Consider the following 56693-nt stretch of genomic DNA (forward strand, 5'->3'; position numbering starts at 1 on the left):
CTTGCAGCGACGGCAGACGAATCGGGAAGCGCGCGGCCTTCGCGAACAGCCATCCGGCCGGCACCAGCAACCGGTGGATCAGCCGCGTGCGGCGAATCAGATCGAGCAGCCACGATTCCGGCGCGTTGCCCGAGCTCGTGTTCTCCATGCGGAATTTGTCTGCCCACGCGACAAGCGGACGGAACATCAGTTGATCGTAGGCAAGGATAACGACGGTCATCGCCAGAATCACCCAACCGATCGCGGAGAGATTGCGCTCGCCGATCGCCGCGGCCAAATATGCGCCGATGCCCGGCAGCACGATGCTCCGGTTGCCCACCGTGATGGCCTCGGAGGCGACGACGAAGAACCAGCCGCCCGACATCGACATCATCATGTTCCAGATGAGGCCGGGCATGGAGAACGGCACTTCGAGCTTCCAGAAGCGCTGCCAGTTGGTGAGGTGAAAGCCGCGCGAGACTTCATCCAGATCGCGCGGCACCGTGCGCAGCGACTGGTAGAAGCTGAAGGTCATGTTCCACGCCTGGCTCGTGAAGATGGCGAAAATCGCGGCACACTCCGCGCCGATCACGCGTCCGGGAAAAAGCGCGAGAAAGAACGTGACGGTAAACGAGATGTAGCCGAGCACCGGCACCGATTGCAGGATGTCGAGCACCGGCACCAGCACGACCGACGCGCGCCGGCTCTTCGCCGCGAGCGTGCCATAAACCAGCGTGAAGATGAGCGAGGCGACCATGGCGAGCAGCATGCGCAAGGTCGTGCGCAGCGCGTATTCGGGGAGATTGCCGGGGTCGAGCGAGATCGCCTGCGTCTGCAGGGTGGAAATAGGCGCGAGCGTCTCGTGGAAACCGACAGCGGCAAGCGCGATGATGCAGATGATCATCGGGAACGCGACGAAGTCCCAGCGATTGGGCAAGATCCGCCATACCGACGCGTTCGCCGTGCGGTTCAGATTGAAACCAAATTCCATGCAACGCCCTCCCCGTAAGGCTTTGTTCCAACCGCGCAAGGCGCGGGATAGTGCTCATGACGGCAAGCCGTCGCGCGGGCAAGACGCCTTCGTGATCGATGACTGCCTGATCGTCGACTCTCGTGGAATCCGTCGCGCTACCCGCATGCTCAACGTATCTGCCCGTCCAAAAGCTGACAGACGACACAGAAAACCAGCAAATGGATAACGTCAGGCAGCCGTCACTCTTTAACCAGTGCGTACCGGCTGTGCGGAACCGAGCGACACTACACCAAGTTTCGTGACAGTCACAATCTTTCGGCGCTCAGGCACGTCATTCGTGTGATGTTTCTATTTGCTCTTCGGCGCCACGGAGGCAAAATAAAGGCTTGGCCGCCGTCGCATCCGCATTTTGAATGGTCTGGCTTTCTTTTGACTTAACCTCTGCCCCAAGCCGACGAGCAGGCCGACCAAAACCACGCCGGGAGTGCGTTTGAGCAGCGACGAAGGCAACACATAACGCAAGAACCGAACCGCCCGTGCTTACCCTGTGTTGGGTAGACGCCGTCTGTGGAGACAAGGCGCTTGCTGGGCGGCGAAAAACATCGTCCAATCGTGGCTATCACTAACAATAATGAGCGCCGATGCAATGCACTACGCCGCCCCGAAGCCGAACGCCCGTCTGCCCGGCTGTTCTCGCTTGAATCCGCGCGCGGCGTGAGCCAGCGTAGCCGAGAACGCGATGAACAAGACCCTCCTGCACCGACTGATCGCGCTCCTCGGACTCGCGCTGCTCGGCCTTGCGTGCTGGATCGCGGCCGGCTTGCTGTCGGACCGAATGGTACAGCAGGAAATGACGGGCACGGTGCGCACCGAACGACAAATGGCGGCATCCATCGTCGACAACATGGCGCAGGTCATCGCAAGCGATCTCGCGATGTCGCGCGCCATTCCCGCCACGCTCGCACAGGTCGAGCTCATGCAGCATGCGCTCGCGCAATCGCGGGATTATGCCTCGAACCCCGCGGGCTCGGAAAGCGAACGGCGCGCCGAATGGACCGCGCGCCCCAATCTCGCGAAGGTCAACCGCTTCCTCCACGACGCGCAGGGCTTCTCCGGCCTCGATTCCATCTGGCTCATCAACGATCAGGGCTACTGCATTGCATCGAGCAATTCGGCGGACGACAACAGTTTCATCGGCTACAAGATGAGCGCGCGCGGCTATGTCGCGCGGGCGCTGCTCGGCGGCTTCGTCGAGATGTACGGCGTCGGGCGGCTTTCGGGCGATCCGGGCATCTACATCGCCGCGCCGATCTACGACGACGGCATCCTCGTGGGCGCGGTGATCGCCAAGGTGAGCATCGACCGGTTGCGGCATTGGGTGTCGCGGGCCGGCACCTTCGTCACCGATGAAAACGGCGTCGTGGTGATGGCGCACGACGGCGCGCTCGAGTATCAGGCCATGCCCGATGCGCCCGTCGCCCAAATGACGCCGCGCGAGCGGCTCGAACATTACCGGCGCGAGGACTTTCCGCCGTTGCGCGTCGCGCATGTCGGCGATCAGATGCGCGCGGCCGAGCACTGGCTCGCGCCGACGCTCGCGGAAACCTTTTATGCGACCAACGGCAGCAGCGTGCCCGCGCTTTACGACGAGCGCACCGGGCTGAATTCGGGGCTGTCGGCGCACATCGTCCATCCGCTCACGAGCTGGCCTGAGATCAGCCGCAACCACAGCCGCGACCGCGTGCTGGTGTTCCTGACGATGCTCGGCGTCGTGACACTCGCTATCGTGATCGCCGTCTCGTATTCACGCGAGCGCCGTCTGCATCGCGCGACGCGCGACCTCGCCGAGCAGTTGCAATCGGCCAATACGCTCTTGTCGGCCGAAGCGCGCCACGACGCGCTCACCGGCGCCCTCTCGCGCCGCTACTTTCTCGACACGCTGCGCCACGAAGTGGAACTCGCGCGCTCGGTCGGCACGCCGTTGTCGCTCGCCATCGCGGACCTCGACCACTTCAAGCAGATCAACGACCGTTACGGACACGCGTCCGGCGACCGCGCGCTCGAACACTTCGCCGAAGTGTGCCGCGCGCAGTTGCGTCCGAGCGATGCAGTCGGCCGGCTCGGCGGCGAGGAATTCGGCATCCTGCTGCCGCAGACCGCGCTGGCGGACGCGCAGGCCGTGCTGGAGCGGCTGCGCAAGCGCTTTCATCACGAGCATTGCGCGCATCTTCCCGACGAGGCGGTGTTGTCGGTAAGCATCGGGATTACCGAACTCGCTGCCGACGATGCGCTCGAATGGATTCTCTCTCGCGCCGATCTCGCGCTCTACGAGGCGAAATCGCGTGGTCGCGACCGCAGCGAAGTGCGCCCGGCCGATCCCCCGCCGCCCGCGCGCTATCCCGAGAACTCGCTGATGGGCAAGTAAGCGCGGCATGGCTTGGGAAGGCATCTCGTCGCGCTCGACGGCGGGCAGGTATCATCGACGTTCGATATCGAATGACGCCGCCGTCACGGGAGAAATGCATGAAGGGAAATCTGGTCATCGTGTGCCGCGATCAGGACGCTGAAACGTTCGACCAATTGCTGGCCGAGTACGGCTCGTTCCAGACGCGCCTTTCTTCGACCACGTGGTTTCTGAAGATCGCGCTTGCGCCGGAAGTCATTCAGGAGGAAATTCTCGCGCGGCTTGGCAAGTACACCACGCATTACATCTTCGAGGCTTCGACGGTGACTTACAACACCGTGGATAGTGAAGCGGCCTCGGCGCTGGAAACGTTGTTTGATTGACGTGGGGCATGGATTAATGCCGCCTCGCCTTGAAACGTTGTTCCATTGACGCGGGTTTAGTAAAGACGCCTCCGGACTTTGATTCGGAGGCGATTTTGGACGTTAGCACCGTGTGGCCTCCTTCGAGTTACACACGAACACGCCCGACACTGAAACATCGTTCCATTGACCATGGCGCAAAACAAAACGCCTCCGTTTCGATGCGGAGGCGTTTTGCTTTCAGCGCGACGAAAGCCGACGCGCGCGGTTCAAAGAGAAGCACGCTCCTCATGCTGCGCTCCCACGCGCCTTTCGCTCATCGGCTGCGTGGCGACATCGAACGGGAAGGTCATGACCACCTGCAACCCGCCCGCAGGCTGATTGCCGACCTCGCATTCCCCGCCCGCGCGCCGTGCGAGCCGTTCGACGATAGCCAGTCCAAGGCCGCTATGTCCGCTGCCGCCGCGCGCCGGATCGAGCCGCACGAACGGCCGGCTCGCCTTGATGAGATCGTCCGGCGCGATGCCCTTGCCGTGATCCGAGACGGTTAGCACCCAGCCCTTTGCCGCGCGCCGGGTCGCAATGACGATGGGCGCCGCGCCGTAGGCATGCGCGTTATCGAGGAGATTCGACAAGAGCCGGTCGAGCGTTGCCGCGGGCAGCACGAAATTCGGCCCGGCTTCCAGGTCGAGCCGAACCGCTTCCGCGGTCGGCGACACCGCGCGATACGTCCGCGCGATTTTCTCGCACTGCTGATCGACCGAAACGGGCTCGCTGCCATCTGGCCGGTCGTGCGCGAACACCAGGAACTGATCGACGATATGCGCCATGGAATCGACATCGCGCACTACGCCATCACGCACCTTGGCGTCGTCCATCATCTCGGCGCGTAGACGCAAACGCGCGAGCGGTGTCTTCAGATCGTGCGCAACGCCTGCGAGCATCACCGCGCGATCGTTCTCGGTTTGCGAGACTTCACGCACCATCTGATTGAAGCCGTGCGTCAGTTGCCGCAACTCACGCGGGCCGCGTTCGGGAACGGGCGGCGTCGGCTGACCGCGACCAAAACGCCCGACCGCTTGCGCCAGCGAGCGCAATGGGTATTGCAACTGCCATGCGCCGAAGAGCGCGGCGAGCACGGCAGTCGAGAAAATGAGCGCGAGCCACAGCAGCATGCGGTCGCGGGAGCGCGGCGGCCGCAACGGCTGCACCGGCACGACGATCCAGCCGGCGTCCTTCGCGCCATGCACCCACACGCTGGGCGGCGCGCCGGGTTCGTTCAGGCGAACATCGGTGCCATCCGGCAGACGGTCTTTCAGGTCTTCGATGAAATGAGCGAGCGGCGGCGGCTTGTCTTCGTCGGGCGTTCGGGGCACTTCCGGGCTGTTGAGCGGAAAGATGCGCACGCGCGGCGGCAAGGGTTGATCGGGTGTGTTGGCCATGTGCTGACGCACGGCATCGACGAGAAATGCGGTTTCCTCGACGGCAAAACGCGTCTGCACGTTGTCGCGCTCGAAGCGGATGATGGCGAACCAAGCGACATGCGACAGCACCAGCATGCCGATGACGATGACGACCAGCCGCCCGAACAGCGTGTCAATTGCCCGGCGCATTTTGCTCGCCGTCCGGCACGAACACGTAGCCGCGCCCGCGCACTGTCTGAATGAAACGCGGCGCGGATGGATCGCTTTCCAGAATGCGCCGCAGACGCCACACCTGCACGTCGATACCACGGTCGGTGCCGTCGTATTCCGGCCCGTGCAGCAGTTCGAGCAGACGCTCGCGCGTCAGTGTGCGCATAGGGTTGTTGACGAAAATCTTCAGAAGCGCGAATTCGCTGCCGGACAAGGTGATCGGCCTGTCGTCCTGTTGCAGCGTGCGCGACTGGAAGTCGAGCCTGAAGCGCCCGAACGAATACGGCTCGCGCTGTTCCGGCGCGGCCGATGGAATGGTGCGGCGGCGGCGCAGCACGGCTTGCACGCGGGCAAGCAATTCACGCGGATTGAACGGCTTGCCGAGGTAATCGTCCGCGCCGAGTTCGAGACCGACGATGCGGTCCACGTCGTCCGCGCGCGCGGTCAGCATGATGACGGGGATGTCGTCGCCCGATGCGCGCAGCTTTCTGAGCGCGGTCAGGCCGTCGACGCCCGGCATCATCAAGTCGAGCACGATCAGATCGGGGCGCTCGCGCTCCAGCCGGCGTTCCAGCGAACCGGCGTCGTGCAGCACCGAAACCTCGATGCCCTGCCGGACCAGATAGTCGCGCAGAAGGTCGCGCAGTTCGGCGTCGTCGTCGACGACAAGTATTTGCGTAGTCATGGGCTGAAGTTTAGCGCGTGAGACGTAACCGTTTGCCCGCAAGGATGCCGTAAAGGGTTACGGGGTGTTACCGCGAAAGCATCGCGTAAACCTGCGTAATAAGCAGCGACTGTGTCGTAACACGCCACGCGGCGCAAGCCTCTACGCTGTGTCTCACCGACAAGCGCAAAAGCCTGGACGACCTTCTCGGAAATACCGTCGCAAGCGGCTTCGACGTTTCGGCATCGACAATCAATCAGGGAGTCTCACAATGGGCAAGCAATATCGCATTCTTACTGCCGCCGCCACTGCAATTGCACTGACATTCGGCGCCACGGCTTATGCCGCCACCAGCGACGCGCCTCCCGCGCCGCCACCCGGCGGTCCCGCCATGATGGGTAGCCCCGGCGGCCCTGGCGGTCATCGCATGGAAGAGCGCATGAAGAAGCAGATGGAGCAGCTTCATAGTCAGCTCAAGCTCAACGCAGATCAGGAAAAGCTCTGGCAGACCGCGCAGGACACCATGAAGCAGAACCGTCAGGCGATGCGCGAGAGCCACCGTCAGATGCACGAGCAGATGAAGTCGCTGGAGCAGCAGCCGATTCTCGACCTGAACGCCATGAACGCGGCGCATCAGAAGATCGAGCAGCAGAACCAGCAGTTGCGCGAAGGCACCACGACCGCATGGCTCAACTTCTATAACTCGCTGAACGATCAGCAGAAGACCACTGTGAGCACGGCGCTCAAGAAGCACTTTGCGAAGATGCGCGAGCACGAGCACAAGATGCACGAACGCTGGGGCAAGCGCGATGGTCAGCACGGCGGCCCGGGCGCCGGCGCGCCGGCTGGCGCTTCGGGTACGACGAAGCCCTGAGTTTCGTGGAGCGATGCCCGCCGTCGTGATACGGACGGCGGGCGCTTATGTTCAAGCTCTGCGTTCGCGCGAGCTGGCAGCATCATGCTGCTCTTAGCTTGAGACGCGGTGTTGCACGTTGAAAAAAAACCGCGAGGCGCTTTGGGCGCTTCGCGGCTTTGCGTTGCATGGATCTTCTGCTCTACGGCTCTCCGGCACTCAACGTCCGCGCGAAGCATCTGCAGCGCCCGATCACCCTTCTTCGACCTCACGCCAGATCGAACAACAGCACTTCCGCGCCTTCACCGCCTTCGACCGTGACTTTCGACACATCCTCGATCTTCGCGGCATCGCCGGCTTTCAGCGCTTCGCCGTTCACCAAAACCGCGCCGCGCGCCACGTGCACGTACACGCGCCGGCCAGCGGGAACATCGAAGTCCGCGCGCTCGGCGCCGTCGAAAAGGCCCGCGAAGATGCGCGCATCAGCGCCGATTTTCACCGAGCCTTCATCGCCTTGCGGCGAGGCGATCACACGCAGACGGCCGCGCTTTTCCTCATCGCCGAAACGCTTTTCTTCGTAGCCCGGTGCGTTGCCTTGTGCATCCGGAATGATCCAGATTTGCAGAAAGTGGGCCGTCTCGCTGGGCGAACCGTTGTACTCGCTATGCCGAACGCCCGTTCCCGCACTCATGCGTTGCACGTCGCCCGGGCGGATGGTCGAACCGTTGCCCATGCTGTCGCGGTGCGCCAGCGCGCCTTCCAGCACGTAGCTCACGATCTCCATATCCCGATGCCCGTGCGTCCCGAAACCCTGTCCGCCCGCGACGCGATCTTCGTTGATCACGCGCAACGCGCCGAAGTGGACGTGCTCCGGATCGTGGTAGTCGGCAAAGGAGAAGCTGTGGTACGAGTCGAGCCAGCCGTGGTTGGCGTGACCGCGTTCACTGCTGCGGCGAATCTCGAACATGATGTCTGCTCCCGTTGAATACGTTGAAATGCGATGGACAGAATGTAAGGGTGTCCACCCCGTCAAACAACGGGCACGCGGGCACTACACCGTCTCGCGCATGAGGGTAATCGGATGCCTCCGCTTCTCACCCGCGCATCTTCCGGCTTCGGGTAAAATACCGCGCTTTTCAGGCGGCCCTGTGGCCAGAGCCGGTCGGGAAAGCCCGTGAAGGCGCGTCTTTCGGCGTCCGCCAACGGCGACCGCCAATTTTGGCCACCTAGAATACGCGCACCAAAGGCGTCATCTCCCGGAGCCCGAACCCCGCGCGCGGCGCGCGTCACGTTCGCAGTTTCCGGCACGTCGGGCACCTTTACAAGGAACCACCATGTTGCAAGGCTACGGTCCGCTGATCCTCGCGGGCACCTGGCAGACCGTCAAGCTGGCGGTGTTGTCGCTCGCGTTCGCCTTCGTGATCGGGCTGATCGGCGCGGCGGCGAAGCTGTCGAAGAATCGAATCGCCTCGGGCGTCGGCACCGTCTACACGACCTTGATTCGCGGCGTGCCCGATCTCGTGCTCATGCTGCTGCTCTTCTACAGCATCCAGATCTGGCTGAATCTGCTGACGGATGCCCTCGGTTGGGATCAAATCGATATCGATCCATTCCTGGCCGGCATTCTCGTGCTCGGGTTCATCTACGGCGCGTATTTCACGGAGACGTTTCGCGGCGCGTTTCTCTCGGTGCCGCGCGGCCAGCTCGAAGCGGGTGCGGCTTACGGTATGACGCCCTGGCAGACGTTCACGCGCATCATGTTTCCGCAGATGATGCGCTTCGCCCTGCCCGGCATCGGCAATAACTGGCAGGTGATGGTCAAGGCGACTGCGCTCGTGTCGATCATCGGTCTCGCGGATGTCGTCAAGGCCTCGCAGGACGCCGGCAAGGGCACGATGCGTTTCTTCTTCTTCACGCTGCTCGCCGGCGCGATCTACTTGGCCATCACCACGATCTCGAATTTCGTGCTGATCTGGCTCGAACGGCGCTATTCCATCGGCGTGCGCAAGGCTGACCTCTGATAGAGCCTGTCGGTTAAAAAAGAACGGCGGAATCCATGATCCAAATCATCCAGGAATACTGGAAGAACTACCTCTTCACAGACGGCTACCGCATCACCGGTCTCGCGATCACGATGTGGCTGCTGGTCATCTCCATCGGCCTCGGCTTTTGTCTTTCGATACCGCTGTCGGTTGCGCGCGTCTCGAAGAACAAATTGCTCTCGCGTTCGGTGTGGCTGTATACGTACGTGTTTCGCGGCACGCCGCTCTATGTGCAGTTGCTGCTCTGCTACACGGGCCTATACAGCCTGCAGGTCGTGCGCGATCACATGCTGCTCGCCGACTTCTTCAAGAGCGGCATGAACTGCACGCTGCTCGCCTTCACGCTCAATACCTGCGCGTACACCACGGAAATCTTCGCCGGCGCGATCAAGGCGACGCCCTACGGTGAGATCGAGGCCGCGCGCGCGTATGGCATGTCGTCGTTCACGCTGTATCGGCGAGTGATCTTGCCTTCGGCGCTGCGCCGCGCGCTGCCGTACTACAGCAACGAGGTGATCCTCATGCTGCACGCGACCACCGTCGCGTTCACGGCGACCGTGCCGGACATTCTCAAGATTGCCCGCGATGTGAACTCGGCGACGTATCAGTCGTTCGAGGCGTTCGGCATTGCGGCCCTGCTCTATCTCGTCATTTCGTTCGCGCTCGTGTGGCTCTTTCGCCGCGCCGAGTATCGCTGGCTCGCGTACCTGCGGCCTCAAGGCAAATAAGTGGGCTGTTGAGCCGCAAGGACCCGTTCATGAATTCCAAGATGCACAAGCTTTTCGTCGACGACATCCACAAGCAGTACGGCAGCAATGAAGTGCTCAAAGGCGTTTCCCTCAAGGCAAATGCGGGCGATGTCATCAGCATCATCGGCTCGTCGGGTTCCGGCAAAAGCACGATGCTGCGCTGTATCAACTTCCTTGAACAGCCAAACCAAGGGCGCATTTTCGTCGATGGCGCCGAGCTGCGCACGCTGAAGGACAAGCACGGCGCGCTGAAGGTAGCCGACCAGAATCAATTGCGCGAAATGCGCTCCAAGCTCTCGATGGTGTTTCAGCACTTCAACCTGTGGTCGCACATGAACGTGCTCGAGAACGTCATGGAAGCGCCGGTGCACGTGCTCGGGCTCACGAAGAAGGAAGCGGAGGATCGCGCGCGGACCTATCTGGAGAAGGTCGGCCTCGCGCCGCGCGTGGAGAAGCAGTATCCGTCGCATTTGTCGGGCGGCCAGCAGCAGCGTGTGGCAATTGCGCGGGCGCTTGCCATGCATCCCGATGTCATGCTCTTTGACGAACCCACTTCCGCGCTCGATCCGGAACTCGTAGGCGAAGTGTTGAAGGTGATGCAGACGCTTGCCGAGGAAGGCCGCACGATGGTCGTCGTAACGCACGAAATGGCTTTCGCGCGCAATGTGTCGAATCACGTGGTGTTTCTGCATCAAGGGCGCATCGAGGAGGAAGGCCAGCCGGATATCGTGTTCGGCAGGCCGAAGAGCGAGCGGCTCAAGCAGTTTCTATCTGGCAGTCTCAAGTAAGTCCTTTCCCCTTCCCTTTCTTTCTAAAAGCGCCCGCGAGGCGCTTTTTTTTCGCCCTCGCCAAGCGGGTCATGCCTTATCGGTAAGCTTTTCTCGCACTAGCGCTGCCGTCCACGTCCGTCAATAGGCGTGAAACCCGACTCCAGACGCGCTCCACAACTGAAGCCTTATGCCACAAGGCTTTGCGGGCGATTTCCCAAGCTATGGGTAGTACACCTACCACATAGGCATTGCGTTTTTGACACAATCCTTTGCAAAACGTCAAATTTCTTTGGCGCTCATGACGTATTTTGATAGATTGCTACTCAAAGTAACAAAACGAACCGCAAAAAAAGTAGTTTTACTTCAAAAGATAAGAAAATGGAGGCAGACGCCCATCGACGGATCGGCGTCGGCATCGCGCACACGAAGCGCGACTCGCCCACGAGGATCATCGCCCTTGCGTGTCCTTCCTCCAAAAACGATTTCCGGTTGGATGCGCTCGCATCGAACCACACGGCAGCACTTGGGTTCCATTTATTGACAGGGTTGGAGGAGATGATGAAGAAAGCTTTGCTCGCGGCAGCAGCACTGCTGACGTTCAGCGCGGTGGCTCAGGCTCAAAGCAGCGTGACGCTGTATGGTCGCCTGGACGCAGGGCTTGAATATATGAACGGCGTGCCGACAGGCACAGGTCCCGGAGGCCAGGCCACCGGTTCCACCCACCGTTTCCGCGCGGAAAGCGGCGACTGGGGCACGAGCTTGTGGGGTATGAAGGGCGTCGAAGATCTGGGTGGCGGCTATCGCGCCGTGTTCCAGTTGGAAGGCAGCTTCAACACCATGACGGGTCAGGGCCCGGGCAACAACGGCATCTTCAATCGCTGGGCAACCGTCGGCGTCGCCAACAACCAGTTCGGTACGCTGTTGCTGGGCCGCGAACTGTTCATCGCGAACGGCGTGTGGGACTTCGATCCGTTCGGCCAGTCGAACTGGTCGTCGGCATCGCTGGTGCGTGGTCGTAACTGGCCGCAATCGAGCAACAACATTTCGTACCAGTCGCCGAAGTTCGCGGGCTTTGACTTCTACGGTCAGTACGCGCTGTCGAACGCGACGAACTTCAACGGTAACGGCACGACGCCGCAAGGCCGCGAAGGTGGTGCTTACATCACCTACACGACGCCTCTGTTCCAGATTCGCGGTATGTACGATGAAATCCGCAACCCGGGCAACGGTCTGCTCGGCGGTGCGTACAACGCGGTCAACGGCGGCGCGGCAAACGCGGATCAGAGCAACGGCAACGGCGTCTACGCTTACTCGCGCGAGTACACGGCGATGTTCAACGTGTTCCTCGGTCAGTTCAAGATCCAGGGCGCTTACCAGGCTATCCGCTCGTCCGGCATGACGGGTCAGTTGCCCGGCCAGCCGACCACGCTCGACCACGAATGGGGTGGCGTGACGTGGCAAGCCACGCCGGCTGCAGCCCTTATCGCGGCGGTGTATCACGTGAACGGCAACAACGGCGCCGGCAACGCGAACATCTACACGATCGGCGGCTCGTACAACCTGTCCAAGCGCACCTTGCTGGACATCCAGGTGGCAACGGCGCAAAACAGCAAGGCCGCGAATTACGGTCTGAATGCCAACAACTACGGCACGGGAACGGCAACGGACAATCCGCTGCCGGGACACAGCCAGACTGGCGTGTATGCAGGCATCCAGCACTCGTTCTAAGCAACGAGGCTGAATAAAGAAAAAAGCTTCATCGAGTTTTCACGCTGCTGCGAGAGGCGCGTATCGGTGCGGTGCCCGAAAGGGTATCGCACCGTTTTTTATTGGGGCGATGAATTCGTTTGGCTCCGCGACATTAAGTATCAGATTGACCAACAAAACGACAAAAAGCTGGATTCGAAAAAAGTAGTTCTCCTTCAAAATTCAAACATCTGACGATTGATCTTCATGCAACAGGTGAGGATCGGTTGCTCGGTTCTGCAGTTTGAATTCAAAAAGGAGTGTTGGGGGATGATGAAGAAGTCTTTGATCGCGGCTGCCGCCTTGTTGTCGTTTAGCGCCGCGAGTTTCGCGCAGAGCAGTGTCACGCTGTTTGGCCGTCTGGACGCGGGCCTCGAATATATGAACGGCGTGCAAAACGCCGCCGGCACGGGATCGGCCAATCGCTTCAGGGCCGAAAGCGGCGACTGGGGCACGAGCCTATGGGGCATGAAGGGCGTAGAGGATCTCGGCGGCGGCAATCGAGCCGTGTTCCATCTGGAAGGCAGCTTCAACACCATGAACGGGTCGGGTTCGACCGCCGGCATCTTCAATCGCTGGGCGACGATCGGCGTCGAGAACGATCGATACGGCACCTTCCTGCTCGGCCGCGAACTGTTCATCTCGAACAGCGTGTGGGACTTCGATCCGTTCGGCCAGTCGAACTGGTCGTCGGCATCGTTGGTGCGCAGTCGCAACTGGCCGCAATCGAGCAACAACGTTTCGTATCAGTCGCCGAAGATCGCGGGGTTCGACTTTTACGGCCAGTACGCGCTGTCGAACGCCACTAGCTGGAACGGCAACGGTTCGACGAAGCAGGGACGTGAGGCCGGTGCCGCGATCACCTATACGGCCCCGCTCTTCCAGATTCGCGGTCTGTACGATGAAATCCGCAATCCGGCTAACGGCACGCTTGGCGGAAGTTACGCGGACAGCAACGGCGTCTACTCCTACTCGCGCGAGTACACGGCGATGGTCAACGTGTTCCTCGGCCAGTTCAAGATTCAGGGCGCGTATCAGGCAATCCGTTCGTCGGGCATGACGGGCCAGTTGCCCGGTCAGCCGACCACGCTCGATCACGAATGGGGCGGTGTGACGTGGCAAGCCACGCCAGCCGCGGCGTTGATCGCGGCGGTGTATCACGTGAACGGCAACAACGGTGCGGGCAATGCGACCATGTATTCGCTGGGCGGCTCGTATAGCTTGTCCAAACGCACGTTGCTCGATCTGCAAGTGGCCACCGTGCGCAACAGTAAAACAGCGAACTACGGATTGAATGCCAACGACTTCGGGTCGTCGCCTGGAACGGACAACCCGCTGCCCGGGCGCAGTCAAACTGGCGTGTATGCGGGGATTCAGCACTCGTTTTGAGTGAAAAGCTGAGATGCGGTGCCGTAAAAAAGCATCGCATCGTCCTGGAGAGGCGAGCTAGCCTGGCATCGTCTTGTATGTGAGACCGCGTTGCGAGCGCTTCGGCTAGCCTCGCGACGCTTTTGAAAACGGAGCTCGCAGCGTCAGGCCGACAAAGCCGCATACGAAAAGGCGCCTCCATGAAAAACACCCCAAAGGCTGGATCGATGTCCAATTTTTGGGGTGCAGTTCATTCTTCGGCACCTTTTTTCAATCGAACAAGACGCACCCTACTCCCGCGCCGCGCCCGATGCCCCGTGGCTCAACCAATCCAGCACGGCCGCCGCATCGTCATCACTCGATTCACGCGCCTTCGCCACCGTCTCGCTCAGCGTCGCGCCCGGTTGCGGCGCGGCACGGCGAATAGCCACGCCGACAGCGAGAATATCGATGATCACGAGGTGCAGAATGCGCGAGATCATCGAAAGTTGCGACTCGCGTATCTCGATGTGATCCGTCTCCAGCGCCACCGTCGCGCGCTTGGCGAGCGGCGTGTTGCTCGACGTGATCGCAATGACCGTCGCGCCTTGCTGCATCGCCACTTCCAGCACGCGCAGCAGTTCGGGCGCGCGGCCCGATTTCGACACGGCCACGATCACATCGCCCTTGCCGAGCAATGCAGCCGACGCCGCCTGCATGTACAGATCGCCATAAGCGATAGTCGGGATGCCGAAACGGAAAAACTTGTAGTGCGCGTCCTGCGCGACGATATTCGAATTGCCGAGCCCGTAGAACTCGATACGCCGCGCGCCGTTCAGAATCTCGATTGCGCGCTCCACGTTCTCGAAGTTCAGATGCTCGCGCAGCTGCAAAATGGCCGACACGGTGTTGTCGAGCACCTTCGCGCCGAAATCGGTGGCGGTGTCGCCGAGATGCACCTGGCTGTGGCTCATCGGAATGGTGCCAGTCAGCCCGGTCGCAAGCTTGAGCTTGAAATCCGACAGCCCCTGGCAGCCAAGCGAGCGGCAAAAACGAATCACCGTGGGCTGGCTCACGTCCGCCTTGCGCGCGATATCGATGATCGGATCGCTGATGATCGAACGCGGATGGTTCAGCGCGAGATCCGCCACGCGCCGCTCGGCCGGCGTGAGCGCGTCGCGCATCTGGCGGATGCGCTCGAACACCGCCGACGAACCGCTATTCGCACGATTCGACAACTGCTCGGACAAAATAGCCGAGACGCCGAGAAACGCCGGATATTCCGCCGTGATGATGTAAGTCGGAATGCTCGACAGATACTGCGAGAAACGTCCTTTCGACTCGAAGCGCGCGCGAAACGGCGACTTGTGAAAGAGTTCGCCGAGTTTGAGCACCACGCCGCCGCCAATATAGATGCCGCCGAGCGCGCCCAACGTCACCGCGATATTGCCCGAGAACGTGCCGAGAATGCTGCAAAAGCAGTTGACCGCTTCGAGCGCGAGCGCTTCGCCGGCATGCGCGCGATTCGTGACTTCGGCGCTCGTGAAATCCTCGGCGACATCTATCTCATCGCGCTCCGCGAACGCGCGGTAAATAAGCTCCAGCCCCGGCCCCGCCGACACGCGCTCGAACGAGACATGCGCAAACTTGCGGCGCGCATAGCGCATGACGAGATCTTCGTTCTCGTCGAACGGAGAAAACGTGGCGTGACCGCCTTCGCTGCCGAGCGCGATCCAGCGGTCATCGGCGGGAATGAGGCCCGACACGCCCAAGCCCGTGCCCGGCCCGAGCAGACCGATCACGCTGTTTTGCCGGCGCGAACCGCCGCCGACCTGTTCGCGCTGCGCATCGGTGAGACCGGGCAGCGCCATGGCCAGCGCGGTGAAGTCGTTCACGACGAGCAAGGTATCGAAACCGAGCGCGCGGCGCGTCGCTTCGATCGAAAAGCTCCAGTCGTGATTGGTCATCTTCACGTGATCGCCGTCGACCGGATTGGCGATCGCAATCGCCGCGTGATTCACGCGTGCGACCTTCGTGTCCTTCAGATACTGCTGCATCACTTCCGCGATGCCCGGGTAATCCGCGCCCGGATACACGCGAATCTGCCCGATCTCGCCGGGGCCCGTCTCCAGCGCGAAGCGCGCGTTGGTGCCACCGATGTCGGCGAGCAATCTCGGTCCGTCGGCGTGCTGGTTCGCGGCGGGCGCGGCCTTGCTATGCACACCAGTAGACATCGAGCTTCACTCCTTCTGCGTTGGCCAGGGTCGAGATGGCGTTCTTTTGCGGCGCGGCAAGCGCCGCGTTCAAGACGTCGAGTTTTTTCTGGCCGGAGATGAACAGATACAACTGCTTCACCTGCTTGAGCGCGGACATCGACAGGCTCACGCGCGCGTGCGGCGCCTTGCCCGGATGCACCGCGACGAAGCGGTCCTGCGTCGAAATGGCGAAGTCCCATTCGGGCGCGTCGGCGAAGATGGATGCCGTGTGGCCGTCCTCGCCCATGCCGAGCACGACGACATCGGGCAGATGGCGGCGCGGGTCGGCGTTGAGTTCGGCGACATGCGCTTCGAGCGGCTTCGAGACATCCACGAGCGGCAGAAAATGCGCCGCCGCGGCCGCGTTCTGCAGCACCGTTTCGTGCGCGAAGCGCGAATTGCTGTCGGGATCGGTGTCGGGCACCCAGCGGTCGTCGACGAGCGTCACGTCGATATGCGCCCAGTCGAGCGGCTCGTGCGAAAGCGCCGCGAGAAACGGGCGCGGGCTCGAACCGCCGGAAACGGCGAGCGTTGCGTGAGGGGTTTGCGTGGCCGCGGTTGCCGCGAGCGTTGCCTTCAGCGCGTCGCTGACGGCGTTCGCCAGCGCGTCCGAATGGGCGCGCGGATCGTCGAAAGTGCGAAGCTCGATCACTGCTCCTCCTGCTTGTCTGGTTTGTCGACCCGCTCTTTTTCGATGCCCCGAGCGGTTGCTTATAGCTTGCTTATGTTGTTTCGCGCTGCCGCCAGGCGACCGCGCGACGCCATCAATTCTCTTCTTCGAGCCAGCACGTGCCATGTTGCGCCAGCATCGCGCTCGATGCCGCCGGTCCCCACGTGCCAGCCGCGTAAGGCTTTGGCTTGCTCATCGGCTGGGCCCACGCGTTCAGGATCGGTTCGACCCAGCGCCACGCCGCTTCCTGCTCGTCGCGCCGCACGAAGAGCGCGAGGCGACCGTGGATCACATCGAGCAAAAGACGCTGATACGCCTCCATCTGCCCTTCCTTGAAGAACTGATCGAACGCGAGGTCGAGGTGAACGCTCGCGAGATTCATGCCTTCGCCGGGCTGCTTGGCAAGGCAATATAGTCTGATGGTTTCGTTCGGCTGCAAGCGGATGACGAGACGGTTCGCGCCCGCGCGCAAGGCGTTCGCGCCGAGCGCCGAATGCGGCACCGCGCGAAAGTTGACGACGATCTCCGCGACGCGGTCCGCGAGCCGCTTGCCCGTGCGCAGGAAGAACGGCACGCCTGCCCAGCGCCAGTTCTCAATTTCAACTTTCAGCGCGACGAAGGTCTCCGTCGTGCTGTCCGGGCGCACACCCTTTTCCGTTGCATACGCCGGCACGGCAGCACCGCGTATCACGCCCGCGTGATACTGACCGCGCACCGCGACGCGGCTGATGTCGCGTTCATCCACGGGCTTGAGTGCGCGCAGCACACGCAGCTTTTCGTCGCGCACGGAGTCGGAATCCATCGAGTGCGGCGGTTCCATCGTCACGATGGAAAGCAGTTGCAGCAAGTGGTTCTGCACCATGTCGCGCAGCGCGCCGGTGTTGTCGTAGAAGTCGCCGCGCGCCTCCACGCCCAGTTCTTCCGCAATGGTGATCTGAATGCTTTCGACCCATTCGCGCCGCCACAGCGGCTCGAAGAGCGCATTGCCGAAGCGCAGCGCGAGCAGATTCTGCACCGGTTCCTTGCCGAGGTAATGGTCGATCCGGTAGATCTGCTCTTCCTGGAAGATTTCGCCGACGGCGTCGTTGATCGCGTTCGACGACTCGAGGTCGTAGCCAAGCGGCTTTTCGAGCACGATGCGCGCGTTCTGGTTCAGGCCGACGTCCGCGAGCGCGCGGCAGATCGGCACGAACAGCGACGGTCCGGTGGCCAGATAAAACACGCGCGTGCCTTCGTACTGGGCCATGACATCGCGCAATACGACGAAGTCTTCCGCGCGCCCGAGGTCGAGCTGCACGTATTGGATGCGCTCGAGAAAACTGCGCCACGCGGCTTCGTCCAGACCGTTCTTCGATACATGCGGCTTCACGTGCTCTTCGACCCAGGCGAGATATTCGCCCAGTTCCTGCGCGCCGCGCGCCACCGCGACGATTCTGCCGGCGGGCGCAAGCATGTTCGCGCGATGCGCCTCGAAGAGCGCGGGGAGAATCTTGCGCATCGACAAGTCCCCGGTCCCGCCGAAGAGAACGAAAGTGAAATTCGAGTCGCTTTGCATGAGTCTCCAGGCCGGTTCACTGATGTCGGTGAGGAAGCGCACGAAGGCGCCCGTAGTCCGATAAAATTTTTTTTGACACTGAATTGTAGTTTAACTACAATTCAAATCAAGAGGAAATGTCATCCGGGAAAAAAATGGCTTGTCAATCAGAAGATGAGTGTTTTCCCTAGGGCGTCTCTGAGCGCATGTTAACGGACTCCGCGCATCGCTGCTTTCAATGGCCCGAGCGCGTTTTGTCTGTCAGCAAAAATCAAAAGAGGAGACTGTCGTTGCGATTCAACCCACTCGTCTCTTGAGAGCCGTGCGGCCGTCAATCGGTACCGCCGGCTTTCGCGCGTCCTTGTTCACCGCTGCACGCGCGTTCTTCTGCGACACCGCCGATTCCCCGGTCATCCACGTTTTGCCTGTTTTTCCAACCGCGCTTCCTGGCGACATCAGGAGCCAATCGTTTCTTGTTAGGTGTCTGGAGGAGATAAACAATGAAAGTCCGTAAGCTCATGGGCGCGCTGTGCGCCGCAGGTCTTCTGTGCGGCGCGACGGCGTCGGCGGTTCAAGCTGCCGAAGCGGTTTCCGTGCTGCACTGGTGGACGTCGGGCGGCGAATCCAAGGCAGTCGGCGTGCTCAAGGACGACATGACCAAGCAGGGTTACACCTGGAAGGACTTCGCCGTCGCAGGCGGCGCGGGCGCTGCCGCGATGACCGCGCTCAAGACTCAGGTGATCTCGGGCAACGCGCCGTCGGCGGCACAGATCAAGGGTCCGTTGATCCAGGAATGGTCGGAGCAAGGCGTGCTCGTCCCGATCGATTCCATCGCCGGCGACTGGAAGAAGAACCTGCCGCCTGAAATCGACAAGATCATCCACGCAGACGGCCACTATGTCGCCGCGCCCTTCTCGGTGCACCGCGTGAACTGGCTCTACATCAACAAGGCTGCGCTGGACAAGGCGGGCGGCAAGGTGCCGACCACCTGGGCCGAGTTCTTCCAGGTCGCCGACAAGATGAAGGCCGCGGGCATCATGCCGATCGCCATGGGCGGTCAGCCGTGGCAAGACCTGACCTTGTGGGAAGACGTCGTGCTGTCGCAAGGCTCGGACTTCTACAAGAAGGCCATCGTCGATCTGGATCAGAAGACGCTGACCTCGGACAAGATGGTTCAGGTGTTCGACACCGTGCGCAAGATTCAGGGTTACTTCGATAACGGCCGCACCGGCCGCGACTGGAACCTCGCCACGGCCATGGTCATCAACGGCAAGGCGGGCATGCAGTTCATGGGCGACTGGGCGAAGGGCGAATTCGCCGGCGCCAACAAGAAGTCGGGTACGGACTACATCTGCGCCGCGGTGCCGGGCACGGAGAAGGCCTACACCTTCAACGTCGACTCGTTCGTGTTCTTCCAGCAGAAGGGCCAGAAGACCGCGACGCCGGGCCAGCTCGCGCTCGCGAAGACCATCATGACGCCGGAGTTCCAGGAACAGTTCAGCCTGAACAAGGGTTCCATTCCGGTTCGTCTCGGCGTGAACATGGACAAATTCGACGACTGCGCGAAGAAGTCGTACTCGGATGAACAAGCGGCGATCAAGGGTGGCGGCTACGTGCCGTCGCTGGCTCACGGCATGGCTCAGGGCGATGCCACCGCCGGCGCCATCACCGACGTCGTCACGAAGTTCATGAACTCGTCGCAAGACTCGAAGAGCGCGGTGCAAGCGCTTTCGAACGCAGCGAAGACGAAGTAAGCAAGCCGTAACGGCGGCCCGTGGCGCACCTGCGCGCGGGCCGCTTCAAGCATTCGAACGCGCTCAAACGCCATACGAAGCAAAGCCATTGGCTCACGCGCACAAACAAGCGTATCCAAACGCCGGCGCATTACCAGGAGTCGAGTTGTGACTGCCTCCCTAAGCGGTACCGCGGAAAAACGTCCGCATCAGCCTCGCCGCGCGTCCGCGACGGCGGCGCTTGCCGATCGATGGATTCCGAAGCTGGTGCTTGCTCCCAGCATCTTGATCGCGCTGATTTTCGTGTACGGGTTCATCCTCATCACGGGTTATCTGTCGCTCACGAATTCGCGGCTCATGCCGCGCTACGAGTTCTCCGGCCTCGACCGATACCGGCAACTCTTCGACAACGACGTCTGGTGGACGTCCGCCGCCAATCTCGGCTGGTTCGGCATTCCGTTCATCGCAATCTGCGTCGGACTCGGTCTCTTTCTGGCCATCCTGCTCGACCAGAGAATCCGCAACGAAGGCGCGCTGCGCGCGATCTTTCTCTATCCGATGGCGCTCTCGTTCATCGTGACGGGCACGGCGTGGCAGTGGATTCTCAATCCGAGCCTCGGCATCGAGAAAGTGCTGCACGACTGGGGCTGGACGAGCTTTTCGTTCGACTGGCTCGGCAATCCGGACAAGGCGATCTTTTGCGTCGTGATCGCGGCGGTGTGGCAGTCGAGCGGCTTCGTGATGGCGCTTTTCCTTGCCGGCCTGCGCGGCGTGGACAGCGAAATCTTCAAGGCTGCGCAGATGGACGGCGCGGGCTTGCCGACCATCTACCGCAAAATCGTGATTCCGAGCATGCGCCCGGTGTTCTTCTCCGTGCTGCTGATTCTCTGCCACATCACCATCAAGACGTTCGACCTGGTCGTCGCGTTGACGGCGGGTGGTCCTGGCACGTCGTCGTCGCTGCCCGCCATCTTCATGTACACGTTCTCGTTCAATCGCGGCCAACTTGGCGTAGGCGCCGCTTCGTCGATGATGATGCTCGCCACCGTCGTCGCCGTGCTCGTGCCGCTCATGTATCTGGAATCGAGGAGCACCCGCAATGCAGCCTAAGATGACGATCAGCCGCACCGTCATTTATGCGGTGCTGATTCTGTTTGCGCTTTACTTCCTGTTCCCGATCTACGTCATGCTCTCGACGTCCTTCAAGGACCTCGATCAGCTTCGTACCGGCAACCTGCTCACGCCGCCCACGCACTTCACGTTCGCGCCGTGGGTCAAGGCGTGGCAGGAAGCCTGTACCGGCGTGCGTTGCGACGGCATGCAGCCGTTCTTCATGAACTCGGTGCGCATGGTGATTCCGGCCGTGCTGCTCTCGTCGATCATCGGCGCGTTCAACGGCTACGTGCTCACGCACTGGCGTTTCCGTGGCGCGGATGCGTTCTTCACCATGCTGCTCGTGGGCTGCTTCATCCCGTTCCAGGCCATTCTTCTGCCGATGGCGCGGCTGCAAGGCATGCTCGGCCTCTCGAACACGACCTCGGGCCTCGTGCTCGTGCACGTGATCTACGGCATTGCGTTCACGACCATGTTCTTCCGCAACTTCTACGTCAGCATTCCGGCTGAACTGGTGAAGGCGGCGCGCATCGACGGCGCGGGTTTCTTCACCATCTTCACGAAGATCCTGCTGCCGGTGTCGTTGCCCATTTTCATGGTGTGCCTGATCTGGCAATTCACGCAGATTTGGAACGACTTCCTGTTCGGCATCGTGTTTTCGGGCGTCGATTCGATGCCGATCACGGTGGCGCTCAACAACCTCGTGAACACATCCACGGGCGTGAAGGAATACAACGTCGACATGGCGGGCGCGATCATCGCGGCATTGCCGACGATTCTCGTCTACATGATCGCGGGACGCTATTTCGTGCGCGGCCTGACAGCCGGCGCGGTGAAGGGTTGATCGCCATTTTCGCGATCCCTTTCCGGCCAAGACAAACATAGAGGATTCACATGGCAAGCCTTTCCATCCGTGACGTGTACAAGACCTACCCGAACGGGGTGCCGGTTCTCAAGGGCGTCAACATCGACATCGAGGACGGACAGTTCCTGATTCTCGTCGGCGGCTCGGGTTGCGGCAAATCGACCCTGCTCAACATGATCGCGGGTCTCGAAACCGTGACGCGCGGCGACATCATGATCGATGGCAAGACGGTCAACAATCTCTCGCCGAAGGACCGCGACATCGCGATGGTGTTCCAGTCCTACGCGCTCTACCCTTCCATGAGCGTGCGCGAGAACATCTCGTTCGGCCTCAATATCCGCAAGGTGCCGAAGGACGAGCAGAAGAAGATCGTCGACCGCGTGTCGGAGACGCTGCAGATCGGTCATCTGCTCGACCGCAAGCCCGGTCAGTTGTCGGGCGGTCAGCGTCAGCGCGTGGCAATGGGCCGTGCGCTCGCACGCGATCCCGTCATGTTCCTGTTCGACGAGCCGCTGTCCAACCTCGACGCGAAGCTGCGTATCGAGATGCGCTCGGAAATCAAGCTGCTGCATCAGCGTCTGGGCACGACCATCGTCTACGTCACGCACGATCAGATCGAAGCGATGACGCTCGGCGACCGTATCGCGGTGATGAAGGACGGCATCGTGCAGCAGTTCGGCGCGCCACAGGAAATCTACGACTCGCCCTCGAACCTGTTCGTCGCGGGCTTTATCGGCGCTCCTCCGATGAACTTCATCACCGGCAAACTGGTGGAAGCGGGTTCGGGCGTCGGCCTGCAGATCGACACGGGCGTGACGAAGAAGGTGCTGAACCTGCCGTTCGAAGCGAGCCGTTTGCGCGGCAAGGTCGGCCAGGACGTGATTCTTGGGCTGCGCCCGGAGCGTATCACCGACGCGCGTAACGCCCACAACGCGGACGACGCGCGCATGCAGCCCATCGACGTGCTGGTGGACGTGATCGAGCCGACCGGTCCGGACACGCTGCTCTTCGCGCAAGTGAACGGCAAGCGTATCGTGGCGCGCGTGCACCCGGCGTCGAACCCGCAACCGGCTTCGAACATGACTTTGCTGTTCGATGTGTCGAAGGCTGTGTTGTTCGACCCGCAGACGGAAGACCGGCTGGCCTGAGTTTCAGGCTTCGTCTGCGTTCGTGGAGAGCCGCGCGACATGCGCGGCTTTTTTGTTTTTGCTGATTTTTCAGCCCGATTTCCATGGGCGATGCCAGAAGCAGGCACAATCGGCATATGAAAACCTCTCTGCACCGTACATGAGTCTGCTTTCGTCGCAACCCGCTCTCGCCTGGCCTTCGGGTCAGCAATCCGATCCGTTCATCGGCCTCGAATCGCTCGACGATCCCAAGGTGCAAATCTGGGTCGATGCCCAGAACCGCCGCACCGAAGCCGCATTCGGCAACACGCCCGAGGCGCGCGCCCTCGCCTCGCAGCTCGAAAAGTCGTACACTTCGAAGGACCGCATCGTCACATGCTCGCGCTATGGCGAGTGGGGCTACAACACGTGGCAGGACGAAGCGCATCCGCTTGGCATCGTGCGGCGCACGCCGTGGAGCGCGTGGCTCGCGGGCACGCCCGAGTGGCAGATCATCCTCGACGTCGACGCGCTCGATCTCAATACCGACGAAACCGACGACACGCGCTGGGCGCTCGCCGACTTCGACATGCTCTACCCGACTTACGATCGCGCGCTCGTCAGCTTGTCGCCCGGCGGCTCGGACGCGTGCATGGTCCGCGAGTTCGATATCGAAGCACGCAGCTTTATCGACGATGGCTTCGTGCTGCCGGATGTCGGCAAGCACGACATTTCGTGGATCGATCGCGATACCTGCTACGTCGGCTGGGACGACAGCAAGCACAACAAGAAACCCGCGTTGACGACATCGGGTTTTCCGCGCCAGGCGCGTCGCTGGAAGCGCGGCACGCCGCTCGCGGATGCACCCGTGGTGTTCGAGGGCCAGCGTCGCGATGTCTCGGCGGGCGCGGATTACGATCCGCTCGAAAAGCTGCATCTCGCCTCGCGCGCGGTCACGTTCTACGACACGCTGCACTTCTGGCTCGATGAAACCGCCAACGCGTGGCGTCAATACGATCTGCCGACGCACGTCGAAGTCGAGCACTGGAACGGCTGGCTGTTCGTCACGCCACGCGAAGCGTGGAAGACAGGCGGCGTGCGTCACGAAGGCGGGACCTTGCTCGTCATCCGCCGTGACGCGTTTCTCGAAGGCGCGCGCGATTTCACGGTGCTGTTCAAGCCGTCGGACAGGCGCGTGCTCGCGGGCATCGACTTCACGAAGCATTGGCTGATCGCAAGCCAAATGGACGACGGCACGCCGCGCGTCACGCTCCTCGCGCCGCCCGCCGATTACAAGACGGCGTGGAACGCGCGCGATTTCGCGCTGCCCGAAGCGAGCCAGTCTTACGTCGATTCCATCGACAGCGAACGGGACGACACGGTGCTCATTCACGTCGAGCATTTTCTGATGCCGCCGTCGCTCTACTTCGCGGACCTTGCGAGCGACGCGCCCTGGCAACTGCTCGCACGTTTGCCCGCGCAGTTCGACGCGAGCGGCATGTCGGCGGTGCGTCATCACGCGATCGCGAAAGATGGCGAGCGCATTCCGTACTGGCTGATCGGTCGTGGCGCGGATGTGTCGACCGATGCGCGGCCTTGCCTGCTCTACGGCTATGGCGGCTTCGAAGTCGCGCTCGATCCGCATTACGATTCGACCACTGGCATTGCGTGGCTCGCGCGCGGCGGGCTGTTGGCCGTCGCGAACATTCGCGGCGGCGGCGAGTTCGGGCCGCAATGGCATCAGGCGGCGCTGCGCGAAAAGCGGCAAGTCTCGTTCGACGACTTCATCGCGGTGGCTAAAGCGCTGGTCGCGAGCGGCGTGACCACGGCCAGGCAGCTCGGCATTCGCGGCGGCAGTAACGGCGGTTTGCTCACCGGCGCGTGCATGGTGCAGCGGCCCGAGCTTTTCGGCGCGGTGCTGTCGGAAGTGCCGCTGCTCGACATGGCGCGTTTTCATTTGCTGCTGCAAGGCGCATCGTGGATCGACGAATACGGCGACCCCGACGATGCCGACGACCTGCGTCATCTGCTGGCGTATTCGCCGTATCAGAACGTGAAGGCGGATGTCGATTATCCGGCGTCGTTGTTCACGTCATCGACGGCGGACGACCGCGTGCATCCCGGTCACGCGCGCAAGATGGCCGCGAAGATGCAGGCGCAAGGGCACGAAAACGTCTGGTATCAGGAAACCGGAGAAGGCGGACACGGCGCGGGCGTGGAGCCGGAAGCCGTGGCGCAGGCGGAAGCGGCGGCATTTACGTTCCTGGCGATGAAGCTTGGGCCGCTCGGGTGACAGGTCGAACCGTTGACGCGAGAACGAAGTCCGAAAACCTCGCCAGGCGGCGAGGTTTTTTAATCGCGCAATGCGCCTCAAACCTTGACCGGCGCGGCATGCGAACGAAGCACCAACGTACGCCCGAGAAAAGTCAGCACGCCGCAAACCCCGATTACGATGCCCATGCCATGCGGCGATACATCGTGGAACAACCCGACCGCAAGACTCGATAGCGCGCCGAGCGCAAGCTGCATCGCACCGAAGACAGCGGCGGCCGCGCCCGCGTTGCGCGGATAGCGGTGCATCAGTTCCGTCGTGCAGTTCGCCGCGAGCAGGCCAACCACGCCGACCACGAAGAACAGACATACGACGATCGACCACAGCCCGCCCCAACCCGTCAGCGAAACGAGCGCGACGGCGAGCGCCGCGATCACGCTGACGAAGGCCGCGCCGGAGATCATCTTCATCGCGCCGAGGCGGCCGACGAGCTTCGTATTCAACACGTTCCCGCCAATGATGCCGACGATATTCAGCCCGAACAGCAGCCCGTAATACTGCGGCTTCACATGGAAATAGTCGATGTAGACGAAGGGCGTCGCCGTGATGTACGCGAACATCGACGCGAACGCCATGCCGCCGCACATCATGTGGCCCCAGGTGACGGGGTCGCGCAACAAGTGCCCGTAAGCCGCGAACGAAGCGCCGAGCGCGGAGCCCGCGCGCTTTTCCTTCGGCCAGGTTTCGGGTACGCGCAGAAAAGCGGTGATGGAGCACGCCACGCCGAAGAGCGTGAGCGCGGCAAAGACCACGCGCCAACCGCCCAACAGCAGCAATTGCCCGCCGATCAACGGCGCGAGCAGCGGACCAATGGACGTAACGATGGACAGCATCGACAGCACGCGGGCGGCATCGGCGGGCGCGTGGGCGTCGCGGGCGATGGCGCGCGCGAGCACGGAAGCCGCGCCCGCACCGAGCGCCTGCAGGAAGCGCACGAAAACGAGGGCGTCGATGGACCACGCCACCGCGCACGCGACGCTCGCAAGCGCGTACAGCGCAATGCCGCCGAGCAGCACCGGCCGGCGTCCATAGGCGTCGGAAAGCGGGCCATAGAGCAACATGCCGAACGAGAAGCCGAACATGAAACTCGTGAGCGTGCTTTGCGCGGCGGCAGGCGTCGTGCCGAACGCGGCGGCGAGCGACGGCAGACTCGGCAGATACATGTCGATCGACAAGGGACCGCAGGCGGCGAGCGCGCCGAGCAACAGAATCAGCCGGCCATCGGGCCGGCGGGCAGTGGTGTCAGGCATTGGACTCGGAAAAGACGAAGGGTGCAGAGCGGATGCCGCGCGCGTGCTGCATCGGCGCCGGGCGAGGCCATTGTACGCGTCGATCCGCTAAGCTCCGGCTTTAAGCCATCCACTTATTCTCGTCAGACCCATGACCGCGTTTCTCCTGATCTGGAGCCCGAAGAAATGGCCGTGGCCCGAACTGCCCGACTGTGCGCGACGCGTGGCCGCAGGCGAAGCCGTCGCCGACGTCTGGGGCTGCGGCACCGCGCGCGGCCTCTTGCCGGGTGACCGCGTGTTCGTGCATCGCGTGACGCAGCAGCCGAAGGGCGTGTTCGCATCGGGTTATGTGACGCGCGCGCCCTACGAAGTGCCGGATGCGCACTCAAAGCGCGGATACCGGCTGTGCATCGATTTCGTGTACGACTGGCTCGTCGATGCGAACGAGCAAGTCGTCGTCACGCGCGACGAACTGCGCGCGCATCCGCTTTCCGTGCAGACGTGGGACGCGCAGAGTTCCGGCACGATCATCAAGCCGATGGCGGAAGGCGCGCTCGAAAAGCTGTGGACTGCGCGCACCGGGCGACGCGGGCGGCCGAACCCGCTCGAATATGACGACTCCGGTACAATTTGAAGCATGTTTTTCGCACCGGACCGCGCGTCGGCATCAACCGCGCGCCGCGCTTTTGCTACTTTGAACGGAGCGTCGAGTCCGTTGCGTATTTCGCATCCACAACCGTGCAGGCCTCAGCCATGTCCAAGAATCAAGCCCTCTTCGAACGCGCTCAGCAAACCATTCCCGGCGGCGTGAATTCGCCGGTGCGCGCGTTCCGCTCGGTCGGCGGCACGCCGCGCTTCATCGAGCGCGCGGAAGGCCCGTACTTCTGGGACGCCGAGGGCAAGCGCTATATCGACTACATCGGCTCGTGGGGCCCGATGATTCTCGGCCACGTGCATCCCGAAGTGCTCGACGCCGTGCAGCGCGTGCTCGCCCACGGTTTCTCCTTCGGCGCGCCGACGGAGGCGGAAATCGAGATCGCCGAGGAAATCTGCAAGCTCGTGCCGTCGATCGAACAGGTGCGCATGGTGTCGAGCGGCACCGAAGCGACCATGAGCGCGCTGCGTCTCGCGCGCGGCTTCACGGACCGCAGCCGCATCGTCAAGTTCGAGGGTTGCTATCACGGTCACGCGGACAGTTTGCTCGTGAAGGCGGGTTCGGGCCTGCTCACGTTCGGCAATCCGACTTCGGCGGGCGTGCCCGCGGATATCGCGAAGCACACCACCGTGCTCGAGTACAACAACGTCGAGCAACTGAACGAAGCCTTCGCGGCGTTCGGCGCGGACATCGCCTCGGTGATCGTGGAGCCGGTCGCGGGCAACATGAATCTCGTGCGCGCGACGCCCGAGTTCCTGAACGCACTGCGCGCGCGTTGCGACGAGTACGGCTCGGTCCTGATTTTCGACGAAGTGATGTGCGGCTTTCGCGTCGCGCTTGGCGGCGCGCAGCAGGTCTACGGCATCAAGCCCGACCTGACCTGCCTCGGCAAGGTGATCGGCGGCGGCATGCCGGCCGCGGCCTTCGGCGGGCGCCGGGACATCATGGCGCATCTCGCGCCGCTCGGCGGTGTGTATCAGGCAGGCACGCTGTCCGGCAATCCCATCGCGGTCGCGGCCGGGCTCAAGACCTTGCAGCTGATCCAGCGCCCCGGCTTCTACGACGACCTCGCGAAGCAGACGCGCAAGCTCGTCGATGGCCTGAGCGCCGCCGCGCGCGATGCCAAGGTGCCCTTCTCGGCCGACTCCATCGGCGGCATGTTCGGCCTTTACTTCGCCGAGCAGGTGCCGGTGAGCTTTGCCGAAGTCACGCAGGGCGACACGCGGCGCTTCAACGCGTTCTTCCACGCCATGCTCGATGCCGGCGTGTACTTCGCGCCATCGGCATTCGAAGCCGGTTTCGTCTCCAGCGCGCACGACGACGCCGTGATCGACGCAACCCTCGAAGCGGCGCGCGGCGCATTCGCGTCGCGCGCGGCTTGAACCTCGGGCGCGGCGACCGCGATGTTTTCGCAAACCGACTTCACGCACATGGAGCGCGCGCTCGCGCTCGCCTCGCGCGGCATGTACACGACAACGCCCAACCCGCGCGTCGGCTGCGTGCTGGTCAAGAACGGCGAAGTAATCGGCACGGGCTTCACGCAGCCGGCCGGTCTGGATCACGCCGAAGTCCGCGCGCTCAAGGACGCGCGATCGCGCGGCAAGGACCCGCGTGGCGCGACCGCTTACGTCACGCTCGAACCGTGCAGCCATTTCGGGCGCACGCCGCCGTGCGCTCAGGCGCTCATCGACGCACGCGTGGAAAAAGTGATCGCCGCGATGGAAGATCCGAACCCGACCGTCTCCGGGCGCGGTCTCGTGATGTTGCGCGATGCGGGCATCGACGTGCGCTGCGGTCTGCTCGCGCACGAGGCGCACGAGATGAACATCGGCTTCGTGTCGCGCATGACGCGGCGGCGGCCGTGGGTGCGCATGAAAGTGGCCGCGACGCTCGATGGCCGCACGGGTTTGCCCTCGGGCGAAAGCCAGTGGATCACGGGTGAGGACGCGCGTGCCGACGGCCACGCATGGCGCGCACGCGCCTGCGCCATCCTCACGGGCATAGGCACGGTGCGCGAGGACAACCCGCAACTGACCGTGCGCGCGGTCGAAACGCCGCGCCAGCCGCAGCGCGTTCTGATCGACAGCCGTCTGGACGTGCCGCTCGATGCACGCATGCTGGAAGGCCCGCCAGCGTGGATCTTCCATTCGGCCAACGCCGATCCCGCGCGCGTCGCGGCGTTGTGTGCGAAGGGCGCGGAGCTGATCGAACTGCCCAACGAACAGGGCAAGGTCGATCTGCCTGCCGTGCTCATCGCGCTTGCGGATCGCGGCATCAACGAATTGCACGTCGAAGCCGGGCACAAGCTCAATGGCTCGCTATTGCGCGAAGGCTGTGTCGATGAACTGCTGGTGTATCTCGCGCCAAGCCTTCTCGGCAGCGCGCCCGGCATGTTCGACTTCGCGCCGCCCGCCACGCTGGATGCGCGCGCGCATCTCAAGTTTCATCGTATAGACCGGCTCGGCGACGACTTGCGCATTCTTGCGCGTTTCGCCGAGGCAAATGTCACCACCGACGCCTGCTGATCCGCGTGGGTCCGGCCAAGTCAGCTCGTCAAGTTAAAGGAAGCAGTCGATGTTCACAGGAATTGTCAGCGCGGTAGGCCGTATCGACCAAGTCACGCCGCTTGGCGCGGAGCCGGAAGCGGGCGTGCGCCTGACGGTCACGGCAGGCGGTCTCGATCTCGCGGATGTCGAACTGGGCGACAGCATCGCCATTCAGGGCGCGTGCATGACGGTCATTGAAAAGACCGCGAATGCCTTCGATGTCGATGTCTCGCGCGAAAGCCTCAACAAGACGGTCGGACTCGGCCACGCGGGCGACGAAGTGAATCTGGAAAAGGCGTTGCGCGCGCATGACCGGCTGGGCGGTCACTTGGTTTCGGGCCATGTGGATGGCCTTGGCGAAGTGTCGCGTTTCGAACGCGTGGGCGAATCGCACGAATTGCGCGTCGTCGCGCCGAAGGAGATCGGCAAGTACCTGGCCTACAAGGGTTCGGTGACGGTAAATGGCGTGAGCCTCACGGTCAACTCGGTCAGCGACCGTGCCGATGGCTGCGAATTCTCCATCAACCTCATTCCGCATACCGTCGAAGTCACGACGCTCAAGGCGCTCAAGCCGGGCGTGAAGGTCAATTTGGAGATCGACCTGATCGCGCGCTATGTCGAGCGGATGATGAACGCGTCGTGATGCTTTCCGGTCTTGGCGCTTTGGCGCGGCGCGGCTCAGCGCTCGGGGCCCCAGATGTGATCGAAGTCGAAGGAGACTTCCTTGGTGTGGCGAATGGACGTGAGCAGCACCGTGTCGCCAATCAGAAGGTACAGAAGCACGTAGTCTTCGAACACGTGTTCGCGTAGTTCGGCGCGCTTCTTGGCTTCCTCGGTTTCTTCGATAAGTTCTTCGCAGGCCAGTATTGCCTGATAGGTATCGGGATCGGTGTTGAGGAAGACTCGGCCAATTGCCGGAAAGCGCTCGAGCAGAGGCTTTGCCTTTGTCTCCAGCGCTTCGAACATTCGCTCGAAGCTCTCCGGCAGGTCCAAACGAATCCAGTAGCGTTCGATATCCGCGATTCGAGTCTTGAATTTGCTCGAGATGCGGACCGTCGCACGCCTGCGTCCATCATTCGGCATCGGCATTGCTCCCTTGCTGCGCTTTTCTTTTGCGTTCCTCGCGCTCCGCGCGCAAGCGCGCCCGAGTGCGTGCGAAATACTCGCCCGCATCCTCCGTCGGCTCCCCTGCCTTCCACGCCGCGATTGCTTCCTTGGCGTCTTCCAGCAACAGCAAATGAATCCGCGCCCGCTCCGCGCGATAGTAGTGCTCCAGCTTCTCCGTGCTGATCAACGCGACGCTTGCTTCGCCGTTCTTCGTGATGATCTTGTCGGTGCCCTTCTGCACTTCGTCGATGAGCTCCGACAAATTCGCACGCGCCTGCGAAAGGGAGATGACGTCTTTGGGGGTAAAAGCCATTTTAGGCTCCGTGCTATTTAACGTACTCAACATGGTACAGAATTCACACTCGCAAAGGATAAGGAATTCGTATCATCTCAGGCCGCATGAGGCCGCGCCAGTCGTCCGGAAGGAATAGGAAAAATCGCCTGTGCAGGCGACGCCGCGATTTCACCGACTGTCCATCATCGGTGGCGTAAAATACGCCCTTTCCCAATCCGGACCCCTTCGGGACGCCATCATGCCGATCGCCACCACTCCAGAGATCATCGCTGAACTGAAAGCCGGGCGGATGGTGATCCTCGTCGACGAGGAAGACCGCGAAAACGAAGGCGACCTCCTCGTCGCAGCCGATTTCGTCACGCCGGAAGCGATCAATTTCATGGCGAAGCACGGTCGCGGCCTGATCTGCCTCACGCTCACGCAAGAGCGCTGCAAGCAACTGAATCTGCCGCTCATGACCCACCGCAACGGCACGCAGTACGGCACCGCGTTCACGGTCAGCATCGAGGCGGCCGAAGGCGTGACCACCGGCATTTCGGCTTCCGACCGCGCGCGCACGGTCGCGGCGGCGGTCGCGCACGACGCGCGCGCCGAGCACATCGTGCAGCCGGGCCACGTGTTCCCGATCATGGCGCAGCCAGGCGGCGTGCTCGTGCGTGCCGGCCACACGGAAGCCGGCTGCGATCTCACCGCGCTCGCGGGCCTCACGCCCGCATCCGTCATCTGCGAAATCATCAAGGACGACGGCGAGATGGCGCGCCTGCCCGACCTCATGGAATTCGCGGATCAGCACGGGCTCAAGATCGGCACCATCGCCGACCTGATCCACTACCGCAGCCGGACGGAATCCATCATCGAAAAGGTCGGCGAGCGCATCATGCAGACCGCTCACGGTTCTTTTCGCGCGGTGCTCTATCGCGACGAGCCGACGCGTTCGCCGCATATCGCGCTCGTGCGCGGCACGCCCTCGCCCGACCGCGAAACGCCGGTGCGCGTGCACGAGCCGCTTTCGGTGCTCGACTTGCTCGAGATCGATTCCTCCACGCATTCATGGACCATCGACGCGGCCATGAAGGAAATCGCCGCGCGCGATCTCGGCGCCATCGTCATGCTCAATTGCGGCGACACCAAGGAACAACTCGTGGACGTGTTCCGCGCGTTCGACGAGAAGGACAAGGCGCTCGAACTGAAGCGCCGTCCCATCGACTTCAAGACTTATGGCATCGGCGCGCAGATCTTGCGCGACCTGGGCGTCGGCAAGATGCAGGTGCTCGCGAATCCGCGCAAGCTCGGCAGCATGTCGGGCTACGGGCTCGAAGTGACCGGCTTCATCGCCATGCCCGGCTGCCCCGCGACCGCCGCGCCCGCGGACACGCCGGTCTCGCATCTGCGCTCTGCCTGAACGCATCAACTCATTCCAAACCAACGGAACTCATTCATGGAAATCGGACAATACCAGCCGAATCTCGACGGTGACGGTCTGCGCATCGGCATCGTGCAGTCGCGCTTCAACGAACCCGTGTGCAATGGCCTTGCCGATGCGTGCATCGAAGAGCTGGAACGCCTCGGCGTGATCGGCGAAGACGTGCTGCTCGTCACCGTGCCGGGCGCGCTCGAAATTCCGCTGGCGCTGCAAAAACTCGCGGAATCCGGCCAGTTCGACGCGCTGATCGCGCTCGGCGCCGTGGTGCGCGGCGAGACGTATCACTTCGAACTGGTTTCGAACGAAAGCGGCTCGGGCATTTCGCGCATTGCGCTCGACTTCGGCGTGCCGGTGGCGAACGCCGTGCTGACGACCGAAAACGACGAACAAGCCGTCGCGCGCATGACGGAAAAAGGCCGCGATGCGGCACGCGTGGCAGTTGAAATGGCGAATCTTTCCGTCGCGCTGGAACAGCTCGGCGGCGACGACGAAGAAGACGAAGACGAGGACCGCGCATGAAGAGCGCTCGACGCCGCTCGCGTGAACTCGCGACGCAAGGGCTTTATCAATGGCTGCTGTCGGGTGCGCCCGGCGGCGAGATCGACGCGCAGTTGCGCAATGCGCAGGGCTTCGACAAGGCCGACCATGAGCATCTGGATGCCATTCTGCACGGCGTGATCAAGGAAGCCGACGTGCTCTCCGAGCAGTTGCAGCCGTGTCTCGACCGGCCGATCGAGCAACTGTCGCCGGTGGAGCGCGCGGTTCTGCTGGTCGCCGCGTTCGAATTCAAGCATCACCTGGACATTCCGTATCGCGTGGTGATTAACGAGGCGGTCGAGCTGACCAAGACGTTCGGCGGTTCGGATGGCTACAAGTACGTGAACGGCGTGCTCGACAAGCTCGCGGTCGCCTTGCGTCCGACCGAGGCGCAGGCGCGCAGATGAATACCGCCACCGCGCCGCTGGTGCGGCTTGCGTCACGGGTCGACGCGATCGAGCCGTTCTACGTGATGGAGTTGATGAAGGACGCGCAGGCGCTGGAACGCGCGGGGCGCGACATCATCCATATGGGTATCGGCGAGCCGGATTTCACGGCGCCCGAACCGGTCACGCGCGCCGCCGCGGATGCCTTGCAGCGCGGCGTCACGCAATACACGAATGCGCTCGGCGTGACCGCGTTGCGCGAGGCGATCTCGCAGCACTATCGCGATGCGTTCGGCCTCACGGTCGACCCGCAGCGCATCGTGGTGACGGCGGGTGCATCGGCGGCGCTGTTGCTCGCGTGCATGACGCTCGTCGATCACGGCGACGAAGTGCTGATGCCCGACCCGTGCTATCCGTGCAACCGGCATTTCGTGTCGGCGGCGGACGGCAAGCCCGTGCTGATCCCAAGCGGCCCGGCCGAGCGCTTTCAGTTGACGGCGGCTCACGTCGAGGAATACTGGCGGCCGCAAACGCGCGGCGTATTGCTGGCGTCGCCGTCGAACCCGACGGGCACGTCCATCGCGCCGGATGAACTGAAGCGCATCGTGAATGCGGTGCGTGCGCGCGGCGGCTTTACGATCGTCGACGAGATCTATCAGGGCTTGAGCTACGACGCGAAGCCCATCTCGGCGCTCTCCTTCGGCGATGATGTCGTCACCGTAAACAGCTTTTCGAAATATTTCAGCATGACCGGCTGGCGGCTCGGCTGGCTGGTCGTGCCGCACGCAATGGTTCCGGCAGTCGAGAAGCTCTCGCAGAACCTTTTCATCTGCGCATCGGCGCTGGCGCAGCACGCGGCGCTCGCCTGCTTCGAGCCGGAGACAATCGCGATCTACGAAGCGCGCCGCCTCGAATTCAAGCGCCGGCGCGATTACATCGTGCCGGCGTTGCGTTCGCTGGGCTTTGGCGTGCCGGTCACGCCCGACGGCGCCTTCTACGTCTATGCGGACACGATGAGCGTCGCGCACCCCGCAGCCGGCCACAGTGGCACGCTTACGCAATCGATGCTTCACGATGCAGGCGTCGTGCTCGTACCAGGCGCCGATTTCGGCTTTCATGCGCCCGAGCGCTATATCCGGGTTTCGTACGCGACGGCGTACGCAAAACTGGAGGAAGCGGTTCATCGCCTGGGCTCGCTTTTCAGCCGATAAATTTGCAGCGAAGAAAAGCAAAAGGGCACCCGACGGTGCCCTTTTTTACGACTCGACGAAAAAAACTCAGGCGCCGAACTCGGCCGAAGCAACATGCTTCGCTTCACTATCGGTTTCGTCCTGCGATTCCGCTTTCTTCTGATTGTCGATGGTCGCATGCACGCGCTTGCCACCATCCGCCGTGGCGGCCGACGTAGAAGCGAGAACCTGCTTCGGCGCCGCCTGCACGGGCGCTTGGGGCGAGTTGATCGGCACATTGCGGCCACGCGCGACATCGCGCAGACGCGATCGCTCGGCCAGCACCTTCGCGCCGTACCCGCCATCGTCCTGCGTCGACGAACCCACGTAATAACGCAGACCGCCCGCGACCGAACCACCACGCGCGATACAGTCCTTCAGCACCAGCGCCCCGACCTTGATATTCGCGAGCGGATCGAGCGCCGCGTGCGAACCGCCGAAGTACTGGAACTTGTCGGAATGAACCTTCGACATCACCTGCATCAGACCCTGCGCGCCCACGCCGCTTTCCGCATACGGATTGAAGCCGGACTCGATCGCCATTACCGAAAGCAACAGCAACGGATCGAGGCCCACTTCGCGGCCGGTATCGAAGGCCGCGCGCACGAGTTCGCTGACCGGGTCCTGCGCCACGCGATAACGCCGCGCGATGAAGCTGGCGACGAGTTGCTGCTCACGCGTCGAGATGAGGACGCGGTCGTCGCGGGCATCGGCGACGACGCGTTGGGCGGGAATCAGACTCGCGAGCATGCCGACGGAGGGCATGGTGCGCGGATCGAGCCCGTTAGGCGATACGGCGAGGCTGATGCCGCCCGTAAGCTGGCGGGCGCTGGCGTCGTCGTAGGTCGCGGCGCCGAGCGACGGAGCGGCGGTTGCGGGCACTTCGCGCGCATCCGCAGCCCGTGCTTTCGACACGAGATTGACAGCCAGATTCGACTCGACCGGCGGCCGATGCACCGCCGCGAACGGCGGCAGCGGCTGCCCCGCGAGCAAACGAGCCGGACCGGCCTGCACGGCTGCCGAAACGAACGGCATGATTCGTGCGGCGAAGGTCGTACGCCAGGAAGGCAGAAGCCAAAGTGCGAAAGCCGTGATGACGGCGGCGCCGCCGACGAGGCTGAAGAGATGCTGACTCAAACGGCGTCCGCGACGCAGCGCAATGCGCACGATCTGCGCTGCGCGGGTGTCGGAACCCCAGAAAACCGAAGCGTTCATCTATGCTCCCAATGTTGCTTGATTTAACGCAGATGAATACGAATAAAACGCGAATTCAATGCGTAAATCAGACACCGCTCGCTCTCGGCAAGCACAAACGGCATCGGGGAAACGGCATGGAGCCGTCTGGAAAGCCGCCGGTTAAAAAGTTGACCGGAGTGCGCGGCACGAACTGCATGCCATGAATGCGCAGAGGCTTTCCACGCGAAAAACCGGCGCTGGTAACGCCGGCCGTGACAACCAACAGCCATGAATCGCCGGGCAGGTTCGGCGCAGGCGACGCATGTGCGTCTGAAAGACCTGAGGCAGCGGTAAAAAGTTTCAAAACCCGCAAAGGATGGCAAAGGATTCTAGCAGGCTTTAATCATCCGTCAATGCTATAGACTTCCGTTTCAATTACTTACAGTAATAACGAACAGTGTTCAGTTGCCGTAAACCGCGCCAGTTGGGGCATTGGAAGCGGAATTTGCGGAATGTCTCCGAACGCACCGACGCGAGCGCATGTAAAATCGACAATCGTCTGGCGCGCAGCCGTCCCGCCCTTCTGGGCCGTCCTCGAGTCCCTTTCTGATCATCGATGAAATACAAAGATCTGCGCGACTTCACCGCCCGCCTCGAAGCGCTAGGTGAACTGCGCCGTGTTCGGCAGCCCGTTTCCCCCGTTCTCGAAATCACCGAAATTTCCGATCGCGTATTGCGCGCGGGCGGCCCCGCCCTGTTGTTCGAAACGCCAACGGGACATTCCATGCCCGTGCTTGCGAACCTCTTTGGCACGACGCGCCGGGTGGCGCTCGGCATGGGTATCGAAACGCAAGCGCAGAGCGGCAACGATACGGCCCTCGGCAGCGACACCGCCGCGCTCGGCTCGCTGCGCGATGTCGGCCGGCTACTCTCGGCGCTCAAGGAGCCCGAGCCGCCCAAGGGTTTGAAGGACGCGGGCAAGCTGTTGTCGCTTGCCAAGGCGGTTTGGGACATGGCGCCGAAATCGGTGAATTCGCCGCCTTGCCAGGAAATAGTTTGGGAAGGCAACGATGTCGATCTCGCGCGCTTGCCGATCCAAACCTGCTGGCCCGGCGACGCCGGCCCGCTGCTCACCTGGGGCCTCACCGTCACGCGCGGCCCCAACAAGTCGCGGCAGAATCTCGGCATTTATCGGCAACAGCTGATCGGGCGCAACAAACTCATCATGCGATGGCTCGCTCATCGCGGCGGCGCGCTCGACTTTCGCGAATTCGCGCTTGCCAATCCCGGCAAGCCGTATCCCGTGGCGGTCGTGCTCGGCGCCGATCCCGCGACGATCCTCGGCGCCGTCACGCCGGTGCCCGATTCGTTGTCCGAGTATCAGTTCGCGGGGCTGCTGCGCGGCTCTCGCACTGAACTGGCGAAGTGCCTGACGCCTGGCGTCGATACGCTGCAAGTACCGGCGCGCGCGGAGATCGTGCTCGAAGGCTTCATCCATCCGCAAGACGGCGTGCCGCCGCCTGCGCCCGCGGGCGCGCCGCCGCGTCCGTCCGCGGGGGCATCCGCGAAATACGAACACGCGCTCGAAGGTCCGTACGGCGATCACACCGGCTACTACAACGAACAGGAGTGGTTCCCGGTCTTCACCGTCGAAAAGATCACCATGCGGCGCGACGCCCTCTTCCATTCGACCTATACCGGCAAGCCGCCCGACGAACCGGCCGTGCTCGGCGTCGCGCTCAACGAAGTCTTCGTGCCGCTCCTCCAGAAGCAGTTCACCGAGATCACGGACTTCTATCTGCCGCCAGAAGGCTGCAGTTATCGCATGGCCATCGTGCAGATGAAGAAGAGCTATCCCGGCCACGCCAAGCGCGTGATGTTCGGCGTATGGAGTTTCCTGCGGCAGTTCATGTACACGAAGTTCATCGTCGTGGTCGATGAAGACGTGAACGTGCGCGACTGGAAGGAAGTCATCTGGGCGATCACGACGCGAGTGGACCCCGTGCGCGATACCGTGCTCGTGGACAACACGCCGATCGACTATCTCGACTTCGCGTCACCCGTGGCGGGGCTCGGCTCGAAGATGGGACTCGACGCGACCAACAAATGGCCCGGCGAGACCACGCGCGAATGGGGCCGCCCGATTGTCATGGACGAAGCCGTCAAGCGCCGCGTCGATACGTTGTGGAGCGAACTCGGCCTCGACACGTCGCCATCGGCGAGAAAAGCATGATCGGGGCGACGGTTTTTCGTGGCGATGTCATCGAGAACACGCATGCGGCGCATGTCGCGGTGGTCGATGCATCCGGGCGCGTGCTGCATTCGTTCGGCGATCCATATCGCGTGACCTTGCCGCGCTCGGCGGCGAAACCCGCGCAGGCGTTGGCCGTGCTCGAAACCGGCGCGCTCGAACGCTTCGGCTTCAGCGAAGAAGATCTGGCGCTGATGTGCGCGTCGCATAACAGCGAGCCGCGTCATATCGAGCGCGCGCAGGCGATGCTCGCGAAAGCCGAAGCAAGCGAAGCCGATCTTCGCTGCGGCGGCCATCCGCCCATTTCCGATGCCGTCTTCCGCGACTGGATCAAACGCGATTTCACGCCGACGCCCGTGTGCAGCAATTGTTCCGGCAAGCACGCCGGCATGCTGGCCGGCGCGCGCGCCATGAATGCGCCGCTCGACGGTTATCATCTGCCCGCGCATCCGCTGCAGGCGTGGGTCAAGCGGACGATGGCGCGCGTCGTTGATCTCGCCGACGACGAAGTGCAATGGGCCATCGACGGCTGCAATCTGCCAACGCCCGCCTTCCCGCTCGATCGCCTCGCGCGGCTCTTCGCAAAGATCGCCGATGCGCCGGACGGTACGCCGCTCGCGCGTATCTACGAGGCGATGACGGCGCATCCCGAACTCGTCGCCGGCGAAGGCCGCTTCTGTACGCTGCTGATGCAAACCTTCGGCGGCACGCTCGTCGGCAAGACCGGCGCGGACGCGTGCTACGCCATTGGCGTGCGGCGCCCCGAAGGCACACTCGGCATCGCGGTGAAGGTGGAAGACGGCAACACCGGCGTGCTCAACGCGGTCGTCGTGCATGTACTCGAACGGCTTGGCATAGGCACGGACGAGCAGCTTGGCGCGCTCGCACGCTTTCGCCACCCGCCAATGCGCAACACGGTCGGCGTACCGACCGGCCGCCTCGACATCCACTTCGCGCTACGCGATCACTAAAAAAAAGACGATGCACTCGTGGTCCCTGCTGTCCGACGGCTTCTTTTTGTCGTTGTCGCTGTGTCTGGATATTGGCATTGCCAATGTCGCGATCATTTCGCTCGTGCTGTCGCACGGCTTCAAACCAGGATTCGTGCTCGGCCTCGGGACATGTTTCGGCGATCTCTTCTACGCGGCGCTCGCGCTGGCCGGCATGTCGGCGCTTCTGCAATTCGCGGCCGTGCGATGGGTCGTGTGGATCGGCGGGGCGATCGTGCTTCTGTTCCTCACGTGGAAGATGGCGCGCGAGGCGCTGAATCCCGCATCCGCGCCGCCTGTCGAAGGCGAAGCTGACGACCGTCTGCCACGCCAAAGTCATGCGAAGAGTTTCGTGCGTGGCTGTTTGCTCGCGGTGTCGTCGCCAAGTGCGATTCTCTGGTTCGCGGCCGTGGGCGGCGCGTTGATCGCCAAGGCCGGCGCGACCAGCGCGATGAGCGCGTCCGTGTTCCTGATCGGCTTCTTTTGCGGCGGGCTCGGCTGGACACTCTTCGTCTGCACGCTGGCGAGCCACGGCCGCAAGCGCGCGGGCACGAGCCTGCTGCGCGCGTGTCACGTGCTTTCGGCCGTGCTATTCGCTTATTTCGCGTACAGCGTGATCGTCAATGGTTACCGCGATCTGATCGTGCACGCGCCGGTTTGAGCGGCGCGTGCCTTTCGCGCGATGAGCGAGCCCACGTCAGGCGACGAACTCCGCCAGACGCGCCAGATCGACGTTGCCGCCGCTCACGATCACACCCACGCGCTTGCCTTCCACCGGCACCACTTTTTGCAACACCGCCGCGGCGGCCAGACAGCCGGTCGGCTCGACGACCATCTTCATGCGTTGCGCGAAAAAGCGCAGCGTGTCGATCAACTGGGCGTCGCTCACGGTGACGATGCTGTCCACATGACGCTGGATGATCGGGAAGTTGTATTCGCCGACATGCGTGGAAGCGGCGCCATCGGCGATCGTGCGCGGCACTTCGATATGCACGATCTCGCCGCGCGCGAGTGACTGCTGCGCGTCGTTGCCCGCTTCCGGCTCAACGCCGATCACCTTGCACGACGGGCTGAGCGCGGCAGCGGCGAGAGCGCATCCGCCGATCAGCCCGCCGCCGCCGAGGCAGACGAACAGGTAATCCAGCGGTCCGGTTTCTTCGATCAATTCCTTTGCCGCCGTGCCCTGCCCCGCGATCACATGTGGATGATCGTATGGCGGGATCAGGGTCATGCCGCGTTCCTCTGCGAGCGCGCGGCCGATTTCCTCGCGGTTCTGCGTATAGCGATCGTAGGTGATCACTTCGCCGCCATAGCCGCGCGTCGCGGCCATCTTCGCGGCAGGCGCGTCTTCGGGCATGACGATGGTCGCGCGGATGCCCGCGAGCTTCGCCGACAACGCGATGGCCTGCGCATGATTGCCCGACGAGTACGTGATAACGCCGGCTTTGCGCTGGGCATCGTCGAAATGGGACAACGCGTTATAGGCGCCGCGAAACTTGAACGCGCCCATGCGCTGGAAGTTTTCGCATTTGAAGAAGAGCGACGCGCCCGACATGGCGTCGGCCGTGGTGGACGTGAGAACCGGCGTGCGATGCGCGACGCCTGCGATGCGGCGAGCGGCATCGGCGACGTCTTCGAAGGTAGGTGCAGGAAGTGAGGACATGGGACGAGGACGAGGGGTGAGGAGAGCCGTCATTGTCCCAGTTATGACGCGCTTCTGAAAAGCGATGCCGCAATGAAAAAAGCGATGCAGGTCCGCTTGGGGACATGCATCGCCAGGAGATTCGACAGCCGAATTGTCGATTAGCGGTGCCAGTAGCCCGGACCGCCACGATAGTAGCCGGGACCGCCCCGGTAGTAGCCGTGATGATAGTAAGGGCGACCGTAGTAGCCGTAACCATAACTTCCGACGACGACCGGAGGCGGCGGCGCATAGACCACGGGCGGCGGCGGCGCAACATACACCGGCTGCTGCGGCGCCACGTACACCGGCGCGGGCGGCGCGACATAAACCGGCGGCGGCGGCGCCTGATAAACCGGATACGCGGGAACTCCGATCCCGATGCCCACCGAAACATGCGCCTGTGCAGCGCCGGCAATGCCGACACCCAGCGCCCCTGCAACCATCCAATAAGCGAACCTTTTCACCTTCGTTCTCCTCGCCGCCTGCTGCCGATCCGTACGGCACGACAAGCGACGGTATGGCTTCAATCTATCGAAAAAGGCCAAATGCCGCTGGAACCATATGTTGCAAATTGCAAGTTTTCTTACGCTTCTGGAAAGGCTTGAACATGCTCGCCAACGCAAGTCGGCCGTCCGGCGTGCCTTTCGATCAGCAAAAGTTCTGCGACCGGACTTCCGCCGCCCAGCAAGTAACGACATTTACAAGTGCAAAGAAAAGCCCCGCCGGGCAATCGATCAGGCGGGGCTTTGCAAACACAAGGTTCGAATAGCGACGACGCTTCAACCCACCTTCACATAAGCGAATTCGCGCGAGACATTCGGCGGCACATATGCCCCGCTGATGACCACCCGGGGCGTTAGACGCTTTTTCTGATCCCACCAGCGACGCCGCTGGGCCTGGCTCAAGAATCGCAGATGTTTTCGATAAGAGAAAATGCTCACAGCGACCTCCGAACGTAGCGATTAAGCCTCACGGAAAACCGTGCGCTTTCTCGCGCCACCGTTTTCCCTGTTGATCCGTCTTTTCTTTAGTATTCGCGCCCTGTCCGTGCATCAATGTGCGGGATAGAACCCAAGCCTTTCGATCGGTGTGTGTTGAACCACATTCGGCGTTAAGACTCGCGGGCTTTCAGACAAAAGCGGGAAATGGTTCCGAAGGCCTCGGCTGCTTGTGCTTTTCCGGCCAGCTTTACGCCTCGTTGCCAGAAGAATCCCCAGCTTTTCTATGTAACCCGTTTCGCTTTTCGTTGCCCTATCCTGCCAGTTCTACGTAAAACGCGCCTTTTGCGATCGTCTCGAATTGACAACACTAGGGTTTTCCGTCGCGAGAATCTCTTTCCTACAGGTTCGCGAACGCTCCTTGCATGCGCCTTTCAAGCCGCGGAACCTCAAACGGCCGCGCCTTGTGCGACAACGCGCCCAAGCCGCCGTCAAGCCATGTTAAGGTGACGTCCGGCGCCCCACCGAGCTTATCCGGTGGGCGGGGAAGCAAGGCGCAGAAAAGCCGCCGTGTCCGCAGGACGAGTCAGTCGAGAACGAACGACGATCAAGGTCGGCATCGACGCTTCGCTTGTTGGCGGGTTATCGCGCGGCGCAAGACTTATCGATTACGCACCTGCGCATCTTTTCGCGGCGAGTGGCCCGGCCGTCGCCTTCCCTTAGCTTCGCTCACCCTATCCAGCGCAGGTTCGAACCCTGTGCGGCTTCATCGAGGAACCGAGATGTTCGGCGAGATCGCCCGTTTTCTGCTTAATACCGTCTTCACTCTGTTCGGCGCGGCGCTTTTGCTGCGCGCATGGATGCAGGTCGTGCGCATGCCGCCCTATAACCCGGTCTCGAATGGCGTGATGCAGGCAACCAACTGGATCGTGTTGCCGCTGCGCAAGATCCTGCCCGGCGGCAAGATCGACTGGGCGAGCATTCTCGCCGCGTTCATCGCCTCGCTCGTCTATGTGACGTTGATGGTCGTGCTGGCCAACGTCGATCCGACGCTCATGATGCCGATGATCCTGCTCGTCGCCCTCCTCACCGTCGTGAAGTGGGCGCTGAACCTCATCATCTGGATGACGATTCTGATGGCGCTGCTTTCGTGGCTCAATCCGCAATCGCCGGCCATGCCGCTTTTGTTTCAGATCACCGCGCCGTTTCTCGATCCACTGCGACGTATTTTGCCGCGCTTGGGCGGCATCGATTTGTCACCGATCCTGCTGTTCGTCATCGTGCAGGTATTGTTGATGGTGGTCACGCGTCTCGCCGTTTCGATGACCTTGTTCGGCATCTGAACGAAGCGCGCATGGTGGCCGGCGCCGGGGCAGCAATTGCGCTGTGCCGCGCCGCCGCTTAAAATAGCGGGCTCACGCGGGCGTCGTATAATGGCCATTACCGTAGCTTCCCAAGCTACAGACGTGGGTTCGATTCCCATCGCCCGCTCCAGCATCGCCGAGAAAGCCGCCTGTCGTTGTCCGGGCGGCTTTTTAGTTTCCACGCTCTGCACGCGTGCGGATTCGCCAGCCGCGCCGCGTTAGTCACGCACTCTGCTCTCGCCATGAATCACGATTCCCAGGACGACGCCACGTCGTCTAGCGCTCCCGCCGACGAAACCTCCACGCTGCGCCATCGCCGCATCCGCAGCTTCGTGACGCGCGCGGGCCGCGTGTCGCCGGGCCAGCAGCGCGCCATCGATCAACTCGGACCACGTTACATCGTGCCGTATGACGCGCAAGTCGCCGACTGGTCAGCCGTGTTCGGACGCGAGGCGCCGCGCGTGCTGGAAATCGGCTTCGGCATGGGCGGGACAACAGCGGAAATCGCGGCCAAGCGTCCGGGCGACGACTTCATCGGCGTGGAAGTGCACGAGCCGGGCGTGGGCGCCTTGCTGAAGCTGATTGGCGAACAAGGGCTCGGCAACCTGCGAATTCTTCAGCACGACGCCGTGGAAGTGCTCGAACACATGATCGCGCCGGCTAGTCTGGATGGCGTACACATTTATTTCCCCGATCCGTGGCACAAGGCTCGGCATCACAAGCGGCGGCTGATTCAACCGAAGTTCGTGGCTTTGCTCGTGTCGCGCGTGAAACCGGGCGGTTATGTGCATCTCGCGACCGACTGGCAAAACTATGCCGAACAAATGCTCGAAGTGCTGTCCGCCGAACCCGCGCTTCAAAATACCGCCGATGGTTATGCGCCGCGCCCGGATTATCGTCCGGTGACCAAGTTCGAGAAACGCGGATTAAATCTCGGTCATGGCGTTTGGGACTTGCTGTTCCGCCGCGTTTGAAGACGATCGATCTGCCTTTGAATCGAGACTCGGACATTTAGTCACGTCCAAAGAACAAAACCCCACGCTTCGAGAAGACGTGGGGTTCAACTCCCGCCAGAAAGCGTGCGTGACTTTCAGTCAGCCCAACTCAAACCGCCGCTATAACCGACAATCAGAATCAACAAGCCAAAACCGATGCGATACCACGCGAACGCCGAAAAATCGTGCGAGGCGACGTAACGCAGCAGCCATCGAATACAGATAAACGCGCTCACGAACGCTGCCACTAGCCCGATTGCAAAGAGGCCGAGATCGTTCACGGTCAGCGTGCGCCAGTACTTCGCCATTTCGTAGAGCGTTGCGCCGAAGATGATCGGAATCGCCAGAAAGAATGAGAACTCCGTGGCCACGCGGCGTTCGAGTCCGAACAGCATGCCGCCGATGATCGTCGCTCCCGAGCGCGACGTGCCCGGAATCAGCGCGAAACATTGCGCTAATCCGACCTTGAGGGCGTCGGAGTAAGAGAGGTCGTCGATGGAAGTCACGCGCGGCGCGGCGGCGCGGTCACGCTGACGCGCTTCCGCCCACAAAATGACGATGCCGCCCACGATCAGCGCTACCGAAACCGGCACCGGCGAGAACAATACCGCCTTGATGCTTTTCTCGAACAAAAGACCGAGCGCGATGGCCGGAATGGTCGCGATGATCACGTTGAGCGTGAAGCGCCGCGCGTCCGGCCGTGACGGCAAACCGGTGACTACCGAGCCGATTTTTTTGCGATATTCCCAGCAGATGGCGAGAATCGCGCCGAACTGAATGACGACATCGAAGGTTTTAGCCTGCGCGTCGGTGAAATTCAGGAGACTGCCTGCGACGATCAGATGTCCGGTGCTCGAGACCGGCAGAAATTCGGTCAACCCTTCCACGACGCCCAGAACGAGCGCCTTCACCATCAATATCCAGTCCATCCGTCAGCCCTTTTTCGCTGTTATCGCCGTTCGTGTGGAGCACCCCGCGCCAAGATTTCGACTTATTTTTCGACGATCTGAACACGTATGCCGTTTGTAAGGACTGTGATTGTACCGGGTTCGTAAGAAACGCCGGCGAACTGCAATTCTTCGGGTTTGAAGGTGTGGATGGGATACCGTTCGAGCAATTGCGCCGCGAGCATGGCACCGGCGGCAGCGATCTGCTGATTGTATTGCGCGGCGTCCCCTGAGAACTGCGAATCATCGACGCTTGGCGAGACGAGGATCACCGAGCGGCTTTGCGCGTCATAGCCGAGTTGCGTCGAGAGCGTGAATGCGCCGTTAACGGGGTTGGGCATGAAGGGCGTGGTGAAGCGCGCATCGACATGCACGGTTACGCGATTACGATCAGGCGCCATGCCGATGACGGGATTGCTCAACACGACATCGACGATCTGCGAGATCGTGCGTTGCAAGGGAAACTTGCGCGCGACGGCTTCCTGGACTTGCTGCTGAGAGAACGTGTAGTGATCCGGAATGAACGGGAAGATGGAATTCGAAGCTGCTTGCGTCATCGATGACGCGCCAAGCGCCGGCAAGGCAATGAGCGTGGCAAGCAGGAACCGGCGCCGGGTTAGCGCGACGGGGTTGGACATGCGGGAGTCTCCGGGGGCTGAACTGTGAAATGCGGTGAGGCTAAAAACCGGTCATTGGACCACTGAACTTCAATGCGGTTGCGTGGCGACCTCAAGTTTGGCGATCCACGCGAGCGCATACTCCCGCGTCTCCCCACACATCTCCGCCGAAGCTTGCAACCCGCCGCAACAAGCCGGTCTGCGCGGATCGCCGAAAATCGCGCAACGCAGATCATCGCCGAGTTGCACGCAACGTTCGCCGGCCGGCTTGCCGTTTGGCATCCCCGGAATCGGACTCGTGATGGAAGGCGCGATGCAGCACGCACCGCACCCTTCGCGGCACGCATGCGGCGCGCTCGAAGCAGTCGACATGACATTGGCTCAAAAAACCGCATTGTCCCACGCCTGAAGTTTGCGTTCCGTCAAACCCGGGAAGCCGTACTGCGACCTTATCTCGCAATTGCCGCGCGCCTCGCGCTTTTACACTCGTGCGCAAGCCCAAGGTCCGTTATGACATCCTCGAATACCTTCTTCCGCCCCGATCTCCTCGAACGTTACGACGCGCACGGTCCGCGCTACACGTCCTATCCGACCGCCGTCCAGTTCATCGATTCCTTCGACCCGAAGCATTACTGCCAGGCGGCAATGAAAGCCGATCCGGCCGCCGATTTATCGCTCTACTTCCACATTCCGTTTTGCGACACCGTCTGCTTCTATTGCGGCTGCAACAAGGTCGCGACGAAAAATCGCGCGCACGCGCGGCCGTATCTCGACCGCATGAAGCGCGAACTTGCGATGCACGCCGCGCTCGTCGATACCCGCCGTCCCGTGACGCAACTACATTGGGGCGGCGGCACGCCCACGTTTCTCTCGCACGCCGAGATGACGGAGTTGATGGCCGCGACCGCCGAGCACTTCAACCTCGTATCCGACGATCGCGCCGAGTATTCGATCGAAGTCGATCCGCGCGAGGCATCGGCGGAAACGATCGGTGTGTTGCGTGGGCTTGGCTTTAATCGGCTGAGTCTGGGCGTGCAGGATTTCGACGAACGTGTGCAGCGGGCGATCAACCGCGTGCAGCCTTATGCGATGACCGAAGGCGTCATGCAGGCGGCGAGGCGAAATGGCTTCAAGTCGATTAGCGTCGATTTGATTTATGGCTTGCCTCATCAGAGCGTCGAGAGTTTTGCGCGCACGCTCGATGCGATGATCGCGCTCGCGCCGGATCGTGTCTCGGTGTTTGGTTATGCGCATATGCCGGCGCTGTTCAAGATGCAGCGGCAGATCGATGAATCCGCGCTGCCCTCGCCTGCCGTGCGGCTTGCGATTCTCGGGCGCGTGATCAAGCGCATGAGCGACGCGGGGTATGTTTATATCGGCATGGATCATTTTGCGTTACCCGGTGATGAACTTTCTCTCGCGCTCGCGGACGGGACGCTTCAGCGGAATTTTCAGGGATATAGCACGCGTGGGGATTGTGATTTGATTGGGATCGGGGCTTCGGCGATTGGAAAGATCGGTGATGTCTACGCACAGAATGCGCGTGGTGTGGATGAGTATGCGGCTGCTATCGACGATGGACGGCTTGCCATTGCGCGTGGGGTGCGGCTGTCGGCTGATGATCTTCTGCGGCGTGATGTCATCATGCGGTTGATGTGCGGTGGTGGGCTGCGGTTCGATGAGATCGAGCGGGTGCATGGCATTGCGTTTGAGAGCACTTTCGCCGATGAACTCGCGCGGCTTGAGGCTATGGTCGATGATGAGCTTGTTGAGATTGGACACGCCGGGATTCGGGTGTTGCCTGCGGGACGCATGCTGGTGCGGAACGTGGCTTCCGTGTTTGATGCTTATCTCGGGCAGGCGAGTGTGAAGCGGTTTTCGCGGATGGTTTGAGTGGGCATTATCGGCAATCGAAAACGAGAATCCAGAACAAGCAATTCAGGCAAACGGCCGTGTTCTTGCGAACCTCGCATATTTGAAACTCCCGTTTGACCGTGCGGGATCGACAGGATGATTTAGCGGGAATGGCTGCGATCGGCCACGACCTGTCGTTCAGCGAGCGGGAAGCCTGCCAGTTGAACGGCTACAGTACTCCCAGAACTTGACGGACGCGCTACGAGTGCGATTCGGCCTTTGCGCACCTTCAGAGTTACTCCTTCCTGAGACGATCCCCAATGCTGCAGAGAATAAGGGGCCGAGGGCCCCTTATCTTATTGCACCCTTGCGGGCTGACCAATGCTTTTCAGCAAAGCATTGTATTGGTCAGGATCAGTTGCGTAGATCCTATCTAGGACGAAGTTAGCCACCTTTGCGATCTCTGGAATTTCAACTGGCTTGAATCCTCGATCCGGGATCGACTCAAGGTGTGAGAACTCGTTGTTGAGGCGGTTCAACAGTGCGATTGCTGTCGCATCCTCTTCGCCAAAGAATTTCTTGATGCGTTCAAAAGCATCATTCTTGTCGTCATGATGCGGGAATTTGTAAAACAAAAACGCTTCCAGGAACTTGCGAAGGTTGTTCCCGAAGCCGTAGAACGGTTCATGTGCACTTTGCGCTGCATCCTGATTCCTACATTTGTAAATCTGGTGGAAAAGGTAGTTAAATTCAGTGATGTAGTCCCGCAGATACGACGGCATCATAGAAATTTTGCTCGAACCACCATTTCTCTCAATGATGAAATGCTGGTTTCCACCGTGGTTCTTTTCGGCGGGCAGTGAAATGTTTTTCAGATACTTTAAGAAGTCTAGATTGTGGGTAGAGATGAAAAGTTGCTTATAGCGGTAGCCGTTCGATCCGTCTTCGTTCTTGATTGGCTTCGCAATTAAGCTTTCGATCAAGCTGAACATAAAAAAAATGTGGTTGCCGTCCAGGCTGGAAATCGGATCGTCTATGTAAATGATCAAATCTCTGCCCTTGCTGTTGGGCTCTTCCAGCTTGGCAATGAAGTAGCAGAACGCAATGAGACTACATTCGCCTTCACTGAGGTTGTAAGCCGACTTGCCGTCGCGGGTGACTTCAAAACGAACGGCGGTCTTCTTGGCATTGTCTTTCGCTTCTAGCTTGATTCCGTCATGACCGAAGAAGTGATTCAAGAGTGAATTGACTCTCTCAGCACCTTTGCGCTCATCATTCTGCTGGCCCTGTAAGGTAACGACCTCGGCTTCTAACTTGACGATCTCGGTGTTGGCGTCGGTGTGAGCGGTGTTGGCGTTGCCTGCCGCTGCTTCAAGTTCAGCCATACGGATTTTTTCCGCGTCGTAGGTAATGTCGGTAATGAACGAAGCTATATCGGTAAGCCGAAGTGCTTCGCGTGCAGAAATCTTGTCCTTTTCAAGAGAACTCGTTCTGCTATTGCTCTTAGTTATCAGGGAATTGATGTCATCCACACAACCTCGGATAGCGGCAGAGTCGTAGTCTGGCGATGGCATAGCAACCCGCTCGAAGAGGTTGTTTTTTCGTGTGTGTAGTGCAGCTTTCAGTGCTTCTAGATCCTGCTTGTAGATCTTCAGGCAATCGGCAAGCGACTTCTGTCTTGCTTCAAACAGGACTTTTTCTTCTGCATAGAATTTATCGCCGGTCAACGTCATGAAGCCCGGAATGCGATTGATTTCAGAGTCAACGGAGGCAATACATGAATCCAGTGCGGATTCAAAGTTCGCAGACTCTTGACTGAAGTGGGAGTCCAGGCGTTGCCAAATGTTGTGCGGCAAGCTTTGACGGCAGAAAGCACAGGTGTCGCGCTTGTCTTTGTGTAGCGGGATACCCTGTTTCACCCAGAGTTGGAGAACAGTATCGCTAAGTAGCTCCCCAATCGCCTGCGTCGGCTTGATCTGTTTGCCCAGTAACTCTTGTGCAACGCTTGCGATTGTCTCGATTTTCAGGGCGATAGACGCCGTGTCTGTAATGTCGGGCAGGGCTTCTTGCTTGAGCAGGTTGACCTTGGCGGCTTGTTCGTCAGTCGTGAGCTGGACGAATCCCACCTTTTTGACTGCAGCGATGTCTTTCTTGATGCTCTCTATGTTGTAGACAGCAGGGCCATACGTGCGGTTCTGCTTGATCCTGTCGTTGGCATGAGTTCGCAGCTTTCCTTCTAGAGAATCAAAGGCGGTCTTGTAGTTGCCTTTTGTCCTGTCCCGCTCCTTGCGCTTTTCTTCGAGGTCATGGCGAAGACCGGTCTTGTTCTCGACACTGCCGAGTTTGACGCCGATGGCAGCAATAGCGTCTTCAATCTCCTTGTTCTTCTCACCGACAATAGCGAAGGTTTTGATCTCGCCGTCATTGGTTTGATTGACAAGGAAGCTGAGATTGTCGCTTACAAAATCACGGTTATAGACTCGAACGTCGTAGGCATGAGTGCCGATAGTGAGCTGAGTAACGTCACCCTTGTCGCCGTGAACGGTGAATGACGAGTCTGTATAGTTTTGCGGAAGGCGTCCGGTTTCCAAAGCCCGAAAGATTCGCGAGAGGGTGGTCTTCCCCGAGTAGTTACGACCATACAGGATATTCAAGCGTTTGAAATGCTGTGGGTTGTCTCCAGCATCCCGAACCCGTCTTTTCCAATTCAAGCCCGCAAAGCTACCGAAGCTAGTAATGTCGAGTCCAGTGATCATTTTGTATGTCTCTCGCATATTGTTCGTTTTCTTGATGAGAGTTTACTCTTGGGCACGATGTTCTTCTAGGCTTTGAGTGCAGCTTGCGTTTTATGCGTTGCTGGCCGTCTCCCAAGACCCAGCCCACTTCGAGAGGCTCCCTCTCAAAAATCGCTGTCAACGCCGATTAAATTCTTTCCCCCGGTGGTAAGTTTTACATCGGCGCTAACACACGAGGATTGATCCGGACCTATCCGTAATTCTGTGGGCGAGGCATATTATGAGAGGTGAGGTAAAAGTCATGGATATGCCGATGAAGAAGAAACGCACCGTCGCTTCTCAGGCAGCGGCCCGAGGGCCGCTGCCTGCCCTTCCGGAAGGTCTGCTGGATGACCTGGTCAAAGGCCCGATGACGCCCACCGAGGTCCAGGACCTGATGCTGGCGTTCAACAAGGCACTCATCGAGCGCGCGATGGGCGCCGAGATGAAGATGCATCTGGGCTACCTGGCGGGGCAGCCGAAACCCGACGGCCAGGACAACGAACGTAACGGCGCCAGCGGCAAGACGCTCATCACCGATTATGGCCCGCTCAGGGTCGATCTGCCGCGTGATCGTGACGGCAGTTTTGAACCCATCCTGATTCCGAAACACGAGCGCCGTTTTACCGGTTTCGACGAGCGCATCATCGCCATGTACGCGCGCGGCATGAGTGTGCGCGAGATCCAGGCGTTTCTGGCCGAAGCCTATGGCACCGAGGTTTCGCCCGATTTCATCAGCTCGGTCACCGACGAAGTCATGGCTGAGGCGCTCGCCTGGCAAAGCCGTCCGCTTGAGCCGATGTACCCGGTGGTGTTCTTCGACGCGCTGCGTGTGAAGATCCGTGGCGACGGCGTGGTGAGCAACAAGGCGGTGTATCTGGCGCTGGGCATTCAGGCCGACGGCCAGCGCGATGTGCTCGGCCTGTGGATCGAACAGACCGAAGGGGCGAAGTTCTGGCTGAAAGTGTTCAACGAACTGAAGACCCGGGGCTGCCAGGACATCCTGATCGCGGTGGTCGACGGCCTGAAGGGACTGGCTGAGGCGATTGGCACGGCGTACCCGCGCACGGCCGTGCAGACCTGCATCGTGCATCTGATCCGCAACAGTCTGGAGTACGCCAGCTACAAGGACCGCAAGAGCGTGGCCGCAGCGCTGCGCCCGGTCTATGCCGCCGCGAGTGAACAGGCCGCTCAGCAGGCCCTGGAGGCCTTTGCCGAAGGCCCGTGGGGTGCGAAGTATCCGACTATCGTGCAGTCGTGGCGACGGGCGTGGGAGAACGTCACACCGTTCTTCGTGTTTCCGCCGGACATACGCCGTGTCGTCTACACTACAAACGCCATCGAGAGTCTGAACATGCAACTACGCAAGATCATCAAGACACGCGGCCACTTCCCCAATGACGAGGCCGCCATCAAGCTGCTGTGGCTGGCATTGCGCAACGTGCTGGCAAAGTCAGTACGCGCGGCGTTCGACTGGTCGTCCGCGATGAACCAGTTTGCCATCCTGTTTGGAGAGCGTTTTACCAACGCACGCGGGTGACTCCGCTAACCGCCTCGCACACAAAAATGCGGACGACCCGACGAGAATCCAGAACGAGCAAGTCAAGAAAACGGCCGTGTTCTCGCGAACCTCGCATATTTGAACTCCCGGGTTGACCTTGCGGGATCGACTGGATGATTTAGCGGGAACGGCTGCGATCGGCCACAACCGGCCGTTCGACAGACCGGCGAAAATCGTCGACAATTTTTGACTCCACGACGACACTTTCCACCTTACCCGGCCTACTAGACTGGCGTCGCCAGCTGAACTCTTACTCTATGAATTCTCTAAAAACGAACCGTCCGCTGTCTGTGTCAGAGATGTCGCTCGCTCGTTGGATGCTTGAGCACGGCGGGCCGACGGCGCGAGCGTTTATTGAACAACTCGCAGTTGCGGAGGTGACGCCGTGGCGCTGCCCCTGCGGCTGCGGGTCCATCAATTTCCAATTGAAGGGTCGCGAACCCGCCCCACTGGGCCTAAACATCCTCGGGGACTTTTTGTTCGGTCCGGACGATGCGCCAGCCGGGATATTCATATTCGAGAGCGCAGGTTTATTAAGTGGTATCGAGGTTTATGGACTTGCCGGCGATGCTCCGGCAGAACTGCCCCGAGAAGATGCGCTTCGGCCGCTTGTCCCAGATCGCGGTGGGTCGGGTCCCTAGCACGTCTGTAACGAGCGCACGCAGGAGATCATCCTTGCGCTCTGGTCGGCCAAAAACGGACGTCCGCCTAATGTCGAGAACCGTTTCTGGATGGCGCTTCCGAATCGGACGGCTGCGGTCTGGACATGGGGTCGTTGGCCGACTGTCAGGTCATTTATACCGTCATGGCACCCGGACTAAACGTTGGCCTGGTCTACGAGCATTCGAGATTGTTCATCTACTGAGTGATACGTAAATCCAAACGTCGCCGCGATTGAAGCCTAAAGATCTTTGCGAAGCGTGTCGATAAAAACAGTGACAGCGTCGCACGCGCAAAGTCGCCGACTCATTGTCTCGGTTAGAAAATGGACATATCGCAAAACGCAATCATCAGCGAACACTCGAAGAACCCGTTCAGAGCGCTGACGTCATATTTGGCAGCATGGTTGGTAATCGGCGCAATTGTGCTCGCCGATTTACTCTGGCTGCGCGCATCCGGTCTTCGCATTGCGTTTGGCGCATCGTCACATGCGCTCGCGGCATTCAGTGCACTTGTCTTTGTCATCTGCTGGACAAGTTACCGAACCAGGACTGTGCATGCCGGGAACGAGGCGTGGATAACGCGGCTGCGAGACCTCGCGTTCACCGGGCGATGGATGATCGCTCTCGCCGCATTCTGCACGGCAGCCAGCGTATCGAGCCATCTTTCGGCGGCCATTGGGGCACCGTTGATTGATGACCGGCTAGTCAAGATAGACCAGGCAGTTGGATTCGACTGGCTCACCTGCTATCGGTGGGTGCGACATCATCCAGTGTTGCTCTTCGTGCTCAGTTTGGCGTACGGCAGTGGTCTGGTGCAGATGATCACTGTCCCTGTGATTCTCGGACTTACGGGACGCAGGGTCGAACTAATAAAGCACGTTGCACGCTTGATGGTCGCGACATTTACCTGCCTCGCAATCGCGACGGCATTTCCTGCTGCGAGCGCCTTCCTGCATTTTCACATCATGGAACCAGGCACGTCGGAAACTGTCTCTACATTTTTCCCCCTCCGTGAAGGCGCGCTCCGTACCATTGACTTAACTAATCCCCAAGGGCTTGTATCGATGCCGTCAATGCATACGGCAATGGCTATCCTGTTTGCCTATTCATTGAGGCGGATCCCCGGATTTGCTCTTGCTTCCTTCGTTCTAAATACGTTTATGATTGTCTCGACGCCGACGCAAGGCGGCCACTATCTTTGCGACATCGCCGGGGGAATAATATTGGCACTGATGGTTATTCTGTTGATCAACAATCGGCGTTTTGAAGGTTTCTTCAATGACCGGTGAGCTTCAGCAGTGGACGTTTAGTGACCGACTTAGCAACCGACAACCGATTGCTAACAAGATTGGTAAAGATCGAATCCAGCCTGACCTTTGCCGCTTCGGCGAGGAATCGTAGCCGGATGCCGTGCAGCCGTGCCAACAATCCAAAAGGGTAAAGGCTGGCAACGAAAGATAGAATAGTCCCGATAAACTTAAAGAAGTTCATGGCCCGTGTGCGTTCGATTGTGCTCTTGTTCTTTCACTTCGTTTCTATATTGCACTATAAGATTGCTGGCCAGTTTCGACCAAACTCGTATTGCCGAAAGCACTTCAAGTCCGTGAAGGTTTGTGCTAAGTCAAGAACGGTGCGGCGCCTAGGCTAATGGAACAGAACATGCAAAACCAAGACGTTCAGAGCAATGCCTAGCCCGGCAAAACAGAAACCGTCGCGAGCAGCGATCGCTGGGTGTGGCGTAATGCGTGGCAGATTTCGAAATGCGGCAATCACAATGCCCGTGCACGCGCCAAACATACATACCAAGTAACCCGCCCAGCCCAGCGTAAATGTGCTCCAGACATGCGCGATCGCCGTGAATGTGCCGTACGCGAGCGCGACGCCGCCAAGTAACTCGATGGGTGGTCTAAACAGTAACGCGGTGCCTAGCGCGAGCACCTGAGGCATCCACCAGAGTGCCAGTTCGGGCCAGAAGTTGATTCCGTTTGTAGTGCAGTAGGCATCAATGGCAACCATGTACGCTAGCGAGATCCCGACAAATCCAACTCCAGAAGCGTGTCGCATAGTTTCTAGTCAATGACATACGTAAGAAGTCCTGCGGACGTAACGGCTGTGAAAGTAATTTACACCCCTTCAACGGCAGCTTTTTAGGAATTTGAATGGCGGCTTAGGGTCGCAAAGCCTCTCTCACAAAAAGGCAAAACAGAGACACCTCGAATTTCAAACCCCGTCAGCACAAAATCTCCAACTTCCACGCCCACATCCATCTATCGAGCACCTACCATCAAACCACCTGCCCGCGCCTCAACAAACCATCCCCCAAGTATTTCCCCCCACCCTGGCTTAGAATGACACCCACCCCGGGCCCCCACCGCCCATCCATTCACTCGCCGATGGACCTCCGCACAAGAAGCCCATCGTCGCGCCGCCCGAGTGCCTCAAGCGCGCATCGCACGTCACGCGCGTTTCGCATTCGGCAATGCCACTGCCCGACGCCATGCCAACCACTTCGCCGCAGTTTGCCCCGCTAGCCCATCTCGCCGCCGATCTGAAAAGCGGTCGCACCACCAGTCGCGCACTCGTCGAATCCGCGCTCGAACGTATCGCCAATCCGGCCGGTCAAGGTTCCATCGTTTTCACGCATGTCGATGCCGCCCACGCCCGCGCCGCCGCCGATGCCCTCGACGCGCTGCGCCGCGCCGGCACCGTGCTTTCGCCGCTCGCGGGCATCCCCATTTCCGTGAAAGATCTCTTCGATATCGAAGGGCAAGTCACGCGCGCCGGCTCCCGCGCGCTCGCCAGCACCGCGCCCGCCCAAGCCGATGCCGTGAGCGTCGCGCGCCTGCGCCGCGCAGGCGGCGTGATCGTCGGGCGCACTAACATGAGCGAGTTCGCGTTCTCCGGGCTTGGCCTGAATCCGCACTTCGGCACGCCGCACTCGCCGTATCGCGCAAACGTGCCGGGCGACGAACGCATCGCGGGCGGCTCGTCGTCAGGCGCGGCGGCATCGGTGGCGGACGGCATGGCGGCCATCGCGCTCGGCACCGACACCGGCGGCTCCATCCGCATCCCCGCCACGATGTGCGGCCTCACCGGCTTCAAACCCACCGCCAGCCGCATTCCGAGGCAAGGCGGCGTGCCGCTTTCCAAATCGCTCGATTCGTTTGGGCCGATAGGCGTCTCGGTCGCGTGTTGCGCGCTAGTCGATCGCATTCTCGCTGGCCGCGAACCCGATGTGCCCGCCACGCGTCCGCTCGAAGGCGTGCGCCTCGGTGTGCTCACCAATTACGTGACGGACGGCCTCGATCCCGCCGTTGCCAGCGCCGTCGATACGGCCATCAATCATCTGTCGGCGGCGGGCGCGCTCGTGGAAGACGTGCGCTTCGGGCCGCTAGATCGTCTGCCGGACATCAGCCGCTTCAGTCTCGTCGCCATCGAAGCATATGCGTGGCATCGCAAGCTGCTCGCCGATCACGCCGCCGAGTACGATCCGCGCGTGCTCGCTCGTCTGCTGCGCGCCGAGTCGGCGAGCGCGGCGGATTACATCGACCTGTGCGAAGCGCGCGCCGCGATGATCGACGAAGCGCGCACGACACTGTGGCAGCGTTTCGACGCAATTCTTTGCCCGACGGTGCCGGTTCTGCCGCCGCGTATCGCCGAGCTGGAACAGGACGACGATCTCTTCACGCGCACGAACGCGCTCATCCTGCGCAATCCCACGACCTTCAATTTTTTGGATGCCTGCGGGCTGTCGCTGCCCTGTCATCGGCGTGGCGAGGCGCCCGTGGGGCTCATGCTCGCGGGCGCGCCGCACGCGGACGACACGCTGCTCTCCATCGGCCGGGCAGTCGAAGCGGTGCTCGATACGACGCGCTAATGTTTCGCGCCGGACGTTCGCGCTAGAATTCCTCCGCGATCTCCCGCAACTCAGGTGCTTCTTTCTCGAATCGTTGCGAAACAAATGAACAACCATCTAAATCACTTTACGATGCATCAGGACGACCGCTCCCTCGGCCGCGAGAAGCGCTTGCTCGTGTTGCTCGGGTTCGTGAGTCTCGCGCTCGTTGGCGGAGCGTTGTATCTGCAGTTCTTCCAGGGCGAAGACCCTTGCCCGCTTTGCATCATCCAGCGCTACTTCTTCGTGCTGATCGCCGTGTTCGCCTTTCTCGGCGCGGGAATGCGCGGCTGGCGCGGCGTCGCGCTGCTCGAATTGCTGGTGGTGATCTCCGCGCTCGGCGGCGTCGCAACGGCGCTGCGCCATGTCTACGTGCAGTCGCATCCCGGCTTCAGTTGCGGTTTCGACGCGCTTCAGCCCATCGTCGACAACCTGCCGCCCGCACGCT

50 protein-coding genes and 1 tRNA gene (2 of these 51 only partly in view) are annotated in these 56693 nt (G+C 61.2%); 32 read left to right on the top strand and 19 right to left on the bottom strand.

Annotated features, from left to right (window positions below):
* Positions 1-970, bottom strand: partial view of an ABC transporter permease gene (locus ACYQ47_RS31840; RefSeq protein ID WP_244827444.1) — the 5' portion only. 782 nt of this gene lie to the left of the window's left edge; the window shows 970 of its 1752 coding nt (coding positions 1-970); it begins with the start codon at positions 968-970; its stop codon lies off the left edge, out of view.
* Between the two features lie 721 nt (positions 971-1691).
* Here ACYQ47_RS31840 and ACYQ47_RS31845 point away from each other — a divergent pair.
* Together ACYQ47_RS31845 and ACYQ47_RS31850 are read left to right on the top strand one after the other, a co-directional pair.
* Positions 1692-3377, top strand: a complete 1686-nt coding sequence (locus tag ACYQ47_RS31845; RefSeq protein WP_309961161.1) for a sensor domain-containing diguanylate cyclase — start codon at positions 1692-1694, stop codon at positions 3375-3377.
* A 98-nt stretch (positions 3378-3475) separates the two neighbouring features.
* The gene (locus tag ACYQ47_RS31850; protein ID WP_244827442.1) at positions 3476-3739 is read left to right on the top strand and encodes a double-stranded DNA-specific endonuclease; all 264 of its coding nucleotides are present in this window, start codon (positions 3476-3478) and stop codon (positions 3737-3739) included.
* A 248-nt stretch (positions 3740-3987) separates the two neighbouring features.
* Here the strand turns inward: ACYQ47_RS31850 and ACYQ47_RS31855 are convergent, their stop codons facing one another.
* Positions 3988-5331, bottom strand: coding sequence for an ATP-binding protein (locus tag ACYQ47_RS31855; protein ID WP_459908778.1), 1344 nt, complete (start codon positions 5329-5331; stop codon positions 3988-3990).
* A complete protein-coding gene (locus ACYQ47_RS31860; RefSeq protein WP_244827440.1) occupies positions 5315-6037 on the bottom strand; it encodes a response regulator in 723 nt (240 codons plus the stop codon). Before ACYQ47_RS31860 ends, ACYQ47_RS31855 begins: the two co-directional genes overlap by 17 nt.
* A gap of 250 nt (positions 6038-6287) precedes the next feature.
* Between ACYQ47_RS31860 and ACYQ47_RS31865 the strand changes: the two genes are divergently transcribed.
* Positions 6288-6890: a periplasmic heavy metal sensor gene (locus ACYQ47_RS31865; protein ID WP_310395323.1), complete on the top strand. Its 603-nt coding sequence runs from the start codon at positions 6288-6290 to the stop codon at positions 6888-6890.
* A 247-nt stretch (positions 6891-7137) separates the two neighbouring features.
* Here the strand turns inward: ACYQ47_RS31865 and ACYQ47_RS31870 are convergent, their stop codons facing one another.
* Positions 7138-7836: a pirin family protein gene (locus ACYQ47_RS31870; protein WP_250463968.1), complete on the bottom strand. Its 699-nt coding sequence runs from the start codon at positions 7834-7836 to the stop codon at positions 7138-7140.
* Positions 7837-8203: 367 nt separating this feature from the next.
* Here ACYQ47_RS31870 and ACYQ47_RS31875 point away from each other — a divergent pair, with 367 nt between their 5' ends.
* The 5 genes from ACYQ47_RS31875 to ACYQ47_RS31895 all read left to right on the top strand — a co-directional run bounded on the left by ACYQ47_RS31875 (position 8204) and on the right by ACYQ47_RS31895 (position 13565).
* On the top strand, positions 8204-8890 hold the full coding sequence (locus tag ACYQ47_RS31875; RefSeq protein WP_244827437.1) for an ABC transporter permease: 687 nt from the start codon (positions 8204-8206) through the stop codon (positions 8888-8890).
* Between the two features lie 35 nt (positions 8891-8925).
* On the top strand, positions 8926-9639 hold the full coding sequence (locus tag ACYQ47_RS31880; RefSeq protein WP_244827436.1) for an ABC transporter permease: 714 nt from the start codon (positions 8926-8928) through the stop codon (positions 9637-9639).
* Between the two features lie 29 nt (positions 9640-9668).
* On the top strand, positions 9669-10448 hold the full coding sequence (locus ACYQ47_RS31885; RefSeq protein ID WP_284503758.1) for an ABC transporter ATP-binding protein: 780 nt from the start codon (positions 9669-9671) through the stop codon (positions 10446-10448).
* A 540-nt stretch (positions 10449-10988) separates the two neighbouring features.
* Entirely contained in the window at positions 10989-12158 is a 1170-nt protein-coding gene (locus tag ACYQ47_RS31890) for a porin (RefSeq protein WP_244827992.1), read from the top strand.
* A 291-nt stretch (positions 12159-12449) separates the two neighbouring features.
* Positions 12450-13565 carry a porin gene (locus tag ACYQ47_RS31895; protein WP_250525642.1) on the top strand — a complete coding sequence of 372 codons (1116 nt, stop codon included), beginning with the start codon at positions 12450-12452 and terminating at the stop codon, positions 13563-13565.
* Between the two features lie 269 nt (positions 13566-13834).
* Here the strand turns inward: ACYQ47_RS31895 and ACYQ47_RS31900 are convergent, their stop codons facing one another.
* From ACYQ47_RS31900 to zwf, 3 genes are all read right to left on the bottom strand, one after another.
* Positions 13835-15757 carry a bifunctional transcriptional regulator/glucokinase gene (locus ACYQ47_RS31900; RefSeq protein WP_244827435.1) on the bottom strand — a complete coding sequence of 641 codons (1923 nt, stop codon included), beginning with the start codon at positions 15755-15757 and terminating at the stop codon, positions 13835-13837.
* Positions 15738-16430 (bottom strand): 6-phosphogluconolactonase, encoded by a 693-nt coding sequence (gene pgl / locus ACYQ47_RS31905; protein ID WP_250508764.1) that lies wholly within the window; start codon positions 16428-16430, stop codon positions 15738-15740. The genes ACYQ47_RS31900 and pgl overlap by 20 nt, the downstream gene beginning before the upstream one ends.
* Before the next feature lie 112 nt (positions 16431-16542).
* Complete coding sequence (gene zwf, locus ACYQ47_RS31910) at positions 16543-18003, bottom strand: glucose-6-phosphate dehydrogenase (RefSeq protein ID WP_459908784.1); 1461 nt, start codon at positions 18001-18003, stop codon at positions 16543-16545.
* 479 nt (positions 18004-18482) lie between these two features.
* Here zwf and ACYQ47_RS31915 point away from each other — a divergent pair, with 479 nt between their 5' ends.
* From ACYQ47_RS31915 to ACYQ47_RS31935, 5 genes are all read left to right on the top strand, one after another.
* Complete coding sequence (locus ACYQ47_RS31915) at positions 18483-19736, top strand: ABC transporter substrate-binding protein (RefSeq protein WP_250463964.1); 1254 nt, start codon at positions 18483-18485, stop codon at positions 19734-19736.
* Between the two features lie 147 nt (positions 19737-19883).
* A complete protein-coding gene (locus tag ACYQ47_RS31920) occupies positions 19884-20825 on the top strand; it encodes a carbohydrate ABC transporter permease (protein ID WP_370652092.1) in 942 nt (313 codons plus the stop codon).
* Positions 20815-21672: a carbohydrate ABC transporter permease gene (locus ACYQ47_RS31925; protein ID WP_244827431.1), complete on the top strand. Its 858-nt coding sequence runs from the start codon at positions 20815-20817 to the stop codon at positions 21670-21672. The genes ACYQ47_RS31920 and ACYQ47_RS31925 overlap by 11 nt, the downstream gene beginning before the upstream one ends.
* Before the next feature lie 50 nt (positions 21673-21722).
* Positions 21723-22841, top strand: a complete 1119-nt coding sequence (locus ACYQ47_RS31930) for an ABC transporter ATP-binding protein (RefSeq protein WP_244827430.1) — start codon at positions 21723-21725, stop codon at positions 22839-22841.
* 139 nt (positions 22842-22980) lie between these two features.
* Positions 22981-25092 (top strand): prolyl oligopeptidase family serine peptidase, encoded by a 2112-nt coding sequence (locus tag ACYQ47_RS31935; protein WP_459908788.1) that lies wholly within the window; start codon positions 22981-22983, stop codon positions 25090-25092.
* A 77-nt stretch (positions 25093-25169) separates the two neighbouring features.
* Here ACYQ47_RS31935 and ACYQ47_RS31940 read toward each other — a convergent pair whose 3' ends face one another.
* Entirely contained in the window at positions 25170-26381 is a 1212-nt protein-coding gene (locus ACYQ47_RS31940; RefSeq protein WP_250463959.1) for a Bcr/CflA family multidrug efflux MFS transporter, read from the bottom strand.
* Positions 26382-26511: 130 nt separating this feature from the next.
* Between ACYQ47_RS31940 and ACYQ47_RS31945 the strand changes: the two genes are divergently transcribed.
* From ACYQ47_RS31945 to ACYQ47_RS31960, 4 genes are all read left to right on the top strand, one after another.
* Positions 26512-26994, top strand: coding sequence for a hypothetical protein (locus tag ACYQ47_RS31945; RefSeq protein WP_244827427.1), 483 nt, complete (start codon positions 26512-26514; stop codon positions 26992-26994).
* A gap of 119 nt (positions 26995-27113) precedes the next feature.
* Positions 27114-28397 (top strand): glutamate-1-semialdehyde 2,1-aminomutase, encoded by a 1284-nt coding sequence (gene hemL, locus ACYQ47_RS31950; protein ID WP_459908790.1) that lies wholly within the window; start codon positions 27114-27116, stop codon positions 28395-28397.
* A gap of 21 nt (positions 28398-28418) precedes the next feature.
* Complete coding sequence (ribD, locus tag ACYQ47_RS31955; protein ID WP_459908792.1) at positions 28419-29540, top strand: bifunctional diaminohydroxyphosphoribosylaminopyrimidine deaminase/5-amino-6-(5-phosphoribosylamino)uracil reductase RibD; 1122 nt, start codon at positions 28419-28421, stop codon at positions 29538-29540.
* 49 nt (positions 29541-29589) lie between these two features.
* Positions 29590-30204: a riboflavin synthase gene (locus ACYQ47_RS31960; RefSeq protein WP_244827424.1), complete on the top strand. Its 615-nt coding sequence runs from the start codon at positions 29590-29592 to the stop codon at positions 30202-30204.
* 35 nt (positions 30205-30239) lie between these two features.
* Here ACYQ47_RS31960 and ACYQ47_RS31965 read toward each other — a convergent pair whose 3' ends face one another.
* Both ACYQ47_RS31965 and ACYQ47_RS31970 read right to left on the bottom strand, forming a co-directional pair.
* Positions 30240-30644: a hypothetical protein gene (locus ACYQ47_RS31965; RefSeq protein WP_250492032.1), complete on the bottom strand. Its 405-nt coding sequence runs from the start codon at positions 30642-30644 to the stop codon at positions 30240-30242.
* Positions 30634-30981, bottom strand: coding sequence for a type II toxin-antitoxin system Phd/YefM family antitoxin (locus tag ACYQ47_RS31970; protein ID WP_459908795.1), 348 nt, complete (start codon positions 30979-30981; stop codon positions 30634-30636). The genes ACYQ47_RS31965 and ACYQ47_RS31970 overlap by 11 nt, the downstream gene beginning before the upstream one ends.
* A 220-nt stretch (positions 30982-31201) precedes the next feature.
* On the opposite strand from ACYQ47_RS31970, the gene ribBA reads away from it, so the two are divergent.
* From ribBA to ACYQ47_RS31990, 4 genes are read left to right on the top strand one after another with little or no spacing between them, the layout of a single operon-like run.
* A complete protein-coding gene (gene ribBA, locus ACYQ47_RS31975) occupies positions 31202-32365 on the top strand; it encodes a bifunctional 3,4-dihydroxy-2-butanone-4-phosphate synthase/GTP cyclohydrolase II (protein ID WP_244827421.1) in 1164 nt (387 codons plus the stop codon).
* Positions 32366-32401: 36 nt separating this feature from the next.
* Positions 32402-32905, top strand: coding sequence for a 6,7-dimethyl-8-ribityllumazine synthase (gene ribH / locus ACYQ47_RS31980; RefSeq protein WP_244827420.1), 504 nt, complete (start codon positions 32402-32404; stop codon positions 32903-32905).
* Positions 32902-33330: a transcription antitermination factor NusB gene (gene nusB, locus ACYQ47_RS31985; protein WP_244827419.1), complete on the top strand. Its 429-nt coding sequence runs from the start codon at positions 32902-32904 to the stop codon at positions 33328-33330. Before ribH ends, nusB begins: the two co-directional genes overlap by 4 nt.
* On the top strand, positions 33327-34520 hold the full coding sequence (locus ACYQ47_RS31990; protein WP_459908798.1) for a pyridoxal phosphate-dependent aminotransferase: 1194 nt from the start codon (positions 33327-33329) through the stop codon (positions 34518-34520). Before nusB ends, ACYQ47_RS31990 begins: the two co-directional genes overlap by 4 nt.
* 66 nt (positions 34521-34586) lie before the next feature.
* On the opposite strand, the gene ACYQ47_RS31995 is transcribed toward ACYQ47_RS31990, so the two are convergent.
* Positions 34587-35753: a lytic transglycosylase domain-containing protein gene (locus ACYQ47_RS31995; protein ID WP_250525570.1), complete on the bottom strand. Its 1167-nt coding sequence runs from the start codon at positions 35751-35753 to the stop codon at positions 34587-34589.
* Between the two features lie 577 nt (positions 35754-36330).
* On the opposite strand from ACYQ47_RS31995, the gene ACYQ47_RS32000 reads away from it, so the two are divergent.
* The 3 genes from ACYQ47_RS32000 to ACYQ47_RS32010 are packed head-to-tail and all read left to right on the top strand — an operon-like array spanning position 36331 to position 39615.
* Positions 36331-37947 carry a UbiD family decarboxylase gene (locus ACYQ47_RS32000; protein WP_250463947.1) on the top strand — a complete coding sequence of 539 codons (1617 nt, stop codon included), beginning with the start codon at positions 36331-36333 and terminating at the stop codon, positions 37945-37947.
* On the top strand, positions 37944-38936 hold the full coding sequence (locus ACYQ47_RS32005; RefSeq protein ID WP_459908801.1) for an asparaginase: 993 nt from the start codon (positions 37944-37946) through the stop codon (positions 38934-38936). Before ACYQ47_RS32000 ends, ACYQ47_RS32005 begins: the two co-directional genes overlap by 4 nt.
* A 10-nt stretch (positions 38937-38946) precedes the next feature.
* Positions 38947-39615 carry a LysE family translocator gene (locus tag ACYQ47_RS32010; protein ID WP_250492027.1) on the top strand — a complete coding sequence of 223 codons (669 nt, stop codon included), beginning with the start codon at positions 38947-38949 and terminating at the stop codon, positions 39613-39615.
* Positions 39616-39651: 36 nt separating this feature from the next.
* On the opposite strand, the gene ACYQ47_RS32015 is transcribed toward ACYQ47_RS32010, so the two are convergent.
* Positions 39652-40617: a threo-3-hydroxy-L-aspartate ammonia-lyase gene (locus ACYQ47_RS32015; protein ID WP_250525567.1), complete on the bottom strand. Its 966-nt coding sequence runs from the start codon at positions 40615-40617 to the stop codon at positions 39652-39654.
* A gap of 140 nt (positions 40618-40757) precedes the next feature.
* Positions 40758-41081 carry a hypothetical protein gene (locus ACYQ47_RS32020; RefSeq protein WP_284503767.1) on the bottom strand — a complete coding sequence of 108 codons (324 nt, stop codon included), beginning with the start codon at positions 41079-41081 and terminating at the stop codon, positions 40758-40760.
* A gap of 1277 nt (positions 41082-42358) precedes the next feature.
* Here ACYQ47_RS32020 and ACYQ47_RS32025 point away from each other — a divergent pair.
* The 3 genes from ACYQ47_RS32025 to trmB all read left to right on the top strand — a co-directional run bounded on the left by ACYQ47_RS32025 (position 42359) and on the right by trmB (position 43914).
* Positions 42359-42919 carry a YggT family protein gene (locus ACYQ47_RS32025; RefSeq protein WP_244827411.1) on the top strand — a complete coding sequence of 187 codons (561 nt, stop codon included), beginning with the start codon at positions 42359-42361 and terminating at the stop codon, positions 42917-42919.
* A gap of 76 nt (positions 42920-42995) precedes the next feature.
* A tRNA-Gly gene (locus tag ACYQ47_RS32030) sits at positions 42996-43070 on the top strand.
* Between the two features lie 112 nt (positions 43071-43182).
* A complete protein-coding gene (gene trmB, locus ACYQ47_RS32035; RefSeq protein ID WP_244827410.1) occupies positions 43183-43914 on the top strand; it encodes a tRNA (guanosine(46)-N7)-methyltransferase TrmB in 732 nt (243 codons plus the stop codon).
* A gap of 116 nt (positions 43915-44030) precedes the next feature.
* Here trmB and ACYQ47_RS32040 read toward each other — a convergent pair whose 3' ends face one another.
* The 3 genes from ACYQ47_RS32040 to ACYQ47_RS32050 form a co-directional block, all read right to left on the bottom strand.
* Positions 44031-44864 (bottom strand): undecaprenyl-diphosphate phosphatase, encoded by an 834-nt coding sequence (locus ACYQ47_RS32040; protein WP_244827409.1) that lies wholly within the window; start codon positions 44862-44864, stop codon positions 44031-44033.
* Positions 44865-44926: 62 nt separating this feature from the next.
* A complete protein-coding gene (locus ACYQ47_RS32045) occupies positions 44927-45520 on the bottom strand; it encodes a DUF1439 domain-containing protein (protein ID WP_459908805.1) in 594 nt (197 codons plus the stop codon).
* A 69-nt stretch (positions 45521-45589) separates the two neighbouring features.
* Complete coding sequence (locus ACYQ47_RS32050) at positions 45590-45871, bottom strand: YkgJ family cysteine cluster protein (protein WP_250463929.1); 282 nt, start codon at positions 45869-45871, stop codon at positions 45590-45592.
* Between the two features lie 138 nt (positions 45872-46009).
* On the opposite strand from ACYQ47_RS32050, the gene hemN reads away from it, so the two are divergent.
* A complete protein-coding gene (hemN, locus tag ACYQ47_RS32055; RefSeq protein WP_459908807.1) occupies positions 46010-47392 on the top strand; it encodes an oxygen-independent coproporphyrinogen III oxidase in 1383 nt (460 codons plus the stop codon).
* A 317-nt stretch (positions 47393-47709) separates the two neighbouring features.
* On the opposite strand, the gene ACYQ47_RS32060 is transcribed toward hemN, so the two are convergent.
* On the bottom strand, positions 47710-50109 hold the full coding sequence (locus ACYQ47_RS32060) for an AAA family ATPase (protein WP_250508752.1): 2400 nt from the start codon (positions 50107-50109) through the stop codon (positions 47710-47712).
* A 286-nt stretch (positions 50110-50395) separates the two neighbouring features.
* Here ACYQ47_RS32060 and ACYQ47_RS32065 point away from each other — a divergent pair, with 286 nt between their 5' ends.
* Together ACYQ47_RS32065 and ACYQ47_RS32070 are read left to right on the top strand one after the other, a co-directional pair.
* A complete protein-coding gene (locus tag ACYQ47_RS32065) occupies positions 50396-51667 on the top strand; it encodes an IS256 family transposase (RefSeq protein ID WP_370652123.1) in 1272 nt (423 codons plus the stop codon).
* Positions 51668-52673: 1006 nt separating this feature from the next.
* The gene (locus tag ACYQ47_RS32070) at positions 52674-53639 is read left to right on the top strand and encodes a phosphatase PAP2 family protein (protein WP_250508729.1); all 966 of its coding nucleotides are present in this window, start codon (positions 52674-52676) and stop codon (positions 53637-53639) included.
* On the opposite strand, the gene ACYQ47_RS32075 is transcribed toward ACYQ47_RS32070, so the two are convergent.
* Together ACYQ47_RS32075 and ACYQ47_RS32080 are read right to left on the bottom strand one after the other, a co-directional pair.
* Positions 53626-53841, bottom strand: coding sequence for a hypothetical protein (locus tag ACYQ47_RS32075; protein WP_250508728.1), 216 nt, complete (start codon positions 53839-53841; stop codon positions 53626-53628). The genes ACYQ47_RS32070 and ACYQ47_RS32075 overlap by 14 nt on opposite strands.
* 153 nt (positions 53842-53994) lie before the next feature.
* Positions 53995-54366, bottom strand: a complete 372-nt coding sequence (locus ACYQ47_RS32080; protein WP_250492019.1) for a hypothetical protein — start codon at positions 54364-54366, stop codon at positions 53995-53997.
* Positions 54367-54829: 463 nt separating this feature from the next.
* On the opposite strand from ACYQ47_RS32080, the gene ACYQ47_RS32085 reads away from it, so the two are divergent.
* Positions 54830-56227: an amidase gene (locus ACYQ47_RS32085; protein WP_459908811.1), complete on the top strand. Its 1398-nt coding sequence runs from the start codon at positions 54830-54832 to the stop codon at positions 56225-56227.
* Between the two features lie 111 nt (positions 56228-56338).
* Positions 56339-56693: the 5' portion of a disulfide bond formation protein B gene (locus ACYQ47_RS32090; protein ID WP_244827988.1), read on the top strand. The gene runs 164 nt beyond the window's last position; 355 of the gene's 519 nt are visible here — the first part of the coding sequence; it begins with the start codon at positions 56339-56341; the stop codon falls past the right edge of the window.

The organism is Caballeronia sp. HLA56, assembly GCF_054655155.1.

Bases quoted from the DNA above. Each gene is read 5' to 3' on its own strand.
- ACYQ47_RS31965 (WP_250492032.1), bottom strand. From the start codon at position 30,644: ATGCCGAATGATGGACGCAGGCGTGCGACGGTCCGCATCTCGAGCAAA.
- ACYQ47_RS31865 (WP_310395323.1), top strand. From the start codon at position 6,288: ATGGGCAAGCAATATCGCATTCTTACTGCCGCCGCCACTGCAATTGCA.
- ACYQ47_RS31990 (WP_459908798.1), top strand. From the start codon at position 33,327: ATGAATACCGCCACCGCGCCGCTGGTGCGGCTTGCGTCACGGGTCGAC.
- ACYQ47_RS31860 (WP_244827440.1), bottom strand. From the start codon at position 6,037: ATGACTACGCAAATACTTGTCGTCGACGACGACGCCGAACTGCGCGAC.
- ribBA (WP_244827421.1), top strand. From the start codon at position 31,202: ATGCCGATCGCCACCACTCCAGAGATCATCGCTGAACTGAAAGCCGGG.
- ACYQ47_RS31850 (WP_244827442.1), top strand. From the start codon at position 3,476: ATGAAGGGAAATCTGGTCATCGTGTGCCGCGATCAGGACGCTGAAACG.
- ACYQ47_RS31945 (WP_244827427.1), top strand. From the start codon at position 26,512: ATGACCGCGTTTCTCCTGATCTGGAGCCCGAAGAAATGGCCGTGGCCC.
- ACYQ47_RS31925 (WP_244827431.1), top strand. From the start codon at position 20,815: ATGCAGCCTAAGATGACGATCAGCCGCACCGTCATTTATGCGGTGCTG.
- ACYQ47_RS31995 (WP_250525570.1), bottom strand. From the start codon at position 35,753: ATGAACGCTTCGGTTTTCTGGGGTTCCGACACCCGCGCAGCGCAGATC.
- ACYQ47_RS32085 (WP_459908811.1), top strand. From the start codon at position 54,830: ATGCCACTGCCCGACGCCATGCCAACCACTTCGCCGCAGTTTGCCCCG.
- ACYQ47_RS31935 (WP_459908788.1), top strand. From the start codon at position 22,981: ATGAGTCTGCTTTCGTCGCAACCCGCTCTCGCCTGGCCTTCGGGTCAG.
- ACYQ47_RS31940 (WP_250463959.1), bottom strand. From the start codon at position 26,381: ATGCCTGACACCACTGCCCGCCGGCCCGATGGCCGGCTGATTCTGTTG.
- ACYQ47_RS31890 (WP_244827992.1), top strand. From the start codon at position 10,989: ATGAAGAAAGCTTTGCTCGCGGCAGCAGCACTGCTGACGTTCAGCGCG.
- ACYQ47_RS32025 (WP_244827411.1), top strand. From the start codon at position 42,359: ATGTTCGGCGAGATCGCCCGTTTTCTGCTTAATACCGTCTTCACTCTG.
- zwf (WP_459908784.1), bottom strand. From the start codon at position 18,003: ATGCAAAGCGACTCGAATTTCACTTTCGTTCTCTTCGGCGGGACCGGG.
- ACYQ47_RS31960 (WP_244827424.1), top strand. From the start codon at position 29,590: ATGTTCACAGGAATTGTCAGCGCGGTAGGCCGTATCGACCAAGTCACG.
- ACYQ47_RS32070 (WP_250508729.1), top strand. From the start codon at position 52,674: ATGGACATATCGCAAAACGCAATCATCAGCGAACACTCGAAGAACCCG.
- ACYQ47_RS31855 (WP_459908778.1), bottom strand. From the start codon at position 5,331: ATGCGCCGGGCAATTGACACGCTGTTCGGGCGGCTGGTCGTCATCGTC.
- ACYQ47_RS32000 (WP_250463947.1), top strand. From the start codon at position 36,331: ATGAAATACAAAGATCTGCGCGACTTCACCGCCCGCCTCGAAGCGCTA.
- ribD (WP_459908792.1), top strand. From the start codon at position 28,419: ATGTTTTCGCAAACCGACTTCACGCACATGGAGCGCGCGCTCGCGCTC.
- ACYQ47_RS32045 (WP_459908805.1), bottom strand. From the start codon at position 45,520: ATGTCCAACCCCGTCGCGCTAACCCGGCGCCGGTTCCTGCTTGCCACG.
- ACYQ47_RS32010 (WP_250492027.1), top strand. From the start codon at position 38,947: ATGCACTCGTGGTCCCTGCTGTCCGACGGCTTCTTTTTGTCGTTGTCG.
- ACYQ47_RS31885 (WP_284503758.1), top strand. From the start codon at position 9,669: ATGAATTCCAAGATGCACAAGCTTTTCGTCGACGACATCCACAAGCAG.
- nusB (WP_244827419.1), top strand. From the start codon at position 32,902: ATGAAGAGCGCTCGACGCCGCTCGCGTGAACTCGCGACGCAAGGGCTT.
- ACYQ47_RS31970 (WP_459908795.1), bottom strand. From the start codon at position 30,981: ATGGCTTTTACCCCCAAAGACGTCATCTCCCTTTCGCAGGCGCGTGCG.
- ACYQ47_RS32020 (WP_284503767.1), bottom strand. From the start codon at position 41,081: ATGGTTGCAGGGGCGCTGGGTGTCGGCATTGCCGGCGCTGCACAGGCG.
- ACYQ47_RS31900 (WP_244827435.1), bottom strand. From the start codon at position 15,757: ATGTCTACTGGTGTGCATAGCAAGGCCGCGCCCGCCGCGAACCAGCAC.
- ACYQ47_RS32050 (WP_250463929.1), bottom strand. From the start codon at position 45,871: ATGTCGACTGCTTCGAGCGCGCCGCATGCGTGCCGCGAAGGGTGCGGT.
- ACYQ47_RS31895 (WP_250525642.1), top strand. From the start codon at position 12,450: ATGAAGAAGTCTTTGATCGCGGCTGCCGCCTTGTTGTCGTTTAGCGCC.
- ACYQ47_RS31930 (WP_244827430.1), top strand. From the start codon at position 21,723: ATGGCAAGCCTTTCCATCCGTGACGTGTACAAGACCTACCCGAACGGG.
- ACYQ47_RS31845 (WP_309961161.1), top strand. From the start codon at position 1,692: ATGAACAAGACCCTCCTGCACCGACTGATCGCGCTCCTCGGACTCGCG.
- ACYQ47_RS32075 (WP_250508728.1), bottom strand. From the start codon at position 53,841: ATGAACTTCTTTAAGTTTATCGGGACTATTCTATCTTTCGTTGCCAGC.
- ACYQ47_RS32060 (WP_250508752.1), bottom strand. From the start codon at position 50,109: ATGATCACTGGACTCGACATTACTAGCTTCGGTAGCTTTGCGGGCTTG.
- ACYQ47_RS32080 (WP_250492019.1), bottom strand. From the start codon at position 54,366: ATGGTTGCCATTGATGCCTACTGCACTACAAACGGAATCAACTTCTGG.
- ACYQ47_RS32005 (WP_459908801.1), top strand. From the start codon at position 37,944: ATGATCGGGGCGACGGTTTTTCGTGGCGATGTCATCGAGAACACGCAT.
- hemL (WP_459908790.1), top strand. From the start codon at position 27,114: ATGTCCAAGAATCAAGCCCTCTTCGAACGCGCTCAGCAAACCATTCCC.
- ribH (WP_244827420.1), top strand. From the start codon at position 32,402: ATGGAAATCGGACAATACCAGCCGAATCTCGACGGTGACGGTCTGCGC.
- hemN (WP_459908807.1), top strand. From the start codon at position 46,010: ATGACATCCTCGAATACCTTCTTCCGCCCCGATCTCCTCGAACGTTAC.
- trmB (WP_244827410.1), top strand. From the start codon at position 43,183: ATGAATCACGATTCCCAGGACGACGCCACGTCGTCTAGCGCTCCCGCC.
- ACYQ47_RS31875 (WP_244827437.1), top strand. From the start codon at position 8,204: ATGTTGCAAGGCTACGGTCCGCTGATCCTCGCGGGCACCTGGCAGACC.
- ACYQ47_RS32015 (WP_250525567.1), bottom strand. From the start codon at position 40,617: ATGTCCTCACTTCCTGCACCTACCTTCGAAGACGTCGCCGATGCCGCT.
- ACYQ47_RS31870 (WP_250463968.1), bottom strand. From the start codon at position 7,836: ATGTTCGAGATTCGCCGCAGCAGTGAACGCGGTCACGCCAACCACGGC.
- ACYQ47_RS31880 (WP_244827436.1), top strand. From the start codon at position 8,926: ATGATCCAAATCATCCAGGAATACTGGAAGAACTACCTCTTCACAGAC.
- ACYQ47_RS32040 (WP_244827409.1), bottom strand. From the start codon at position 44,864: ATGGACTGGATATTGATGGTGAAGGCGCTCGTTCTGGGCGTCGTGGAA.
- ACYQ47_RS32065 (WP_370652123.1), top strand. From the start codon at position 50,396: ATGCCGATGAAGAAGAAACGCACCGTCGCTTCTCAGGCAGCGGCCCGA.
- ACYQ47_RS31915 (WP_250463964.1), top strand. From the start codon at position 18,483: ATGAAAGTCCGTAAGCTCATGGGCGCGCTGTGCGCCGCAGGTCTTCTG.